At 63.2% G+C, this 53,785-nt stretch carries 54 protein-coding genes and 6 pseudogenes; 18 read left to right on the top strand and 42 right to left on the bottom strand.

Annotation, left to right across the window (positions count from 1 at the left end; genetic code table 11):
• The coding region (locus X727_RS137315) for a LysM peptidoglycan-binding domain-containing protein (protein ID WP_031204772.1) at positions 1–1,242 on the bottom strand (1,242 nt) is incomplete at its 3' end.
• 124 nt (positions 1,243–1,366) lie between these two features.
• Here X727_RS137315 and X727_RS137310 point away from each other — a divergent pair.
• Entirely contained in the window at positions 1,367–1,978 is a 612-nt protein-coding gene (locus X727_RS137310; protein WP_023673582.1) for a TIGR00730 family Rossman fold protein, read from the top strand.
• 31 nt (positions 1,979–2,009) lie between these two features.
• Here the strand turns inward: X727_RS137310 and X727_RS137305 are convergent, their stop codons facing one another.
• The 9 genes and pseudogenes from X727_RS137305 to cysS all read right to left on the bottom strand — a co-directional run bounded on the left by X727_RS137305 (position 2,010) and on the right by cysS (position 9,958).
• Positions 2,010–2,696: a glutathione S-transferase family protein gene (locus tag X727_RS137305; RefSeq protein WP_023743785.1), complete on the bottom strand. Its 687-nt coding sequence runs from the start codon at positions 2,694–2,696 to the stop codon at positions 2,010–2,012.
• A gap of 11 nt (positions 2,697–2,707) precedes the next feature.
• Positions 2,708–3,637, bottom strand: a complete 930-nt coding sequence (gene rarD / locus X727_RS137300) for an EamA family transporter RarD (RefSeq protein ID WP_023743784.1) — start codon at positions 3,635–3,637, stop codon at positions 2,708–2,710.
• Positions 3,638–3,776: 139 nt separating this feature from the next.
• Positions 3,777–5,404, bottom strand: a pseudogene (gene cimA, locus X727_RS01000000165160) (citramalate synthase).
• Between the two features lie 187 nt (positions 5,405–5,591).
• A complete protein-coding gene (pip, locus tag X727_RS137295; RefSeq protein WP_023743783.1) occupies positions 5,592–6,548 on the bottom strand; it encodes a prolyl aminopeptidase in 957 nt (318 codons plus the stop codon).
• An 8-nt stretch (positions 6,549–6,556) separates the two neighbouring features.
• Positions 6,557–7,033, bottom strand: a complete 477-nt coding sequence (locus X727_RS137290; protein ID WP_023687309.1) for a GFA family protein — start codon at positions 7,031–7,033, stop codon at positions 6,557–6,559.
• Positions 7,030–7,536, bottom strand: coding sequence for a GFA family protein (locus X727_RS137285; protein WP_023687308.1), 507 nt, complete (start codon positions 7,534–7,536; stop codon positions 7,030–7,032). Before X727_RS137285 ends, X727_RS137290 begins: the two co-directional genes overlap by 4 nt.
• Before the next feature lie 22 nt (positions 7,537–7,558).
• Complete coding sequence (locus tag X727_RS137280; RefSeq protein ID WP_023673572.1) at positions 7,559–7,945, bottom strand: VOC family protein; 387 nt, start codon at positions 7,943–7,945, stop codon at positions 7,559–7,561.
• Positions 7,942–8,346: a DUF559 domain-containing protein gene (locus X727_RS137275; RefSeq protein ID WP_023709770.1), complete on the bottom strand. Its 405-nt coding sequence runs from the start codon at positions 8,344–8,346 to the stop codon at positions 7,942–7,944. The genes X727_RS137280 and X727_RS137275 overlap by 4 nt, the downstream gene beginning before the upstream one ends.
• Before the next feature lie 178 nt (positions 8,347–8,524).
• Entirely contained in the window at positions 8,525–9,958 is a 1,434-nt protein-coding gene (gene cysS / locus X727_RS137270; RefSeq protein ID WP_023709771.1) for a cysteine--tRNA ligase, read from the bottom strand.
• Between the two features lie 390 nt (positions 9,959–10,348).
• Between cysS and X727_RS1000000167205 the strand changes: the two genes are divergently transcribed.
• The gene (locus X727_RS1000000167205; RefSeq protein ID WP_023673568.1) at positions 10,349–10,504 is read left to right on the top strand and encodes a hypothetical protein; all 156 of its coding nucleotides are present in this window, start codon (positions 10,349–10,351) and stop codon (positions 10,502–10,504) included.
• 138 nt (positions 10,505–10,642) lie between these two features.
• Here X727_RS1000000167205 and X727_RS01000000165165 read toward each other — a convergent pair.
• Positions 10,643–11,402 (bottom strand): annotated as a pseudogene (locus X727_RS01000000165165) (SOS response-associated peptidase).
• A 125-nt stretch (positions 11,403–11,527) separates the two neighbouring features.
• Here X727_RS01000000165165 and X727_RS137265 point away from each other — a divergent pair.
• The 4 genes from X727_RS137265 to X727_RS137250 all read left to right on the top strand — a co-directional run bounded on the left by X727_RS137265 (position 11,528) and on the right by X727_RS137250 (position 13,875).
• Positions 11,528–11,935 carry an NUDIX hydrolase gene (locus X727_RS137265; protein WP_023753097.1) on the top strand — a complete coding sequence of 136 codons (408 nt, stop codon included), beginning with the start codon at positions 11,528–11,530 and terminating at the stop codon, positions 11,933–11,935.
• A gap of 67 nt (positions 11,936–12,002) precedes the next feature.
• Positions 12,003–12,380, top strand: a complete 378-nt coding sequence (locus X727_RS137260; RefSeq protein ID WP_023687302.1) for a TIGR02301 family protein — start codon at positions 12,003–12,005, stop codon at positions 12,378–12,380.
• Positions 12,381–12,707: 327 nt separating this feature from the next.
• Positions 12,708–12,965 (top strand): hypothetical protein, encoded by a 258-nt coding sequence (locus tag X727_RS137255; protein ID WP_023673564.1) that lies wholly within the window; start codon positions 12,708–12,710, stop codon positions 12,963–12,965.
• Between the two features lie 106 nt (positions 12,966–13,071).
• Entirely contained in the window at positions 13,072–13,875 is an 804-nt protein-coding gene (locus tag X727_RS137250; protein WP_023835269.1) for a hypothetical protein, read from the top strand.
• A gap of 21 nt (positions 13,876–13,896) precedes the next feature.
• On the opposite strand, the gene X727_RS137245 is transcribed toward X727_RS137250, so the two are convergent.
• The 3 genes from X727_RS137245 to X727_RS137235 form a co-directional block, all read right to left on the bottom strand.
• The gene (locus tag X727_RS137245) at positions 13,897–14,625 is read right to left on the bottom strand and encodes a nucleotidyl transferase AbiEii/AbiGii toxin family protein (protein ID WP_023684480.1); all 729 of its coding nucleotides are present in this window, start codon (positions 14,623–14,625) and stop codon (positions 13,897–13,899) included.
• A 62-nt stretch (positions 14,626–14,687) separates the two neighbouring features.
• Entirely contained in the window at positions 14,688–14,915 is a 228-nt protein-coding gene (locus X727_RS137240) for a hypothetical protein (protein WP_027049982.1), read from the bottom strand.
• Between the two features lie 54 nt (positions 14,916–14,969).
• Positions 14,970–16,301: a dihydroorotase gene (locus X727_RS137235; RefSeq protein ID WP_023835270.1), complete on the bottom strand. Its 1,332-nt coding sequence runs from the start codon at positions 16,299–16,301 to the stop codon at positions 14,970–14,972.
• A gap of 82 nt (positions 16,302–16,383) precedes the next feature.
• On the opposite strand from X727_RS137235, the gene X727_RS137230 reads away from it, so the two are divergent.
• From X727_RS137230 to X727_RS137220, 3 genes are all read left to right on the top strand, one after another.
• A complete protein-coding gene (locus X727_RS137230) occupies positions 16,384–17,244 on the top strand; it encodes a folate-binding protein YgfZ (protein ID WP_023687299.1) in 861 nt (286 codons plus the stop codon).
• A complete protein-coding gene (locus X727_RS137225; RefSeq protein WP_023687298.1) occupies positions 17,244–17,882 on the top strand; it encodes an HD family hydrolase in 639 nt (212 codons plus the stop codon). The genes X727_RS137230 and X727_RS137225 overlap by 1 nt, the downstream gene beginning before the upstream one ends.
• Positions 17,883–17,949: 67 nt before the next feature.
• On the top strand, positions 17,950–20,082 hold the full coding sequence (locus X727_RS137220) for an EAL domain-containing protein (protein WP_031204773.1): 2,133 nt from the start codon (positions 17,950–17,952) through the stop codon (positions 20,080–20,082).
• Here the strand turns inward: X727_RS137220 and X727_RS137215 are convergent.
• Positions 20,051–20,899: an AraC family transcriptional regulator gene (locus tag X727_RS137215; RefSeq protein WP_027049985.1), complete on the bottom strand. Its 849-nt coding sequence runs from the start codon at positions 20,897–20,899 to the stop codon at positions 20,051–20,053. The genes X727_RS137220 and X727_RS137215 overlap by 32 nt on opposite strands.
• A 91-nt stretch (positions 20,900–20,990) precedes the next feature.
• Between X727_RS137215 and X727_RS137210 the strand changes: the two genes are divergently transcribed.
• Positions 20,991–22,157: an amidohydrolase gene (locus tag X727_RS137210; protein ID WP_023835272.1), complete on the top strand. Its 1,167-nt coding sequence runs from the start codon at positions 20,991–20,993 to the stop codon at positions 22,155–22,157.
• Between the two features lie 12 nt (positions 22,158–22,169).
• On the opposite strand, the pseudogene X727_RS01000000165170 reads toward X727_RS137210, so the two are convergent.
• Positions 22,170–23,087, bottom strand: a pseudogene (locus X727_RS01000000165170) (fatty acid desaturase family protein).
• An 85-nt stretch (positions 23,088–23,172) separates the two neighbouring features.
• Between X727_RS01000000165170 and X727_RS137205 the strand changes: the two are divergent.
• Positions 23,173–24,072, top strand: a complete 900-nt coding sequence (locus tag X727_RS137205; RefSeq protein WP_023742624.1) for a LysR substrate-binding domain-containing protein — start codon at positions 23,173–23,175, stop codon at positions 24,070–24,072.
• A gap of 13 nt (positions 24,073–24,085) precedes the next feature.
• Here X727_RS137205 and X727_RS137200 read toward each other — a convergent pair whose 3' ends face one another.
• From X727_RS137200 to X727_RS137165, 8 genes are all read right to left on the bottom strand, one after another.
• Positions 24,086–24,358, bottom strand: coding sequence for a DUF3303 family protein (locus X727_RS137200; RefSeq protein WP_023670254.1), 273 nt, complete (start codon positions 24,356–24,358; stop codon positions 24,086–24,088).
• A 38-nt stretch (positions 24,359–24,396) separates the two neighbouring features.
• Positions 24,397–25,752 (bottom strand): RimK family protein, encoded by a 1,356-nt coding sequence (locus X727_RS137195; RefSeq protein WP_023835275.1) that lies wholly within the window; start codon positions 25,750–25,752, stop codon positions 24,397–24,399.
• 5 nt (positions 25,753–25,757) lie between these two features.
• The gene (locus X727_RS137190) at positions 25,758–26,855 is read right to left on the bottom strand and encodes a peptidase C39 family protein (protein ID WP_023692865.1); all 1,098 of its coding nucleotides are present in this window, start codon (positions 26,853–26,855) and stop codon (positions 25,758–25,760) included.
• 159 nt (positions 26,856–27,014) lie between these two features.
• Positions 27,015–27,806 carry an anti-sigma factor gene (locus X727_RS137185; RefSeq protein ID WP_023687291.1) on the bottom strand — a complete coding sequence of 264 codons (792 nt, stop codon included), beginning with the start codon at positions 27,804–27,806 and terminating at the stop codon, positions 27,015–27,017.
• Positions 27,803–28,321: a sigma-70 family RNA polymerase sigma factor gene (locus X727_RS137180; RefSeq protein ID WP_023743769.1), complete on the bottom strand. Its 519-nt coding sequence runs from the start codon at positions 28,319–28,321 to the stop codon at positions 27,803–27,805. The genes X727_RS137185 and X727_RS137180 overlap by 4 nt, the downstream gene beginning before the upstream one ends.
• Positions 28,322–28,483: 162 nt before the next feature.
• A complete protein-coding gene (locus X727_RS137175; RefSeq protein ID WP_023692861.1) occupies positions 28,484–28,900 on the bottom strand; it encodes a type II toxin-antitoxin system VapC family toxin in 417 nt (138 codons plus the stop codon).
• Complete coding sequence (locus X727_RS137170; protein ID WP_023670248.1) at positions 28,900–29,142, bottom strand: type II toxin-antitoxin system VapB family antitoxin; 243 nt, start codon at positions 29,140–29,142, stop codon at positions 28,900–28,902. The genes X727_RS137175 and X727_RS137170 overlap by 1 nt, the downstream gene beginning before the upstream one ends.
• A 47-nt stretch (positions 29,143–29,189) precedes the next feature.
• A complete protein-coding gene (locus tag X727_RS137165; protein ID WP_023835276.1) occupies positions 29,190–31,964 on the bottom strand; it encodes a DUF2339 domain-containing protein in 2,775 nt (924 codons plus the stop codon).
• A 247-nt stretch (positions 31,965–32,211) separates the two neighbouring features.
• Here X727_RS137165 and X727_RS137160 point away from each other — a divergent pair, with 247 nt between their 5' ends.
• Positions 32,212–32,676: an NUDIX domain-containing protein gene (locus X727_RS137160; protein ID WP_023687287.1), complete on the top strand. Its 465-nt coding sequence runs from the start codon at positions 32,212–32,214 to the stop codon at positions 32,674–32,676.
• A gap of 99 nt (positions 32,677–32,775) precedes the next feature.
• On the opposite strand, the gene recO is transcribed toward X727_RS137160, so the two are convergent.
• The 11 genes from recO to rpoZ all read right to left on the bottom strand — a co-directional run bounded on the left by recO (position 32,776) and on the right by rpoZ (position 42,195).
• The gene (recO, locus tag X727_RS137155; RefSeq protein ID WP_023692858.1) at positions 32,776–33,567 is read right to left on the bottom strand and encodes a DNA repair protein RecO; all 792 of its coding nucleotides are present in this window, start codon (positions 33,565–33,567) and stop codon (positions 32,776–32,778) included.
• A 102-nt stretch (positions 33,568–33,669) separates the two neighbouring features.
• On the bottom strand, positions 33,670–34,563 hold the full coding sequence (locus X727_RS137150; protein WP_023835277.1) for an aminoglycoside phosphotransferase family protein: 894 nt from the start codon (positions 34,561–34,563) through the stop codon (positions 33,670–33,672).
• A 44-nt stretch (positions 34,564–34,607) separates the two neighbouring features.
• Complete coding sequence (era, locus tag X727_RS137145) at positions 34,608–35,534, bottom strand: GTPase Era (protein ID WP_023747463.1); 927 nt, start codon at positions 35,532–35,534, stop codon at positions 34,608–34,610.
• Positions 35,531–36,247: a ribonuclease III gene (gene rnc, locus X727_RS137140; RefSeq protein ID WP_023670242.1), complete on the bottom strand. Its 717-nt coding sequence runs from the start codon at positions 36,245–36,247 to the stop codon at positions 35,531–35,533. Before rnc ends, era begins: the two co-directional genes overlap by 4 nt.
• Positions 36,247–36,996, bottom strand: coding sequence for a signal peptidase I (gene lepB, locus X727_RS137135; RefSeq protein ID WP_023670241.1), 750 nt, complete (start codon positions 36,994–36,996; stop codon positions 36,247–36,249). The genes rnc and lepB overlap by 1 nt, the downstream gene beginning before the upstream one ends.
• 90 nt (positions 36,997–37,086) lie before the next feature.
• Positions 37,087–37,500, bottom strand: a complete 414-nt coding sequence (acpS, locus tag X727_RS137130) for a holo-ACP synthase (protein WP_023670240.1) — start codon at positions 37,498–37,500, stop codon at positions 37,087–37,089.
• On the bottom strand, positions 37,497–38,081 hold the full coding sequence (locus X727_RS137125; RefSeq protein WP_023709783.1) for a DUF2062 domain-containing protein: 585 nt from the start codon (positions 38,079–38,081) through the stop codon (positions 37,497–37,499). The genes acpS and X727_RS137125 overlap by 4 nt, the downstream gene beginning before the upstream one ends.
• Before the next feature lie 274 nt (positions 38,082–38,355).
• The gene (locus X727_RS137120; RefSeq protein WP_023835278.1) at positions 38,356–38,736 is read right to left on the bottom strand and encodes a VOC family protein; all 381 of its coding nucleotides are present in this window, start codon (positions 38,734–38,736) and stop codon (positions 38,356–38,358) included.
• 11 nt (positions 38,737–38,747) lie between these two features.
• Positions 38,748–39,326, bottom strand: coding sequence for an orotate phosphoribosyltransferase (gene pyrE / locus X727_RS137115; protein ID WP_023835279.1), 579 nt, complete (start codon positions 39,324–39,326; stop codon positions 38,748–38,750).
• A gap of 108 nt (positions 39,327–39,434) precedes the next feature.
• The gene (locus X727_RS137110; protein ID WP_023670236.1) at positions 39,435–41,666 is read right to left on the bottom strand and encodes a bifunctional (p)ppGpp synthetase/guanosine-3',5'-bis(diphosphate) 3'-pyrophosphohydrolase; all 2,232 of its coding nucleotides are present in this window, start codon (positions 41,664–41,666) and stop codon (positions 39,435–39,437) included.
• Between the two features lie 127 nt (positions 41,667–41,793).
• A complete protein-coding gene (rpoZ, locus tag X727_RS137105; protein WP_023670235.1) occupies positions 41,794–42,195 on the bottom strand; it encodes a DNA-directed RNA polymerase subunit omega in 402 nt (133 codons plus the stop codon).
• A gap of 330 nt (positions 42,196–42,525) precedes the next feature.
• Here rpoZ and X727_RS137100 point away from each other — a divergent pair, with 330 nt between their 5' ends.
• Positions 42,526–43,107, top strand: a complete 582-nt coding sequence (locus X727_RS137100; RefSeq protein ID WP_023670234.1) for an NYN domain-containing protein — start codon at positions 42,526–42,528, stop codon at positions 43,105–43,107.
• Positions 43,104–43,769, top strand: a complete 666-nt coding sequence (locus X727_RS137095) for a uracil-DNA glycosylase (protein WP_023743762.1) — start codon at positions 43,104–43,106, stop codon at positions 43,767–43,769. Before X727_RS137100 ends, X727_RS137095 begins: the two co-directional genes overlap by 4 nt.
• A gap of 12 nt (positions 43,770–43,781) precedes the next feature.
• On the opposite strand, the pseudogene X727_RS1000000167210 reads toward X727_RS137095, so the two are convergent.
• Positions 43,782–44,242: pseudogene (locus tag X727_RS1000000167210) on the bottom strand (zinc-binding dehydrogenase); the annotation flags it as partial.
• A gap of 8 nt (positions 44,243–44,250) precedes the next feature.
• Here X727_RS1000000167210 and X727_RS137085 point away from each other — a divergent pair.
• A pseudogene (locus X727_RS137085) lies at positions 44,251–44,406 on the top strand (winged helix-turn-helix transcriptional regulator); the annotation flags it as partial.
• Positions 44,407–44,445: 39 nt separating this feature from the next.
• On the opposite strand, the gene X727_RS137080 reads toward X727_RS137085, so the two are convergent.
• A complete protein-coding gene (locus X727_RS137080; RefSeq protein WP_245274223.1) occupies positions 44,446–44,919 on the bottom strand; it encodes an Lrp/AsnC ligand binding domain-containing protein in 474 nt (157 codons plus the stop codon).
• A 152-nt stretch (positions 44,920–45,071) separates the two neighbouring features.
• Between X727_RS137080 and X727_RS137075 the strand changes: the two genes are divergently transcribed.
• On the top strand, positions 45,072–45,971 hold the full coding sequence (locus X727_RS137075; RefSeq protein ID WP_245274224.1) for a DMT family transporter: 900 nt from the start codon (positions 45,072–45,074) through the stop codon (positions 45,969–45,971).
• A 36-nt stretch (positions 45,972–46,007) separates the two neighbouring features.
• Here X727_RS137075 and X727_RS137070 read toward each other — a convergent pair whose 3' ends face one another.
• From X727_RS137070 to dapA, 3 genes are all read right to left on the bottom strand, one after another.
• Positions 46,008–46,748, bottom strand: a complete 741-nt coding sequence (locus tag X727_RS137070; RefSeq protein ID WP_023743758.1) for a GH25 family lysozyme — start codon at positions 46,746–46,748, stop codon at positions 46,008–46,010.
• Positions 46,749–46,820: 72 nt separating this feature from the next.
• Positions 46,821–47,300 (bottom strand): SsrA-binding protein SmpB, encoded by a 480-nt coding sequence (gene smpB / locus X727_RS137065; RefSeq protein WP_023687280.1) that lies wholly within the window; start codon positions 47,298–47,300, stop codon positions 46,821–46,823.
• 25 nt (positions 47,301–47,325) lie between these two features.
• Positions 47,326–48,207, bottom strand: a complete 882-nt coding sequence (gene dapA / locus X727_RS137060) for a 4-hydroxy-tetrahydrodipicolinate synthase (RefSeq protein ID WP_023727558.1) — start codon at positions 48,205–48,207, stop codon at positions 47,326–47,328.
• 278 nt (positions 48,208–48,485) lie between these two features.
• Between dapA and X727_RS137055 the strand changes: the two genes are divergently transcribed.
• Together X727_RS137055 and X727_RS137050 are read left to right on the top strand one after the other, a co-directional pair.
• Positions 48,486–50,519, top strand: coding sequence for a lytic transglycosylase domain-containing protein (locus X727_RS137055; protein ID WP_023743757.1), 2,034 nt, complete (start codon positions 48,486–48,488; stop codon positions 50,517–50,519).
• A 310-nt stretch (positions 50,520–50,829) separates the two neighbouring features.
• Positions 50,830–51,732: an alpha/beta hydrolase gene (locus tag X727_RS137050; RefSeq protein ID WP_023743756.1), complete on the top strand. Its 903-nt coding sequence runs from the start codon at positions 50,830–50,832 to the stop codon at positions 51,730–51,732.
• A gap of 59 nt (positions 51,733–51,791) precedes the next feature.
• On the opposite strand, the gene X727_RS137045 is transcribed toward X727_RS137050, so the two are convergent.
• Complete coding sequence (locus X727_RS137045) at positions 51,792–52,820, bottom strand: site-specific integrase (RefSeq protein WP_245274225.1); 1,029 nt, start codon at positions 52,818–52,820, stop codon at positions 51,792–51,794.
• Positions 52,821–53,108: 288 nt separating this feature from the next.
• Positions 53,109–53,785: pseudogene (locus tag X727_RS01000000165175) on the bottom strand (porin); the annotation flags it as partial.

A 53,785-nucleotide genomic window follows, 5' to 3' on the forward strand; every position in this document is an offset into this window, starting at 1 on the left:
GGCTGGCGCCGCAGGCTTCGGAGCGGCCGGTGCTTCGGCAGCAGCCGGTGCGGCCGGCTCAGCAGGCTTTGCTTCGGCGGGCTTGGTCTCGGTGGGCTTGGCCTCCGCGGGCGCCACGGCGGCGATCGCTTCGCCGGGTTCGCGCTCGAACGGCACGGCGGCGCGGGCCACGACCTTCACGCCGTCGGCGTCGAGACCGTCGACATGGATGGTGTAGCTGCCGACCGGGATGTCGCGCGTCGCCTCGACCAGGAAATGACCGTCGGGCGAGGTCACCGCATCACCAAGCAGGATATCGTTGGCATAAGCGCGCACCTTGCGGCCGGCGTCAGCCAGACCGGCGACGAAGATCTTGTTGCCGTCGATCTCGACCGCCTCGACGACGATCTTGGGTGCAGCCACGCCTGCCGCCGGCGGCGCTGCAGGTACTGCTGGCGCTGCAGGGGCAGTTGCGGCTTCCACAGCCGGAGCAGCAGGTGCTGTTTCAGCGGCCACGGCAGGCCCAGCCGTAGCAGGCGCCTCAGAGGCTGGGGCAGCGGCCTGATCGCCGGCGGCCGGTGCCGCGGGCTTGGTCTCAGGCGCCGGGACGCTAAGCAGCTCGGCCGGCTTGCCGGGTTCCTCGACCATCGCCAGCACCTGGCCGGCGGCGTCCTTGGGAACCGAAACGACGGCGGTCTGCACGGAAGGGGTAACCACATCGCCGGCCGTCGCGCGCAACGCAATCGTATAGTCGCCGGGCTTCAGCGGATCATCGAGAACGATGACGAAGGCGCCGTCCGGACCGGCGACAGTCGAGCCAAGCACCGAGGAGCCGTTGAGGATCTCGATCTTCGAATTGGGCGCAGCATTGCCGGCAACGACGATCGAGCCGTTGCTTTCGACGCGCACGACGTCGAAGCTCGGCGCAACCGGGCCGGCCGCGGCCGGCGCTGGGGTTGTTGGGGCAGCAGCGGGCGCGGCAGGTGCCGCCGGAGCCGCAGCTTCGGTCGCGGGAGCCGTTGCGTCGGCAGGCGCGGGTGCTGCGGGAGCCTTGGCATCGGTGGGCGCGGCGGGCGCCGGCGGCAGCCTTCCCTCGGTCCCCGGATCGGCCAGCTTTTCAGCCGGCGGCGTCAGCGATGCAATCGCCGCAGGCGGCGTGGGATTCAGATACGGGTCGAGTGCGCCCGATACATAGGCGGTTCCGACGACCGCGACGGTCCCACCGGCCGCGAACAGAAACGCCTTCAATGGATTAACAGCCATATTTCCCCTACCCCTTAGCCACCTGAAGCCGGTCTAGCGTGTTTTGCCGGCACCGACAAGAAAAAGCCCGGGCTTGTCAGCCTTGGGGCTTGACCCCGCATTCAGACCCAATCACCAATCACGAATGAACACGATTCGATCCGTCTGCGTCTATTGCGGCTCGTCTCCGGGCCGCGATGAAATCTATGCCAAGGCCGGGCACCTGCTTGGCCGCTCGCTCGCCAAAGCCGGCCTGCGGCTGGTCTATGGCGGCGGCACCAAAGGCATTATGGGCGCAGTCGCCGAAGGCGCGCTCAAGGCCGGCGGCAAGGTAACGGGCATCATTCCGCGCTTCCTCATCAACAAGGAGGCGACCGAAACCGCGCTTGACCGGCTCGACGAGTTGCTGATCACCGACAACATGCACGAGCGCAAGCACAAGATGTTCGAGAAATCCGACGCCTTTGTGGCGCTGCCCGGCGGCATCGGCACGGTCGAGGAAATCGTCGAGATCATGACCTGGGGCCAGCTCGGCCATCACCGCAAGCCGATCGTCTTCGCCAACGTTCAAGGATTCTGGGATCCGATGCTGGCGCTGCTCGACCATATGGCCAGCGAAGGCTTCATCCACACCGCGCAACGGGTCAAGCCGCTGGTGGTCGAAGACCCCGAGGCCATCGTCGCCGCCATCATGGTGGCGGGGTCGTCGGTCGATGCGCCGACGGAAGGCGTGCAGTCGGTGATTGATAAAATGTGATAGTGACTAGTGAGAGAGGCCCCGCTGCCCATCACGCCGTAGCGCGAAGATCCTCGACGATGGTGCCGGCGGCAGCGACCTCCGCCTCATGGTCCGGCTCCCGCCAGGTCTCGGCGAGACCCGCCGCATACCAGTCCTGCATGGCCGGCAGGCCAAGCAATTGCGGGGGATAGGCTGCAGCTGCCCCTTCGAAAGACAGCCCATAGGATAGCACACGGAACGCCACCGGAGCAAAGAAGGCGTCGACGGCGGAAAAATGGCCGCCGGCAAGGAACGGCCCGCCGAACAGGGCAAGGCCATCGTTCCAGAGATCGCCCAAACGGAACAGATCCTGCTTCAGCGCGTCCGACATCGGCAACGGTTTTACCCGCAAGCCGCAATTCATCGGGCATGCGCCGCGCAAGGCCGTGAAACCAGAATGCATTTCGGCGGCGGCCGAGCGCGCCCAAGCTCGCGCCTTGGCCTCGGCAGGCCACACGCCATGGTGGCGCTCGGCGAGATACTCGGCAATAGCCAGCGAATCCCAGACAGCCCAGCCGTCATCCACCAGGCAAGGCACGCGCCCGCTGGGCGAGAACGCCCGGTAGAGATCGAAACTGGGCCCGGTCGGAAACGGCGTCAATTGCTCCTCGAACGGAATGTCGAGGGTGCGCATCAGCACCCATGGCCGCAGCGACCATGACGAATAGTTCTTGTTGGCGATATGCAGCACGTACATCGAAAGGCTCCCTACTTCGGGGCCAACGCCACCGGGCGGATTTCACGGCCACGAAACATCGACCAGGAATACATCGCCAATGCCGCCCAGATCAGCGCAAAGGCAATTGCTTGCGTGGTGCCGAACGGCTCGTCGAAAATCAGCACGGCGATCAGGAACACCATGGTCGGTGCGATGTACTGCATGATGCCGATGGTGGAGAGGCGCAGAAGCTTGGCGCCGAAGGCGAACAGAAGCAGCGGCACCGAGGTGACTGGCCCGCAGCCGATGAGCAAAGCCATATCGGTGCCGTTGCTGGAGATGAAATGGTCCTGGCCGTTGACGACCAGGAAGACGATGTAGGCAAGCGCCGGCACCGACAGCAAAAGCACTTCGAGCAGAAAGCCCTGGCTCGGGCCGATCGGCAGCGTCTTGCGGAAGAACCCATAGGCAGCGAAGGAAAACGCCAGCGCCAACGACACCCAAGGCAATTTGCCGGCATCGACGGTCAGAACGGCAACTGCGACCGCCGCCAGCAACACGGCCGCGATCTGCAGCCGGTCGAGCTTCTCGCCGAGCAACAACGCGCCGACGACGATGCTAACTAATGGGTTGATGTAGTATCCGAGCGCGGTCTCGACGGTGCGGTCGACCGAGATCGCCCAGACATAGATGGCCCAATTGACGGAGATCAGGGTCGCCGTCAACGCCGCCATGGCGATGCTGCGTGGTGAGCGGATTGCCCCCTTGAAATCGGCGGTCCGACCGGCCCAGACCAGCACTGCAGCAGCAATCGGCACCGACCAGACGATGCGGTGGGCGATCACCTCGATCAGCGGCAGATGCGCAACCGCCTTCATGTAGAAGGGCAACAGCCCCCATAGCAGATAAGCGCCGAGCGCGAGGAGAAAGCCGTTGCGGGCTTTGGAGTCGGCGTCGGGCTGGATCGTGTCGCTGGCCATGGCAAACGCTATGGCCCAGTGGGCCATCCAAAACCATCGCAAAATTATGATGGATCAATGGACTTCCGCTGATGGCTCAAGGGGCGGCGCCAGTTCCTCGCCCCACTTCGGGGGGCGAGGAAACCCACGTCTTGCAACCCTACTCCGCCGCCACCAATCCCGCCATGTCGCGGTTCTTCATCAGCTTGTAGACGATCGAATCCATCAGCGCCTGGAAGGAGGCGTCGATTATGTTTTCCGACACGCCGACCGTCCACCAGCGTGCGCCGGTGCCGTCATGCGATTCGATCAGGACGCGAGTGATCGCCTCGGTGCCGCCATTGAGGATACGCACCTTGAAATCGGCGAGCTCCATGTCGGCGATCTCGCTCTGGAATTTGCCGAGGTCCTTGCGCAACGCGATGTCGAGCGCGTTGACCGGGCCGTGGCCTTCGGCCACCGACATCTTCTCCTCGCCCTCGACCATCACCTTGACGATGGCTTCGGAGACCGTCTTCAACTGGCCGTTGGCATCGAAGCGGCGCTCGACCATGCAGCGGAACGAAGTGACGTTGAAGAACTCCGGCAGGCCGTGCAGCATTTTGCGCGCCAACAGCTCGAAGGAGGCATCGGCGCCCTCATAGGCGTAGCCCTCGGCCTCGCGCTCCTTGACCACCGAGATCAGCGCATCGAGACGATGGTCGTCTCTGGGCACATCGATGCCGCGCCGCTTCAGCTCGGCGAGGAAATTGGCCTTGCCGCCCTGGTCCGAAACCATAACGCGGCGGCGGTTGCCTACCGCCTCGGGCGGTACATGTTCATAGGTCGCCGGCTCCTTGGCCAGTGCGGAGGCATGGATGCCGGCCTTGGTGGCGAAGGNGTGGCGAAGGCTGAGGCGCCGACATAGGGCGCCTGCGCTTCCGGAGCGCGGTTCAGCAATTCGTCGAAGGCGCGGGAAAGCCGGGATATCCCGGTCAGCGCCTCGGCCGAGATGCCAGTTTCGAAGCGATCGGCGAAAGCCGGCTTCAGCGCCAGCGTCGGTACGATCGAGACCAGATTAGCGTTGCCGCAGCGCTCGCCGATGCCGTTCAGCGTGCCCTGGATCTGGCGCACGCCGGCCTCGACGGCGGCGAGCGAATTGGCCACCGCTTGGCCGGTGTCGTCATGGGCATGGATGCCGAGATGGCCGCCCGGAATACCTGAAACAATGACCTTGTCGACGATGGCGCGCACTTCCGAGGGCTGCGTGCCACCATTGGTGTCGCACAACACCACCCAGCGCGCGCCGGCATCATAGGCGGTCCTGGCGCAGGCCAGTGCGTAGTCCGGATTGGCCTTGAAGCCGTCGAAGAAATGCTCGCAATCGACCATCGCTTCCTTGCCGGCGGCAACAGCTGCTTCGACCGACGCGTTGATCGAGTCGAGGTTTTCCTCATTGGTGCAGCCGAGCGCGACGCGGACATGATAGTCCCAGCTCTTGGCGACGAAGCAGATGGCGTCGGACTTGGACTGCACGAGCGCTGCCAGGCCCGGGTCGTTGGATGCCGACACGCCTGCCCGCTTGGTCATGCCGAAGGCGACGAACTTTGCCTTCGCCGTGCGCTTCTGCCGGAAGAAGGCGGTGTCGGTCGGATTGGCGCCGGGATAGCCGCCTTCGACATAGTCCATGCCGAACTCATCGAGCAGCTTGGCAATCGCGATCTTGTCCTCGACGGAAAAGTCGATGCCCGGCGTCTGCTGGCCATCGCGGAGGGTTGTGTCGAAGAGATAGAGGCGTTGTTTGGTCATTGTTCTGTTGGCGCGCGAGCACCCCCCTCTGGCCTGCCGGCCATTTCCCCCTCAAGGGGGAAGATCGGCAGCTTTAGCGTCGGATCGTTTCCTGCAGCGACGGAGATTTGCGAAAGCGCCGATGACAGCCAATCTCCCCCCTTGAGGGGGAGATGTCCGGCAGGACAGAGGGGGGTGCCACGCGCTGTCATTTCCCCGCAAACCCATCCGTCGCGCGTATCAGCCGATCCAGAATCCCCGGCTCCGAATAGGAATGGCCGGCGCCTTCGATGAGGTGGAAATCCGCCTTCGGCCAGGCCTTGTGCAGGGCCCAGGCATAGCGCGCCGGGCACGGCATGTCGTAGCGGCCGTGGACGATTGTGCCGGGAATATCCGCGAGCTTATGGGCATCGCGCAGAAGCTGCCCCTCCTCCAGCCAGCCGGCGTGGACGAAATAGTGGTTCTCGATGCGGGCAAAGGCGATGGCGAAGTCGTCCTCGCCGAACTTGTCGCTGGTCTCCGGCTCCGGTAGCAGCGTGATCGTCTCACCTTCCCACAGGCTCCAGGCAAGGGCGGCTTCCAGCTGCGCCTTGCCATCGGCGCCGACCAACCGCCTGCGGTAAGCGGCCATCATGTCGCCGCGCTCGGCTTCAGGAATTGGCGCCAGGAAACGCTCCCATTTGTCGGGGAACATCTCGGAGACGCCGAACTGATAGTACCATTCGAGTTCGGCGCGGGTCAGCGTGTAGATGCCGCGCACGACAAGCTCGCTGACGCGATTAGGATGCGTCTCGGCATAGGCCAGCGCCAGCGTCGAGCCCCACGAGCCGCCGAACACCAGCCATTTTTCGAAGCCGCACATCTCACGCAGCCGCTCGATGTCGGCAACCAGGTGCCAGGTGGTGTTGGCCTCGAGCGAGGCGTTGGGTGTCGATTTCCCGCAGCCGCGCTGGTCGAACAGGATGACGTCGTAAAGCTTCGGGTCGAACAATTGCCGATGTTTTGGCGAGAAGCCGCCGCCGGGACCGCCATGCAGGAAAACGGCCGGCTTGGCGCCCCTGGTTCCGGAGCGCTCCCAGTAGATATGATGGCCGTCGCCGACATCGAGCATGCCGGACTCGAACGCCTCGATCTCTGGATAAAGAGTACGAAGTTCACTGTTCATTCCATTGCTCATATCTTCAGGCCGTGCGCGGGCCAGTCCGTGGTTTCGTGGTCGGGATGCTGGAAGGAGATGATCTGCTCCTGGCGGGAGTAGAAATCCGGATCCTGATGCATGGGCTGGTCAAAGATCGTTTCCACCCAAGGCAATCGGACCGCGTAGTTGACCTGGATCTGCGGCGCCAGATCGGAGCGGTCGTCGAAGGCGCCGATGGCGATCTCCAGTGCGCCAGGTTGGCGATAGGTCAGCGGTGTACCGCAGCGGGCACAGAAGCCGCGATCGATGTTGACCGACGACTGGAAATAGGTGGGCTCTTCGCGCATCCATTCGACGCCATCCTTGGGCACTGTCACCAGCGCGCCGAAAAACGAACCGAACTGTTTCTGGCACATGCGGCAATGGCAGATGGACGCCCGGCCGAGCTTGCCCTTGATGCGGAAACGCACGGCACCGCACTGGCAGCCGCCGGTTCGAACTTCATCAGTCATGATTTTCCCTCTGGCGGCCGGTGTTCGGTGTCCCATTGTTCGGTGTCATGGTCGGGATGCTGGTAGGAGACGAGCTCGGCGAGATAAGGCGCCGACGACATGTCGGCCATAGTGTCCTCGCCCGGCAATTGCGGGATGGTATCGACATAGGGAAGTTTTGCCTCCGTGCCCCACTGGATCAGCGGCACGATATCAGCCGGATTGTCGAAGGCGCCGATGGCGAGGCCGATGCCGTCGGGCGCGGTAAAGGTCAGCGGCGTGCCGCAATTGGCGCAAAAGCCGCGATCGACATGGCTGGACGAGGCGAAATATTTCGGTTCGCCGCGCGTCCAGTCGAGTTTGGCGCCACGCACCGAGACCAGGGGCGCGTAAAATGAGCCGAACGCCTTCTGGCACATGCGGCAATGGCAGATCGAGGCGTCACCCAGCGCACCCTCGACGCGAAAGCGCACCGCGCCGCACTGGCAGCCACCGGTGTAGATCGGCCGGTTGTCGAGGCTCATGGCGTCTCACTCCGTTTCATAGTCATTCGGGCGCATGGCAGACGGCCTCGACATTGTTGCCGTCGGGATCCAAGACGAAGGCGCCGTAATAGTCCGGGTGATAATGCGGGCGCAGCCCCGGCCCGCCATTGTCCTTGCCGCCGGCGGCGAGCGCCGCGGCATGGAAGGCGTCGACCTCGGCGCGGCTGCGCGCGGTGAAGGCGACGTGCTGATGGGTCCTCGGCTTGTCATCGCTGGCCTGCAGCCAGAACACCGGCCGGTCGCGGCCATAGCCACCGACCTTGGCGCCGCCGGTATATTCCAGTGGCACCATGTAGATCAGCGAGGCGCCAAGCGGCGCTATCGCCTGGTCATAAAAGGCTTTCGACGCGTCGAAGTCGGCGACATTGATGCCGAGATGGTCGATCATGAAACAAGCTCCTCCCTTGCTGGCGCCGGCACGTCGGCGCCGGCCAAGCCGGCCCCGATGACGATGTGCTGGCAGGCATTGTCGATATCGCGGATGACGTCGTCCTTCCAGAAGCGCAGGATGGTCCAGCCCAGCGCTTCCAGCTTGGCGGTTCGCGCGGCGTCAGATGCTGATGCTTCGGCCTGAGCGTGCTGAGAACCGTCCAACTCGACGATCAGCTTTTTGATAGGGCAGGCGAAATCGACGATGTAACCGGCGATCGGCATCTGGCGCCGGAAGGCCAGTCCCATGAGCCGGTGGGCGCGTATCTCATTCCAGATTTTTAGTTCTGCCTCTGTCATGGCTTTGCGCATCTTGCGCGCGTTGCCGCGATTGATGGGAGATACGCGATAATGGTTCATCGCGAGGCACCCCCCTCTGTCCTACCGGACATCTCCCCCTCAGGGGGGGAGATCAGCAGTTTCAATGACGGCTCCAACCCTTGAACGTCGGCGATTGGCGAAAGCCGACGCGCCGTCCAATCTCCCCCCTTGAGGGGGAGATGTCCGGCAGGACAGAGGTGGGTGCCTAGCGCCACCCTCACCGCTTCACCTCCCACGTCGTCACGCGTTCGTTGGTGACAGGATCCTTGCCGTCCTTCAGCTGCACGCCTTGCTCCAGAAGCTCGTCGCGGATGCGGTCAGCTTCGGCCCAGTTTTTGGCGGCGATGAACTCCAGGCGCTGCGCGATCGACTTGGCAACGCTGTCCTCATCCACGGCGGCCGCGCCGATATCGAAGCCGAGGAACAACAGCGATGCCTTCAGCGATGCGGCCGCTTCGTTGCCCTCCGCGGCCTCACCGGCAAGCTGCGTGAGCTGCTGGAAGGCGGCATAGGTGGCGAGGTCGTCCGACAGCGCCGCCACAATCTCCGCCGGGACTTGCCCTGCCGACGGCGCCAGGTCAGCCGCGCGTTTCCATTTGCGCAGCGTGTTCTCGGCTTCCTCCAGCTTGCGCACGGAGAAATCGATCGGCTCGCGGTAATGCGTCATCAGCATCGCCAGACGCAGCACCTCGCCCGGCCATTTGCGGCCGCCGAAAGTTTCGGTCTCCAGCAGTTCGGCGATCGCGTAGAAATTGCCGACGCTCTTCGACATTTTCTGGCCCTCGACCTGCAGGAAGCCGTTGTGCATCCAGACATTGGCCATGACGTCGGTGCCGTGGGCGCAACGCGACTGGGCGATCTCGTTCTCATGGTGCGGGAAGATCAAATCGAGGCCGCCGCCATGAATGTCGAAGACATCGCCGAGATAGGCGGCCGACATGGCCGAGCATTCGATGTGCCAGCCCGGACGGCCCCTGCCCCACGGGCTGTCCCAGCCGGGCTCTTCCGGTGACGACAATTTCCACAGCACGAAATCGCCCGGGTTCTTCTTGTGAGCGTCGACGGCAATTCGCGCACCGGCCTGCTGTTCGTCGAGATTGCGCTTCGACAGCTCGCCATAATCCGGCATCGAGGCGGTGTCGAACAGCACTTCGCCGGCGGCGACATAGGCGTGGCCGCGTTCGATCAAACGTTCGATGAGGGTGATCATGTCAACCTTGCCGTCGGCGCGGCGCGCAACGAACTCGGTGGCGCGCGGCTCGACCGTAGGCGGCAAGCAACCGAGTGCGGCGACATCCTTGTGGTACTGGTCGGCGGTCTTTTCGGTGACGCGGCGGATCGCCTCGTTGAGCGTCAGGTTTCCCGACGCGATCTCGGCGCCGAAATCGCGCAGCGCGCGGGCGTTAATCTTGTCGTCGACATCTGTGATGTTGCGCACATACGTGACACCAGCCTCGCCGTAGAGGTGACGCAGCAAACGGAACAGCACGTCGAAGACGATCGCCGGACGCGCATTGCCGATATGGGCAAAGTCGTAGACGGTCGGACCGCAGACATACATGCGCACATTCGACGGGTCGATCGGGACGAACACGTCCTTCGTCCGCGTTAGCGTGTTGTAGAGGCTGAGACCCTTCGATGCGTCAGACATGCGTGCCCTTCCGGTCCGTTAAGTTCTGGATGGAGCCTACCTGTGCCAAGGCACAAATCGGGCTCCAGCCTGCTGGCCGGGGCGTTTGTCCACTCTGGGGAAAGATGAGGCGAAAACGTCCGGACCAGCGCGAAGCTAGCCAATAATGCAAATGCCACAAATGGCGAAAAACGTTTTCATCGGCGGCTTTATCGCCTTGGCCGGTGTTGCCGTCAAGTCGCAACTTCCGGCAAAAGCGTCGCTGGATCATAGGTCAGGAGCCGCTGAAACATTTTATTAAACATGTCGGCACAGTCATGAAACATTCGCCGGCTAGTCCACCATAGGTCACGATTCGGTCAGATTCGGCCGGCAAACGCAGACACGGAAATGTTACCAGGGAAGAGATCGATGTCACGAACCAAGCAGGAATCGAGCCGCGCCAAGCAACCGGCGCTCGCCAACCACTACCGTGCGATCGGCCCGGCCGCGATCGTCGCCGCCCTTCTCCATACCGCGAAGAATAAAAAGCCGGCGCCGAAAATCACTTCGCCCCGCGCTGCCTGAACAGGCATCGTGCCGGCCGCCGACAAGGCGTGCGCCGGAACGGAAGGCTGAGGCGCCCATAGCGCGCCTGAAAACAACAGCTCTTCCTATTGAGCAGGTTCTTCCCGAAGACCGGACCTGGCTTCTTGGGAGCGCGCTCTAAAACAGCGTCATCTGACTGTCGTCCGCGCCGGGCTTCTGGCGCCTGACCTTGCCGGGCTCGACGATGCCCATGTCCTGTATCTCCGGCCCGATGTTGGCGACCTTGTTGACGAGGTCGGAGACCGGAATTGCCTCGAAGAAATCGGGCAGCGCGGGCTTGAGCAGGTCGGCCACATCGCGCGGTTCGAGCGTGCGGCAGTCCAGCCAGCCGGGCAAAATCTTCAGGCGCGATCACCACCGGCATCCGGTCATGGATATGGGCGATGCCGGCATTGGCGTTGACGGTAAGAATAGCGCCGGTGTCCATTTCCGAACCGCCCGGCTCGGCATAGGTTTCGATCAGCCCGGCAAAGGCGATCAACCCGCCATGCCTCGGCCGTATCCAGTAGGGCTGGCCCTTCTTGCCGCTGCCGGATTGCTGCCACTCATAGAAGCCGGAGGCCGGCACCAAGGCACGGCGATGGCGCATGGCGGCTTTGAACGAGGCTTTTTCAATAGCGCCTTCCGAACGCGCGTTGATGAGCAGCGGAAATTTCCTGGTGTCCTTGACCCAGGTGGGGACCAGCCCCCAGCGCACCAGCATCGCCTGGCGATCCGGGAAATTCGAGCCCGGCATGCGCGGCGGCCCCGACAGCGCCATTAGCACCGGCTGCGTCGGCGCGATGTTGTAGCGGGCCGGAAAATCCTCCAGCTCCGCCAGGCCGAACAAGGCGGCGGTCTGGTCCGGCGTGGCCGTCAGGGCAAAGCGTCCGCACATGGGAAAGCTCGATGAATTGATCCGATCGCGAACGTGGCGATGGAACCGGCGCTGCGCAACCGCTAAAGCTGCTCGCTGCCAGCCGGTCCACAAGGGTTTGGCCTCACATAGGCGAAACGAGATCGATGAACGAGCAGCGCAAGACACTTCCCGCAGTCTCGGTCGCCGTCGTGCGCGGCAGGACGGTGCTGCTGGTCAAACGGGCGCGGCCGCCGTCGCAGGGGCTTTATGCCTTTCCCGGCGGCAAGGTCGAGCCCGGCGAGACGCTGCAAGAAGCAGCGTCGCGCGAATTGCTGGAGGAAACCGGGCTGCGGGCGCAGGACTATCGTCCGCTTCGCGACATCCACATCGACGGCAGCGGCGAGAATCACCCGGTCGACTATCTGCTGACCGTGTTCGGCGCCGTTTATGCCGGCGGCGAAGCGACGGCCAGCGACGATGCCGAGACCGCCGCCTTCTATAGTCTTGATGAAATGGCGACGCTGCCGCTCGCGGGTGACGTCATGGAGGTGGCTGAAGAGCTTTTGGCCTGAAGCAGGCCCATATCTGCCGCTCCGAGAATCGCCTTGCAGGCGACAAAATGTTTCGCCAGATAGACTTATGACCCGCACCTCGCTGTTCCTTGCCGCATGCATCGCCGCCGCCACGGCTGTTGGCGTGCAGCCGGCGCTGGCCGCCGAGTCGCCGTTCGAGCCCGGGCTGATGCGACTGGCCGAGGTGCTGGGATCGCTGCATTTCCTGCGCAATCTGTGCGGCGAAAAGGGCGACCAGTGGCGCACCGAGATGGAAAAGCTGATCGATTCAGAAAATCCCGATCCCGAGCGGCGCGCCCGCTTCATCGCCAGCTTCAACCGCGGCTACCGTTCCTTCGGCGGCACCTATACCCAATGCACGCCGTCAGCGACCGAAGCCATCAGCCGCTACATGAAGGAAGGCGAGACGCTGTCGCGCGACATCGCCTCGCGTTACGGCAACTGACGAGCGCCAGACGGCGTTTAGCCACGCCTTTTCGAGCACCCGCCTTGTATCCACGGCACGTTGATGCAATCTTGGTGTTGCGCTTGCGCAACAGTATTAACGAAACGTTAGCGCGCGAATGCGGAATTAACTCAAACTGAAGGTTTTCATCCCGCTCACCGGTCTAATCGGCTAAGTTTGAATCGGACCGAACGCAGGCGACGAAGTTTGTAAAGATGATCAAAAAAATGTCGTATTTACAGATACTTACTTAGCCTGCGTGAGATAGGGGCAGCCCAAGCCGGATCCGACCCGTCGGACCGCCGCTTGAAAAGGTGGACATCGCAAATGGAACATGGCGTCAACGACATCGACGCGCTGGTCAGGGAAGAAAAGCGCCTGACCGCGGTGGAAAGCCATAGCGAGGCCTGGGCGGAAGGTCTGTCGGCCGGCATAGAACCTGAAATCATCGCCGAGGCAGCGCTTGAAACCGCGTTCGGCGAGATGCTGCGAGCCAATGGCGAAACCTCGGCCCTTGCCCTGCTCGATCGCATGCGTGAAAAGGTGATCGCCGGCGCCTTCGAGCCGGAGCGGTTTCGGCACTAGGCGTCGCGCGTCTCAGAGGGTGCACTGCCAGCTTACCGGTTCTTTGACGACGGCGAGTCGTTTGGGCATCATGCCTGAAGAGCCTAGGCCCGAGGAGAGGCAAGCGGTGAATTTTTCGATGTCAGGCCGGCCTCGCGGCGTGGTCCTCAGCATCTGGCTTGCCGCTTCCTGCGCCGCGGTTCCGCTGGCGCTTGTCCTGACCAGCAACCCTGCCTATGCGCTGAGCGAGATCAAGCGCGAGGAGCTTCCAGCTCCTGCCGGGCCACCAGCCAATGGTGAGACGGCGCCGTCTGAAAATTCAGTGCCAATGCCCGATCTGCCCCGCACGGCGCCACCGGCCGCCAGCCAGCCGAAATCGCCCACGGAGCCCGAACAAAGCCAACCGGAAGCCCCCGCCAACGATGGCGGCGTGGCCAACCCGCGTGCCGATCCAGAAGCGCCGGTGCCCGAAGCCGTCTATGACCTTTCCAAATTGCCCGAGCCCGTCAGGCGCATGCGCGATCTGATGGTCGAGGCCTGCGTCAGCGGCGACATCGAGAAGCTGCGGCCGCTGATCGGCAAGGGCGACACCATGACCCAATTGTCGCTGGGCGAAATCGAGGGCGACCCGATCGCCTTCCTGAAAGGGCTATCGGGCGACAAGGAAGGTCAGGAAATCCTCGCTATCCTGGAAGAGGTGCTCAATGCCGGCTATGTCCATGTAGACGTCGGCACACCGCAGGAACTCTATGTCTGGCCATATTTCTTCGCCCTGCCGCTGGACAAGCTCAACGCCAGGCAGCGGGTCGAACTGTTCAAGATCGTCACCGCCGGCGACTATGACGACATGAAGCAGTTCGGAGCCTACATCTTCTACCGCGTCGGCATTACGCCCACCGGGCAGTGGACGTTTTTCGTCGCCGGGGATTGAACGGCGATTCCCCTGGGATGGCTACTGGCTAGGGCTAGAAAGCTCGAGGCCTGTGTCAGGCCATATGCGGATACCTTCATTTCGAAGGGCCGAAATCGCTTCGACCGCCGCGTTGGGATCCATTTGCAGCACCTCGGCGGCATGCCGCAATTCTTCCTTGTCCCGCAGCCTGTTTACCACCCAAGCCACCTTGCGCTCGATATCCACGCCATAGGCCGCCTTCGCCTTGCCAACAGCGTCGCTCGGGATTTCCTTATAGATGCCAACCAGCACTCCAAGATCGATGGCATCGCGATATGCAATTGCACGGTCCTGACATCGATCCGCGTTCGCCAGCAACTTCTCGGCAAACATATCCGCCGGGACCAGGGCGGATACATTCAGATCGTCGTCGAAATGGCCTCGCAGTTTTATGCGGCCTTCGCGGATGACTTCAAACTTGATCGTTTGGCCTTTCAACCGCACGATCGTCCGCAAGCCATATTGATCGATCTGGAAGTCCCGAACAGCCTCGACCGGCTCAGGAAAGAATGCTCTGACGCCACGTTCGGCTGCGGAGGTCCGCAATTCGCGATAGCCATCACTGTCGGCACACAGGAAGTCCACATCCAGTGAGCGGCGATATTCCCCGAATTTCATAACGATCGCAGTGCCACCGCCGAACCAGCACTGGTTTGCGGTCAGGAAATGGCGATCCATCAACCCGAGCGCTTCGGCAATGATCTGGTGCTCGGGCCTCTTGAATTCCATCATGACGCTCGCGGTGTGTCCTGTTGATATTCCGGCTGCGAGGAACGATCAGGTGAGGGAAATCAGCCGGCGGTCAAGAGCACGCCGTGACCGAATTTGTCTGCCAAACTTTGGATAAGCATCTTCTCACGCACAGTAAGACGCTTTTGATCGACAAACCGCCAATTACGCTCATACAGCGCAAATGCCTCTTCGGCCGGAATCGGGCGTGCCGCATCGCGGTTCCAGGCGAGCGCCTGGAGCTCCGGAAACTCCGCAGGGACGATCATGGGCGCGATATCTGCGTTCATAGTGCCCTTAACGTAGTGGATAGCGCTTAAAAAATCCAACGCAGCAAGAAACCGCTAAGCCGGCAGCGCCTCGGAAAACTCCACCGGCCTGCCCTGTCCTGGCGTGACGATCTCGCCTTCCCACATCACGCGACGACCGCGCACGATCGTGCCGACCGGCCAGCCGGTGACTTCCTTGCCGTCATAGGGCGTCCAGCCGGCCTTGGAGCCGGCCTGCGCATTGGTGATGGTCTCGCGGCACTTCATGTCGACAACGGTGAAATCGGCGTCATAGCCTGCGGCGATACGGCCTTTCCGGGCCATGCCGAAGATGCGCTGTGGGCCATGGCTGGAGAGGTCGACGAAGCGCTGCAGGGTCAGCCGGCCTGAATTGACGTGGTCGAGCATGATCGGCACCAGCGTCTGCACCCCGGTCATGCCAGACGGTGAGGCCGGATAGGGCTTTGCCTTTTCGGCCAGCGTGTGGGGGGCGTGGTCGGAGCCGAGCACATCGACAATGCCTTGCGCAATGCCGTGCCAGACGCCGTCGCGATGGCGGGCCGCGCGAACCGGCGGATTCATCTGGATCAGCGTGCCCAGCCGCGCATAGTCGTCGGCGGTGAGCGTCAAATGGTGCGGCGTCGCCTCGCAGGTGGCGACATCCTTGTGCTGTTCGAGGAACACGATCTCTTCGGCAGTGGAGATGTGCAGGACATGGATGCGGGCGCGGGTGCTGCGCGCGATGCGCACCAGCCGCTCGGTGCAGCGCAAGGCCGCGATCTCGTCGCGCCAGACGGGGTGTGAGGACGGGTCGCCCTCGACGCGCAAGCCGAGGCGCTCGCGCAGCCGGAACTCGTCCTCCGAGTGAAAGGCGGCTCGGCGGCGGGTGTTGCGCAGGATCGATGCGACACCCTCGTCGTCCTCGACTAGCAGGTCGCCGGTGGACGAGCCCATGAACACCTTTATCCCGGCAGCACCCGGCAGCCGCTCGAGCTCACCGACATCATCGGCATTCTCGCGCGTGCCGCCAACCCAGAAGGCGAAGTCGCAATGCATCCGGCTGGTGGCGCGGCGCACCTTGTCGGCAAGCGCCGCCTCGCTGGTGGTCAGCGGATTGGTGTTGGGCATTTCGAAGACGGCGGTGACCCCGCCCAGCACAGCCGCGCGCGAGCCCGTCTCCAGATCTTCCTTGTGCTCCAGCCCCGGCTCGCGAAAATGCACCTGGCTGTCAACGACGCCGGGCAGGACGTGCAGCCCGCGACAGTCGATCGCTTCGCCGGCCGAAGCTTGGCGAAGATCGCCCATTGCGACGATGCGACCACCCTTGACGCCGACATCGCGCGCGCCCTCGCCATCATGGTTGACCACCGTGCCGCCTGTCAGGATGAGGTCGTAGGTGGTGGCCATAGGCGTTCGGTCTCTTGCGGGGGGAGTATCGTCGGCTTACGTAAAGGCCGACCGTTTTGCAAGATCAGGTTCTTTGCCGCCCATGCCTTTTGCCCTGCTCAAAGACCGCGCTCTCATTTCTGTGTCAGGCCCGGATGCCGAGCATTTTTTGCAGAACATCCTCACCACCGACCTCGACACGCTGGGCGCCGGTGCGGCAAAACCCGGTGCGCTGCTTTCGCCGCAAGGCAAGATCCTGTTTGATTTCCTGATCTCGCGTAGCGGCGAGGACGGATTCCGGCTGGATTGCCGTGCCGACGTCGCAGACGACTTCCTGCGCCGGCTGATGCTTTACAAGCTGCGCGCCAAGGCCGAGATCGCGAAGCAGGATCAAGTGCTTGTGACGGTTGCGTGGGGCGATGATTCAAGCGCCTCACCTTCTGATTCAACGACACTTGCCGATGCCCGCTTCCGCGATGTGGTTGTGAGCCGTTCCTATGGCGGCGCATCCGTAGGTGGCGATCCGGCTGCATGGCAGACGCTCCGCATCGCCAATGGCATTGCCGAAAGCGGTCCCGATTATCAGCTCGGCGATGCCTTCCCTCACGACGTGCTGCTCGACGAGACCGGCGGTGTCGGCTTCAAGAAAGGCTGCTATGTCGGCCAGGAAGTGGTCTCGCGCATGCAGCATCGCGGCACCGCCAGGCGGCGCGTGCTGATCGTTTCGGCCGACCATGCCTTGCCCGCGCCGGGCTCGGAGCTGACGGTTGCGGGGCGGCCGGTCGGCACGCTCGGTTCCAGCGCGGGCACGGCCGGACTCGCCATTGCCCGCATCGACCGGGTCAAGGCGGCGCTCGACGCTGGCCAGCCGGTACTGGCCGGTGATGTCACCGTCTCGCTCGCCATCCCGTCCTGGGCGAAGTTCAGCTTTCCCAGGGAAGCCATCGGCGCGGAGGACGCCTGATGGCTGCCGATCGCGTCGGAGCGCCACCGCGCGCGTGGCAGCGCATGCTGTCGGGGCGGCGGCTCGACCTGCTCGATCCCTCGCCGCTCGACATCGAAATCTCAGACATCGCCCACGGGCTTGCCCGCGTTGCCCGCTGGAACGGGCAGACCCGCGGCGATCACGCCTTTTCGGTCGCCCAGCATTCCCTGCTGGTCGAGGCGCTGTTCAGCGAGTTGCAGCCGGACGCCTCGGCCAATGCGCGGCTGGCAGCACTGCTGCATGACGCGCCGGAATATGTCATCGGCGACATGATCTCGCCGTTCAAATCGGTAATGGGCGGCTCCTACAAGGAGTGTGAGCTGCGTCTCCAGCGCGCCATCCATCAGCGCTTTTCGCTGCCGCCCGAACTCGGCGTCGGCTTGCGCAAGGAGATCAAGCGCGCCGACCAGATCGCCGCCTATTACGAGGCGACGCTGCTTGCCGGTTTCTCGACCGCAGAAGCAACCGAGTTCTTCGGCCGGCCGCGCGGCTTCAATGCCGACCGCTTCGACTTTACGCCGCACTCGGTGACCTCCGCGCAAGCTGCCTTCCTCAAACGCTACGCCAGGCTTGAAAAGCAACGCCAGGCAACGGTTGCCGTGCATTCGGCGCAGTGAACATACGCTAAATTAACCAGCGGTAACCACAGTACCGGGTTTCGATCACGGTCAGCAGGCACGCCTCATGTCCGTTGCGCACGTCAAGGGTGGTTCGCCCGTCCGCAGACGGGGAGCCGGAGGCGTGGCCGCGCCACGGCAGATCGCCGACGAACTGCGCCACCAGAACGAGCGCTTTTCCGCGGCCGTCGAGAATATGTCGCATGGGCTGTGCATGTTCGACGCCGACGAGCGGATGATCATCTGCAACGGCAACTATATCAGCATCTTCTCCCTCGACGCGAAGATCGTGCGGCCCGGCATCGCGTTCCTGGACATTCTAAAGCACAGCGTCGACATCGGTGTCGCCTCACAGAGCGCCGAAGACCTGTATGCCATCCGCAAGCCCTATATCGAGCGCGCGCAAGCCTCGACCTACGAGGAAATACTGTCGGACGGACGTATCGTTTCCATCACGCACCGGCCGCTGGCCTCAGGCGGCTGGGTGTCGATCTATGAGGACATTACGGAGCAAAGGCGGGCCGAGCAGGAACTGAAGGAGCAGCACCGCCGCTTCGATGCGGCGCTCGCCAACATGTCGCAAGGCCTGTTGATGTACGACGCCGAAGGCACGCTGATCGTGCGCAACCAGCGCTTCCTCGACCTCTACAAGGTCACGCCTGACGACTTCCCGCTCGGCATGAGCCAGCGCGCCCTGCTCGAACAGATGGTGCGACTGCGCATCTATCCGTCGATGGACATTGACGGCGAGATCGCCAACACCAGAGCCAGCCTGCAGGCCGGTGAGGAGCGTTCGACAGACCGCAGCCTTGCCGATGGCCGAACGCTGCTGGTTGCGCGCCGGCCGCTTGCCGGTGGCGGCTGGGTGGCGACCTTCGAAGACATCACCGAGCGCCGGCGCGCCGAAGAGCGCATGAGCCACCTTGCCCATTACGACACGCTGACCGACCTGCCCAACCGCTCGATGTTTCGCGAACGGCTCGACCAGGCGATGGCCGGCGATACACCGTTGGCGATCTTCTCGCTCGACCTCGATCGCTTCAAGGCCGTCAACGACACCTGGGGACACCCTGCCGGTGACTGGCTGCTGAAATGCGTGGCGGAGCGGTTGCGGCACAGCCTGCGCAGCGACACCGATGTGGTCGCCCGCCTCGGTGGCGACGAGTTCGCCATCCTGCAGTTCAATCCCAAAGGCGCCACCGATGCGGAACAACTGGCAAAACGCATCGTCGCTGTCGTCAGCCAGCCGTTTCGCGACAAGGGCCGCGACATGCATGTCGGCATCAGCCTTGGCATCGCGCTGTATCCCGGTGACGGCAAGGACGCCGACACGCTTTTGAAGAACGCCGACATGGCGCTTTACAGCGGCAAGAGCGAAGGCCGCAACGTCTACCGCTTTTTCGAGCCCGGCATGGATGCCTTGGTGCGGGCGCGCCTGGCGCTCGAAACCGATCTCGAGACGGCACTGAAGCGGCGGGAGTTCGTGCTGGAGTTCCAGCCGATCACCAACATCGCGTCGGGCAAGATCGTCGGCGCCGAAGCGTTGATGCGGTGGAATTCACCGACGCGCGGCCTGGTGGCGCCCGACGATTTCATCGCAGCCGCCGAAGACAGCGGGCTGATCGTTCCGCTGGGCGAATGGGCGCTGAAACAGGCCTGCAGCGTGGCCGCCGGCTGGCCGCCTGGAATGCGCATCGCCGTCAATGTCTCGGCAGTGCAGATCAGAAGCGCCGACTTTGCCCGCAGCGTGATTTCGGCGCTGGCCGTTTCCGGCGTGCCGGCCAGCCGGCTCGAACTGGAAATCACCGAGACCGTGCTGATGGATGAGAGCGAGACGGTGCTGAAGACGCTGAGACAGCTGCGCGAACTCGGTATCCGCATCGCGCTCGACGATTTCGGCACCGGCTATTCGTCGCTCGGCTATCTCAGGCGTTTTCGCGTCGACAAGATCAAGATCGACCGCTCCTTCATCCACGATATCGACAACAAGGACACGGCGGCGATCGTGCGCACGATCATCGGGCTTGGTGCCGAACTTGGCATCACTGTCACCGCCGAAGGCGTCGAGACCGAAGCGCAGCTCGACATATTGCGCAAGGCTGGCTGCGTCGAGGCGCAGGGCTTTCTGATCGGCATGCCGTCAAAGGCCGCCGACATGGCTCGACTTCTCAAGACGAGGGCAGCGTCCCGGCGCGCCTGAACATCCCCGGCGTCATTCCATGCGCGGCGCGGAAGGTGCGCGAGAGATGGCTTTGGTCGGAGAAGCCGGCCGCAAAGGCGGCACCGGCGAGATCTGAACCTTGCCGGATCAGCAGATCGGCACGGCGCAGCCTGCGGTCACGGATGAAGGCAGCAGGGGTGAGACCCAGCACTTTCCTGAAATCGCGGATAACTTGAAAGCGCGTCACGCCTGCGGCTTCAGCGAGCCGCTGCAAATCGAGGTCCGAGTTCAGATGGTCTTCGATGACCTGTTCATAGACCCGGAGCCGGCTTTTCGATCCGAAGCTTTCGACCGCCTCGCGCCGCCGGCCGCCCCAATCGCCATGGCGCAGGATGAGCTTGCGCAAGGCGATCAGCATGGATGTTTCGGCGCTCGTGGCATCACCCGATGTCGAAGCCAAGTGCGCGACGCCTACTGCCTGGACGAGATCGGCATCATCGACGATCGCTTGCGAAAACAACGGCGGGCGATCCTGCCCGAGTTCGTCCGCGATCGCACCCATGAGCGAGGCCGACGGATAGAAGGTGCGGTAAGCCCAACCCTGGTCGGCACCCGCCTCGCCGTCATGCCATATCTCCGGATTGACGAGCAGAACCGTGCCCGACGGCGCGAGGACAGTCTCGTTGCCGATGCGGACCCGCTCGCACCCTTGCGTGATCAGGGCGACGACATAGGTCGGGTGCGTGTGCAGCTGGTAGCGATGCCGCGTGAAGCGCGCCTTGAGCATGCCAAGATCGCGAAAGCGCGGATGACGCCAGAACTGCGTCGTCTCCTGAGGCTGTTGAATTCCAGACACGGTCAATCCTGTTCAAGACGCTGCCGGCGCAAATCCTTTACGTGCTGGCATCGACAAGGCCGAATTTACGATAGCCGGCAAGGAGAGCGCAATGCTGCACAACGACCCCATCGCCGCCCTCACCCCGCAGGTGGTGGAATGGCGGCATCACATCCACGCCAACCCCGAACTCGGTTTCCAAGAGTATGAGACCGCGCGCTTCGTCGCCGACAAGCTGCGCACCTTCGGGCTTGACGAGGTTCATGAAGGCATAGGCGGCACCGGCGTGGTTGGCGTCCTCAGAGGACGACCAGGCGTGCGCGCCATCGGGCTTCGCGCCGAACTCGATGCCTTGCCCGTGCTGGAGAAGACCGGACTGCCCCACGCGTCGAAAAAAGACGGCGTGATGCATGCCTGCGGCCACGACGGGCACATCGCGATGCTGCTCGGCGCCGCCAAGCTGCTCGCCGACAACAGTGCCTTCGACGGCACCGTCTGTTTCATCTTCCAGCCGGCGGAAGAAAATGAAGGCGGCGCCATGCGGATGATCGAGGACGGACTGTTCGAGCGCTTCCCCGTGGAAGCCGTCTACGCCGTCCACAACTGGCCGGGGCTGCCGCTCGGAAAGATCGCGGCCCGTGCCGGGGCGATGATGGCGGCCGTCGACACTTTCGAACTGACCTTCGAAGGGACCGGCGCACATGCCGCCATGCCGCAGCTTGGCGACGACCCCGTGCTTGCGGCCGGCGCCTTCGTTCAAGCCGTTCAGCGCATCGTCAGCCGTTCGGTCGACCCGCAGGGGGCGCTGGTCGTCTCGATCACGCAGATCCATGGCGGCAACGTCGGCAACATCGTGCCGGGCAAGGTCTGCCTGCAGGGAACCTGCCGCTTCTTCGAGCCCACTTTGTCGGACCATTGCGAAAGGCTGATCGGCGACATCGCGCAAGGCATTGCCTCGGCGCATGCACTCACCGCCAAGCTCGCCTACAAGAAAGGCTACCCGCCGCTGGTCAACACGTCGGCTGCCACTGACCGGGCCGTCCAGGCGGCAACCGCGGTTGTCGGCCGCGAGCAGGTCGAGACCGCATTCAACCCGAGCCTCGGCTGCGAGGATTTTGCCTACATGGTCCGCGAAGCCGGCGGGTGCTATGCCTGGGTCGGCGCAGGAGCGGTCAGACTGGGCGAAGGGCTGCACGGCGATCGCTATGTCTTCAACGACGCCATCGTCCCCACCGTGCTCCGCTATTTCGTCACGCTCGTTGAGCAGACGCTACGCTGACGGCCGAGCGCCTCAGCGCAAGGTCTCGACGTATTTCTCGTGGAAGCTGACATAGCCGGGTTCGACGACTTTGAGATGGCGCTCGATCAGCTGGTGGAAGGCCGGCAGCTGATGGAAGGGCACGCCGGGATAGGCGTGGTGCTCGGCGTGATACGGCATGTTCCAGGCGACTTTGCGCACCAGCCAGTTGGTCAGCGTGGTGCGGGTGTTTTCCAGCATGTTGGCGACAAGCGGGCAGCGGCCATGCTCGGCCAGCAGATAGAGCCTGAGGAAGGGCTGGCCGAGCAGCGCCGGCACGATCCAGACATAGAGCAGTACACTTGCCTCGAACCACAGGGCTAGCGCGGCGACCACGACATAGAAAGCGATCATGGCGCGGGCTTCAGTGCGCACCTTGGGCAGGCCTTTCGGCGGGACGTAGCTGTCGTGGCAGCCGCCAATCGCGTTGGTGTAGAGTGTCTGCAAATGCCCCCACCACACCGGCAGGCCCGAGACGTGGACGATGTATTGCCGCATCGTCTCCGGTTTCGGGAAGGCGAGTTCCGGATCGTTCTCGGGATCCTAGGTGAAACGGTGATGGCCGAAGTGGAAATAGCGAAACCAGTCGGCGGGCAGCGCGATCGCCAGGCTGCAGACCCTTGCGGCGGCATCGTTGAGCCACTGCGTCTCGAACGCCGTCCTGTGCACCGTCTCATGCAGCAGCGTGAACAGGAAGACGATGAGAATGCCTTGCGGCAACATCAACAGCGGCCAGTACGGCACCTTGGCCGCAATCAGCCCGCCGATAGCCACAATCGCGCCGAGATGGAAGGCGAGTTGGACCAGACCCGGCCCGTCCGACTTGCCGGTCAGGCGGCTGCGCTGCTCATTGGTCAGAGACGCGACGACGTCGCGATGGTCTCTGGGTTCAAACTGGGCCGACACGGTCATGGCGCCAAGATACTCGATAAGAAAGCTTTCGAAAAACGAGGATTTCTGCGACATAGATAAGCTTACCTTACCTATCGGATAGCCCATGACCGCGCTTCCTTCCCTGAGAGGACTTCAAGCCTTCGAGGCGGCGGCGCGCTCGGGGAGTTTCGCCGCAGCGGCGGATGAGCTCTCGATCTCGGCGGCCGCGGTCAGCCAGCTCATTCGCACCGTCGAGGAGCAGATGGGTCGAAAACTGTTCCATCGCGTCAACCGCCGCGTGGTGCTGACGGAAGCCGGCGTCGAGATGCTGCCCCGGCTGACCCTGGCTTTTCGAGAGATCGGCAGCATCGCGCAGGGCAGCGATGCCTTCCGCCCGCGGCTTGTCGTATCGGTGCCGCCGTCCATGGCGATGGGCTGGCTTTCCGAACGCCTCGCCGGCTTTGTCGCCAGCCACGGCGCCGTCGACATATCCCTGCGCGGCGATGACGATCCGGTGCCGTTCGACCGCGAACTGATCGACATCCGGCTGTCCTTCGGCCCGCACTATCGTGAACACCCGACCGAGGAGATCGTCAGGGACGCCGTCTACCCCGTCTGCGCGCCAGAACTCACCGCCAAAACCGACAGCCTCGCCGGCCTGCCACTGATTCACACCGACTGGGGACCGACCGGCGCGTCGTTTCCGTCTTGGCGCACCTGGTTCGAGGCGGCGCGCATAGAGCCCGGCCGCGCAGTGCAGCGCGGCCTGTCGGCGAACTCGTCGCGGGCAGCGCTCGACCTTGCCATTTCAGGGCTGGGCGTGGCGCTGGCGCAAGGCATTTATTGCGCCGGGGCGCTGGAAGACGGCCGTTTGGTCCGGGCGAATGCCCTATCGATCGCGCTGCGTCAGCCATATTGCCTGACGATCCCGGAACGCAGTGCAAGGCGCGACCTGGTGGCGGCGTTTCGCAATTGGCTGATTGAGGAATGCCGGCGGTCGGTGGGTTCGCCGGTGCTCGGCTGATGGACCGAACTGCTCAGAGATGGCCGGCCAGTGCGGCGACCATGTCCTTGTTCGTCGCCACGGGAATGATCTCGAACTCCACCAGGTCAGACCATTCGATGACCCAGCGCTGCAGCAGCGTGACGTCATCGGCCTCGACCAGCAGGAAGCAGCGGCTCATATCAGCCGCGATCCAGGAGTGGTGCACGACAAGCGCGTCCGGCTTCAATCTGCCGCGCTCGCCGAAACGGCGGTAGATCTCCTTGCGGTCGCAGCCGGTGAAATCCTCGATGACGATGAACTGCATTTTTCCCCCTCGGTTGAATTACCGCCCGGGACCGCAAACTAACGCCCGGGACGGTCCAGCCGCTCCAGGAACCATTGCGTCAGCCGCACCCAGACTTCGTCCTTTTCGCCGGAATCCTCCCAGCCATGGTCGAGGTTCGGGTTGTCGTTGACCTCGATGACGAAGACGCCATCCTTGGTTTCCTTGAGATCGACGCCGTAAAGCCCGTCGCCGATGCAGCGCGCCGCCTTCACCGCGGTGTCGACGACATGCGGCGGCGTCTCTTTCAGCGTGAAGGTCTTGATGCCGCCCTGGTCGGGCTTGCCGCTGGCCTTGTGGTTGACGATCTGCCAGTGTTTTTTCGCCATCAGATAATGCACGGCAAACAGCGGCTGCCCACCGAGCACGCCGACGCGCCAGTCATATTCGGTCGGGATGAATTTCTGCGCGATCAGGAGATCGGAATCCTCCAGCCACTCGGTGGCGAGCGTCTTCAGTTCTTCGAAGTTGCCGCATTTCTTGACGCCGCGCGAGAACGATGAATCCGGGATCTTCAGCACCAGCGGAAAGCCCAGCGTCTGCGCCGCCAGTTCGAGGTCCGAGGTGCCGGCTATCATCACCGTCGGCGGCACCGGCACCTTGTTGTAGGCCATCAGTTCGTTGAGATAGACCTTGTTGGTGCAGCGGATCATCGACAGCGGGTCGTCGATCACCGGCATGCCTTCCTGCTGGGCGCGGCGCGCGAAGCGGTAGGTGTGGTTTGAGATCGAGGTGGTCTCGCGGATGAACAGCGCGTCGTAATTGGCGAGCTTGGCCAGGTCCTTCCTGGTGATCGGCTCGATTTCGACGCCCATCTTTTCGGCGATCTTGGCCCAGTAACGCAGCGAGATCGGAAGAGCGTCGTGTAGGNCTTCTTCCTCCTCGGCCATCCTGGCCAGCGGCAGGAAGCCGATCTTGCGGATCGAAGCCCATTCGGCGCTGTCCTTGATGTGAACCTCAAGCGCCGGAGCGCGGAACCAGTCGAACAACAGCTTGGCGAAGCGGTCCCAGACCTTCGACGGTCCGATGCCGAAGAAGATGCAGATTTTTTGCGGGAATACGCCACCGAGATCCTTGCGACATTTGTTGAGCGCCAGCTCCAGTTCCGGCAGCGCGTGCTCGTAGAGCTTGCGCTCGGACAGGTCGATCATCGTCTCGACCGTCGGGATGACCTTGTGGCCGCGCGAACCGGCGAGCAGAGAGGCATAATAGCCGCGGCTCTGGTAGGCGTAATTGTTCGACAGGTTGATGACCTTCGGCTGCTGGCCGCGAAACAGCGCCGGATGCGCAAGATAGTCACGGTTGGTGATGATCTTGTGCGGCGTCGCCGCCGGGTCGAGATCGTTCTGACGGCCGGTGAGGATGACCCAGGTCATTGTTATCAGCGTTTCCCAAGAGTGATGGCAGCACGCAGTCCGTCGCGGCCGAATTGCGCCATGTTCATGAAGATGCCGTGCGGCACGGGAATGTTGGCGGCATCGAGGATGGTCTCCTGTCTTTCGTCCTCGACCCAGGGATCGTGGATCAGGATGTGGTCGCCATCGTCGCCGATAGCCAGCACCCAATGCGGCACCTTCTTGCCGAACATCAGGAAGCCGCTGATCAGCACCAGCACCAGTTTTCCCTGAGCCAGGGCGCCGCGGATATCGTCGATGGTGAACGGACGGTAATTCACCGGGATGCCGTAAAGTTCCGCGCGGCGGCGAAAGTCCACCTGGGCAAGTTCCATCACCCGGCGCTTGTCGTCGCTGCGCACCGATTGCAAGAACAGCGCGCCATAGAAGGACACGAAGATTTCCGCCGCAAGCCCGCTTTCGTAGCCGGAAACCGCAAGGCCGAAGGGCTCGCAGCCGCCCGGGCCGGACATCATGAACACGGTCGTTGCCTCGCGCCATAGGCGGATTTCCATGACCGGATCGGGCACGAAGCCGGAATCGAAATTGGCCATCGCCATCATCAGGCAGCATGGACCGCAGGTGAACTCGCAGGTCTGCTGGTAGAACGGGACTTTGGTGGCGACCGGAATATCGCCGCGCAAGGTCTTTTCGTAGCGCAGCGCGGTGGCGCCATCCTCGTAATAGTGGGGCTCGCGACCGATCTTGCGGTAGCCGCTCTGCTCATAGATGCCGATGGCGCGAAGATTGTCCTCGCGCACTTCGAGGCGCAACATCATGCGGTCGTGCTCGAAGGCAGCTTCTTCGGCCGCTGCAAGCAGCATGCGGCCAATGCCGCGGCCGCTGAAAAACGGGCTGGTGGCAAGCGAATAGAGCCGGGCGACGCCGCTGCCCTTGCGAAACAGCACGATGGCGTAGCCGGCGACACGGCCATCGCTTTCGGCGACCAGCATCTCGGCTGTCTCGCGTTCGATCAACAGGCGGAAGGAGCGCCGGGAAATGCGGTCACTGGAAAAAACCGCCTTCTCGATGGCGGCGAGGTCATCGACGTCGGACGCGCGGGCCTTGCGAATCTCGGCAGGCATGCGGGTTTGGAAAACCTCGATTGGGTGGAGGAAAAGACCGCAGTCAAAAACGTCGCAAACATCAGCCGAAACGCCGATATCCATCAAGCGCTATCGCACTTCGAATAGGGCCGAATTGTGACACTTTCTACCCCGGCGCATTCCCGAAACGGAATGCGCTTAACTGGCGATACCAGCCAGAAGCTGACCGTAGGCCCGCTTGGCGACCGCAGCCAGTTGCTCGCGCGGCAGCGAGCCGACGACGGCGCAGGCATAGCCCTTGTCCAGCCAGTAGACCGCCTCGGGGCCGTCGGCGTCCGCCATGTAGGTGCCCTTGGACTTGGCTGAGGAATCAGCGGTAACGAACAAGGAGATGCGCTGACCCTTGGCGTCCTCGTAAAGCAGCATCGCTGCCTTGCCCTGGCCGGCGGGCAGCAGCCGGCCGCCAACCAGCTGGAAGCCTTCCGCCACCAGATCCGGCGCCACCAGTTTCAGGCCGACGCGGTTGGACAGCCAGGTCTGCAGGTGATCCTTGTCGCTTGCCGGCACTTCCACCGCATGGCGCTGTTCGGCGGCATAGATGACATGGGCGGCGATCGCCTCTTCGGCCAGTTGGTCATCGGCGCCATCTTCCCTGCCGATGCCGTCGATGCCGGCAAAATAGCCGCCAAGACCGCCGATGACGAGCACTGCGGCCGCCGCGGCCGCAAGCCACCAGCGCGACTGCCGCGCCGCCGCTTTGGTCGCGCCTTCACCGCTAACGATCTGCTTGAACAGCACCGGCACGGGCTCGTCGAGCACACCGGCAAAGGCGGCGCGCAACGCGGCGCGGTCGGCGGTGTAGCGGGCGCTTTTCGCCTTCATTTCGGGATTGGCGTCGATCCAGGCGTCGTAGGCGGCGCGCTCGTCGCCCGGCAGCTCGCCGTCGAGAGCCATGTGGATATCGCGTTCGGAAAAATCGCGGCGGGTCATTTCTCGACGATCCTTATCGAGCGGCGGCGCGCCGTGTCATCGAGCAGGCTGCGCAGCTCCTCGCGTCCGCGCGCTATGCGCGACATCAGCGTGCCGGCGGGCACGCCGAGAATGTTGGCGGCTTCGGCATAGGAAAACCCTTCGATGGCGACCATGACGAGAGCGGCGCGACGGTCGGGGCTGATCGCGTGCAATGCGTCGATGATCTCGCGCGAGGCGGCGTTCTCCGCCTGTTCGGCGGGGACTGCCTGCGCCTCGTTTGCGTCAAGCGGCAGGATCGCTGCCTCACCGCGCCGGTTCACCTTGCGCATCTGATCGATGAACAAATGATGCATGATCGTAAACAGCCACCTCCGGGGGCTTTCTCCCGTCTGCCAGCTTTCAAGCCGCAAGAGCGCTCGTTCGAGGCAATCCTGGACGAGATCGTCAGCGGATTCGCGGTCGCGCAGAAGCGAGCGTGCGTAGCGGCGCAGGCGCGGTATTTCGCCAAGGATTGCTGCCTTCTTTTCGTCCATGACCGCTGGTTCTGAGGTCGCCCTTGTTTAACCCGATTGAACGCGCCTTCCCGGCGCGGCGCAAGCGGCCAGCGCGAAGCGGTCTGCCGCCCCGGTAACCCAAGCAGTGAGATAACGAGTTGATCGGCTAAATTATTCCCCGCAATCAACAAAAGGGCCGAATTATCCTAAATCGGTCAGTGCGAAATCATGGCCTTTGTACAGCAGTGGAAGATCGCGGCTTTTCGCGCAGGCGTAAGCAAAACAGTCCCCGAGATTCAGATCCGCCTTGTGGCCAACGGCTTTGCCGTAACGGGCGCTCGCGTCAATGGCCCGAGAGCCGATGTTGTCGTCAATGGCCAGACTCTCTCCCATGATCTCCACAATGAACTCATCGATCAGATCGCGGGCATGGAGAAGGGCTTCAGCGCTGGGTCTGCGCGGGCCGGCGCCGGCCCTTGCCAATGCCTGTGTTGCTTCGAAGTGAACCAACGGAGAAACCCAGACCTGCCCGGAAAAACCGGATAGCTGCTTCAGCAATTCCTCCCACCCAGGTTCCTGGTTGAGAATGGCGACGATCACCGACGCGTCGACAAACATCAGTCTTCCCACATCTCGTCGGTGAACTTCTTCATATCGAAATCGGGATTGGGCAGGCCAAGCTTCCTGGCCCTGTCCTGAAGACTGGCGATCCGATCGCGCAGCGGCACCTTCGCCCGATTGCGCTCAAGTTCGTGTACGAGCGCGACCCGCACCGCCTCCGTTTTGCTCGGAGCGTTCGTCTCGCGTTGCAATCTGCTGGCCAGCGCATCCACTTCGTCGTCGCGGATATAGAGCGGCATCGAATATCCTCCGTTGGATATTCATATATTCCATCTCGTATATCACTTCAAGTTGCAGCGTTGGCCTCCCTCGCCGCCCGCGTCAGCAGCCGCTGGTAGAACAGGCCGATGCCGATCAGCACGGCGCCAAGACCGATGAAGGACAGCGCCCTGAGCACGCCTTCCAGTTCCGACATGTCGAACAGGAAGACTTTTACCACGGCAATCGCGATCAGCGCCGCCGAGGCAATGCGCAGCACCTGCGACTTCAGCCAGACGCCGGCGGTCAGCAGCACGACGCCGATGATCAGCCAGAGCGCCGAATAGGTGTAGGTCTCAAGCTGCCCGAGGCCGCTCCACAGGCCGATGAACTCGCCCTTGAACACGCGCCTGACCGACAGTGTGGCGTAGGCGAAGACAAGCAATGCCGCCACTACCGCCAGCATCTGCGCATACCATGGCGGCCGCTTGTCCCTGGCATAGAGCGCCAGCCCGCCGGCGGCTATGGCCGGCAACAGGTAAGCCAGGAACAAGAGGTTGAACACCGGGATCTGGCCGGTCGATTCGTCGGTGAACAGCGGATTGAGCACCAGGAAATGCTGGAGGACGATGAAGGCGACCGAGAGCACGCCGGCGGCCATCGAGCCGTAGCGCAGCAGAGAGCTTGGCGAGCGCATGTCGATGGCCACCAGTATCGCGCCGGCACCGATGGCGATCAGCGTATAGATCGCCTGTTCGGCGAGCGTCACCGGGCCGGTGTCGATGACGCCGCCATGCATGGCGTGGCGCACCAGCATGGCGACGGTGAGCAGCGCAAACAGGGCTGCACCCGCCTCCATCGCTAGGCGCGGCCGGCCATTGCCAGTTGTTGGTAGTGCGGGGGTGGTACGCGCGAGTTGCCAGGCGGCAAAGCCGAAGGCCAGCGCCGGCACGCCGTATCCCGGCAGCAGCCAGTTGAACACCGGCGTCGTCGTCAGGAACTCGGCGCCGACGATGGTCGGATCGAAGGCGACGCGGCCGAGCACGGCGACGACCGCGCCGACCGAAATCCAGCCCAGCACGGGATAAGAACGCCAACGCGTCGCCAGCGCCGGCACGATGGCGGCAACGCCGGCAAGAATGGTCGTCCAGCCGGATCCGAAGGCCATGTGCAGCATCAGCAGGCCGGCCAGAGCCGAGCCGCAAAGCGCGAAGGAGACGGCAATGTCGCCCTTGAGCGGCGGCTGTTCGGCGCGCGCGATCCATTCGCCACCGGCAGCGAAGACAACAACCAGAAGGGCAGCTATCGCTGCGTAGACAAGGTCGCGGTCGAGATTGCCGTAGGCGAGCCACAGCGTCAGCAGAATAAGGAGCGGCGCAGCGACGCCCCATGCCGCCCAGCATGCCGCGCGGACCCGTGCTGAGGCGGCGAAGCGGCGTGCGGCCCAGAAGCCGGCGCCGATGAAAACCAGGCCGAGGGCAATGCCGATGCGCAGCGTCAACGGATTTCCGGCCGCCACCGGCATGCCGTCAAAGCCGATATTCCCCTGGGTTATGTCGGAGCCGATGGTGGTGGGCGGAATGATGCCGAGATGGATCATCACGCTCACCACGCCGGCGGCATGCAGCAGCGGCAGCGCGCGCGGCCGGTAGAGTGCGGTGGCGACAAGGGCGACGAGGACGAAGGCGCCCGGCAAGGCGCCACCGGCGGCGACCAGCGTCGTGTCGACGGACAGGCCTAGCGCTGAAAACGCAACGAAAACGCCTGGCACGATAGAGGGCCAGTCGAAGCCGGTCTTCGCCGTCTCCGCTTCGCTGTCACGTGTGCCCAGCCAGACAAAGGCAAGCACCGCCAGCGTCACCGCGTCGATGAACAGGATGACGGCAAGGTCGGCGACTAGCGTGCTCATCATGTAGACGATGGTCCAGGCGCCGGTGCCGAAGAAGGCCGCCGCAATCAGGAATTTCCAGTCGCGAATGCGGGCGATCACGGCTGTGGCGGCAAGCACGATCGCCAGGTAGACGAACAGCGCCCATGGGTTGGGCGCCTGCGAGGACACAAGCGCCGGCGTCGCCATCGAGCCGACGAGACCGATGCCGGCCAGGGCCTGGCCGTGGACGAGGGCGGCGACAATGGTCGCCACGCCGATGGCGCCGAGCACGGTGAAGGCGAAGGCCGGCCCGACGAAACCGTAAATGGCATGCGCGGCATAGACCGTACCGAACAGGATGAAGGCGCCGGCAGCCGTCAGGATCGCCGGAATATAGGCGCCTGCAGCCCCTTGCACCGGCACCTTGAAGCCGGTGCGGCGGATGAACTCGCCGCCGCCGATCAGCACCAGGCCGAGCAGCGCCGCCAGGGACAGCCGCACTTCAGGGCCGAAAATGCCGGCCTCGATGGTGTAGCGGATCAGGAACAGGCCGCCCAGGGCCAGCGCGACGCCGCCGACCCAGACCGCCCAACGGGTGCCGAGCGCCGTTTCGACCTCTGACTGGCGGGCTGCCTTCGCCGTGGCGGCAGGCGCGGATCCGGTGAATGCCGCCCTGGCCGCGGCCGACAGTTCTGGCACGGCCTCGCTGGTGGCCGCATCGGCTTCGGCGGCCGGTGCCTGGGCATGTGCCGCGTCGGCTGTTGTTGGCGAAGCTATGTCGGCAACTGGTGCGGTGGCCTGAGCGGCATCCGCCGGTGCGCTTGCAGCCTGCTCGACCGGTTTGGCAACGGGCGGTGTCGCATGCACGCCGGACAGAACCAGGCTGCGCAGCGCTCCGAGCTCGCGCTCGATCAGACTGACGCGGCCCTGCTGGCGCAAGACGAGGACAAAAAGCACGATAACGACGACGGCGCCAATCAGGCTTTCAAACATCGCGGTTCCCCCAAACCAGGCCAGTTTTCACTGACAATTGCGGCGGCCACACGGCCACCCCAGACGGCTATTCAAGTCACGCCACCGCAATGGTGGCCGAAAAGAAGTTATCGAGCATGTTTCGTCGGCAAATTCCAGCGGCCTACGGTCTTTATCCTCACCCATCATCTGAGATAGCCAGGAATGGCATGCCGCCGCCACTTGCCCAGGAGCCATGCTATCCTCGGATGAACTGTGGGGAAATCGAATGCCGAAACGAAGTGCAGGGCTGCTGATCCACCGGACAAGGGCCGGCATTCTCGAATTTCTGCTCGTCCATCCCGGCGGCCCGTTCTGGGCAAGGAAGGATGAAGGCGCTTGGTCGATCCCCAAGGGCCTCGTCGAGGACAATGAAGATGAGTTGGCCGCCGCCCGGCGCGAGGCTGGGGAAGAACTCGGAGTCAGCATCGAGGGTGATTTCGAGCCTGTCGGCAGCTATCGGCAAGCCGGCGGCAAGATCGTCATCGCCTGGAGTGTCGAAGCCGATTTCGATCCCGATGCCGTTAAAAGCAACATGTTCACGATGGAATGGCCGCCCAGGTCAGGCGTGACGAGGGAATTTCCCGAAATCGACAGGGCCGGCTGGTTTTCCTTCGCGGAGGCCAGCCTCAAGATCCTCGGCGGTCAGCGCGCCATCCTCGATGATTTCATGGAGCATCGCAAGGCCGGCTGAGGCTCTTGCCCTACGAGTACCCCACCCTAACCCTCCCCACAAGGGGGAGGGAATGCTGCCGCATGCAGCTTTTGCTGTGAACCTGGACGGTTGCGGAGGTCAGCACCCACCGAGTCTCCCTCCCCTTTCTGGCGCAGCGTCTGCCGTAGTGGCGGCATTGCCGCCCGAATGATGCTTGCGCAAGGCGGCGAGGAAGCCGGCACGGGCATCGGGCTGTTCGATGCCGCGCGGCTCGTAGACATGGCGGGTGAAAAAGAAACCGGTCAGATGGAAGGCGTCCTCGAGTGCCGCGTGGTCCGCCCGCAAGCCGGAGCCGCGCTGCAGGAAGGCCGGCAGCGCCAGCATCTTGTCGCGCCACGGCGCACCGGCGGCTCGCGACACCGCACGGCCGGATTTCGGCGAGACATAGGCCAGATCCTGCCTGGCGCCGGTCGCCGCGCACTGGCTGAGATCGAGGCCGAAGCCGAGTTCGTCGAGGATGAGCAGTTCGAAGCGCGCCACCAGTTCGCCGGCGGCATCCGAATCGTCCAGATGGGCGATCATCACGGCAAGCGTCTCATACAGGCCGCCATGGGCGTCGCGCTCGGGCAGGAGTCTGAGATGCGCGGCCATGGTCTGCAGGCCGTAGACGGCGACTGCGCTGTCCATCAACCGGGCGGCATTCATCTCGATCGCCTCGGCCTGGAAGGTGCCGAGATGCTCGTCGAGGCGTGCCCGCCACAAAAGGTCGACCCGGTTGCCGGGCTGCAGCACCGGCTGCTGCTTGCGCGAGCGCCCGCCGCGCACCAGGCCGAGATGGCGGCCATGCGCACGCGTCATTACCTCGAGAATGGCGCTGGTTTCGCCATGCTTCCGGGTGCCGAGTATGATTCCCTCGTCGCGCCATTCCATGGCAGGAGCTTGTCACCGGTTGCATGGCGAAATCAAGATTTTGGCGCACCGCGTGCGATCTGTGCTGACATTGGATCTCCGCACATCGTCAAAAGGCTCCGATCACGCGAATTTCCGGTGATCGGCCAGGACGTCGTCGATGACGCGGCGCGATCGCTCGGCTTCGGCTTGGTTGGCGTCGTGTCCGGCAACGGTGATCAGCGCCTTCCACAGCGTCCAGCCGCGGCCGCGCGCCCAGGTCGCTTCATCGACGTCGATGGCGGCACGGAACGCCTCCCGGCTCTCGCCCTGGAAGAACGTCCAGGCGATCGCCAGGTCGCAAGAGGGATCGCCGATCCCGGAGGTGCCGAAGTCGATGACGGCGCTCAAACGGCCGTTTTGGACCAGAAGGTTGCCCCAAGCGACGTCTCCGTGGAACCAGACGGGCGACCCTTGCCAGGTGGCGGCAAGGGCCGCATACCAGACAGCGGTGGCCGCCTGGGTGTCGATCTGCCCCTCCAGCGCCTGGAGTGCTTCCCTTGTCTGGTTGTCATACACGCTTGGCGATCCGCCGCGGAAGAAATTGTGCTGGCCCGCGGGCGGCCCGCCCGCCGGATCGATCCGCCGGAGCGCAATGAGGAACTTGGCCAGATCGACCGCGAACTGTCGGCGATCGGCGATTTCGGCGGTCTTGGCTGTTTCGCCGTCGATCCAGCGGTAGACGGACCATTGCCAGGGGTAGTCCTCCCCAGGCTCGCCCATCGCCAGTGGAACCGGGATCGGCAGCGGCAGAAGCGGCGCCAGCCTGGGCAGCCAGCGGTGCTCTTTTTCGACCTGCAAGGCATATGGTGCGGCACTCGGCAGCCGCACAGTCATATCATTGCCGAGGTGGAAGGTTCGGTTGTCCCAGCCGCCAAACGCCACCGGCCTCACCGGCAGATGCCGCCATTGCGGAAATTGCGCGGCGATCAACCGGCGCACGAGATCGGTATGGATGGTCGGTTTTGGATCAGGCATGTCATCGTCTCAAACTGCCGGGCGGCATTTCCAGACGATGAAGCTCAATGGGGAAACTCAAGCCCCATCTCGCGGTAGCGCTCGGGGTCGTCGCCCCAGTTTTCACGCACTTTGACGAACAAGAACAGGTGCACTTTCTGCTCGAGAATGCCAGCTATTTCCATGCGCGCCGACTGGCCGATGGCACGGATGGTCTCGCCCTTGTGGCCGAGCACGATCTTCTTCTGGCTGTCGCGCTCGACATAGATGGTCTGGTCGATGCGCACCGAGCCGTCCGGTTTCTCTTCCCATTTCTCGGTCTCGATATGCGAGGAATAGGGCAACTCCTGATGCAGCCGCAGATACAGCTTCTCGCGGGTGATCTCGGCGGCCAGCTGGCGCATCGGCAGGTCCGAGATCTGGTCTTCCGGATAGTACCAGGGGCCGACCGGCAGAGCTTGCGCGAGATAGTCGAGCAAATCCTTGCAGCCGGAGCCGGTCAGCGCCGAGACCATGAAGGTGCGCTTGAACGGCACCTTTTCGTTTGCTGCCGCAGCCAGGGCCAGCAGCGCCTCGTGCTTGACCCGGTCGACCTTGTTGAGGATCAGCACCATCGGCTGGCGGACGTCCTTCAGCCGCTCGAGGATGGCGTCGGCGTCACCCCTGATGCCGCGCTCGGCATCGATCAGCAGCAGCACGATATCGGCGTCCTTGGCGCCACCCCAGGCGGTGGTCACCATCGCGGTGTCGAGCCGGCGCTTCGGCTTGAAGATGCCGGGCGTATCGACAAAGACGATCTGCGCGTTGTCATGCGTGGCGATGCCGCGCACGATGGCGCGGGTGGTCTGCACCTTGTGGGTGACGATCGACACCTTGGCGCCGACCAGTTGGTTGACCAGCGTCGACTTGCCGGCATTGGGCGCCCCAATCAGGGCAACGAAGCCGGAATGCGTGGGCTCCGCTGCCGGAGGGAGATCTTCGCTGCCGGTCATGCCGCACTCCCTTGGTTGGCCCAGATGCCCTCGCGCATAAGAAACGCCGATGCCGCCGCTTCTTCGGCTGCGCGGCGAGAGCCGCCCGTGCCGCTTGCCGGCGCAAACCCGCCGACCTTCACGGACACCGTGAAAACCGGTTGATGTTCAGGTCCCTCGCGTTTCTCGATCGCGTATTCGGGCCTGACATCGCTGGTCTTGGCGAGCCATTCCTGCAGGTCGGATTTCGGATTGGGCGGCTTGGCCACCACCTTTTGCGAGCGCGGCTCCCAGTAGCGCAGGACGAATTGCCTTGCGGCATCGAGGCCGCCGTCGATATAGACCGCCGCGATCAGCGCCTCGACCGCATCCGCCAGATAGTTTCCGCCCGAGCCACGCGAGCGCGCCTTCAAGGCAGCGTCGGCCCGAACCAGATCTTCGAGCTGCATTTCAATGCCGATCTCGGAGCATGTCCGCGCATCGACCAGGGCATTGAAGCGCGGGGCGATTTCACCTTCCGGCGCTTCAGGAAACTTTTCGAAAAGCAGGTCGGCAACGATCAGGCCGAGCACGCGGTCGCCAAGGAATTCGAGGCGCTGGTTGTTGCTGCTTGCCTTGACCGCACTGGAATGGGTCAGCGCGGTCTCGAGCAAACGGACATCCCGGAAGGAATGGCCGGTTTTGGCTGTCACCAAATCGGCCAGAGTTTCACCCGTCGGGCGCTTCAAAGCCATCAATTCACGAAATGGAACAGGCGCGACAGGCGCACCAGCGACGGCCATTTCCAGATCTCGAGCGGGCTCGCCTTCCCGGCGATCGAGAAGAAGACGATGTTGGCGCGGCCGACAAGGTTCTCCGCCGGCACGTAGCCGACGCTGAGGCGGCTGTCGGAGGAGTTGTCGCGGTTGTCGCCCATCATGAAATAGTTGCCGGGGGGCACGACGAACTCGCGGGTGTTGTCGGTGATCGAATTCGGTGTCAGGTCGAGCGTGTCGTAGCTGACGCCGTTGGGCAGGGTCTCGCGATAGACGTCGACCGGCTCAGGCACTTCCGTGATATCAGGATTTTGGATCTGGCCGGTTTTCACACGAGGCACGCCCTGGCCGTTGATGAACAATTGGCCGTCCTTCATCTGGATCTTGTCGCCGGGCAGGCCGACGACGCGCTTGATGTAGTCGAGCGACGGATCCGGCGGGAACTTGAAGACCACCACGTCGCCGCGCTTCGGATCGGAACCCCAGATGCGGCCGGAAAAGATGTCGGGGCCGAATGGCAGCGAATAACGCGAGAAGCCATAGGACCATTTGGTGACGAACAGATAGTCGCCTTCGAGCAAGGTCGGCCGCATAGAGCCGGACGGGATCGAGAAGGGCTGGAACAGCAAGGTGCGGATGACCATCGCCAGCAGCAAAGCCTGGATGATGACGCTGACGATTTCGCCAAGCCCGCCGGATTTCTTCTCGGATTTTTCAGCCACGCTCATGTCGTCCTCGATTGTGCGTTGGATGGTATAGAGTCTCGGCGCGCGCTGGGCAACGTCAAGTCGGCTTTAGATAGCGGTCGTCTGATGCAATCAATGTGGCGCTTGTTCGGCGGGCAACGCCTCGATGATCACAAAGGCTTGAGCAAGCGGGAAATCATCGGTGATTGTGAGGTGGATCGCCGCTCTGTGCCCCTGTGGCAGGATTTTGGCCAGCCGTGCCGCCGCTCCCCCGGTCAGCGCCATCGTCGGCGCGCCGCTGGGCAGGTTGGCGACCCCCATGTCGCGCCAGAACACGCCCTGCGCCAGGCCGGTGCCAAGCGCCTTGGCGCAGGCCTCCTTGGCGGCGAAGCGCTTGGCATAGGAGGCTGCGCGGCCCTTGCGGCCTTCCGAGCGGACCTGTTCGACCTCGGTGTAGATGCGCTGGATGAAGCGCTGACCATGCCGTTCCAGCGACTTTTCGATGCGTCTGATGTCGATCAGGTCGCTGCCGATGCCGATGATCATTCCGCCGGAACTTCCCGTCCGCGGTGCTCGGCCTTATGCGCCCGCTCTGCCATGCGCTTCCTGCGCTGCTCGCGAAAGGCTGTCATCCCCCAGCGGGTGATACCGTAGAAGATCAGCCCGAAGATCAGGCCGAGCGGCACAGCGCCGATCAGCATCGGCTCGAGCACCGGATGCCACAGTTTTGCAAACGACAGCGTGTGCATCATCTCACCAAGATGCGCAGGCGGTCCGTTCTTGGGCAGGCGTTCATGCAGGATCAGCTTGCCGACTTCCCAGGACGCTCCCCACAGCAGCGGGAAAGTCAGCGGATTGCCGAAGAATACCGCGCCGAGGGCGGCGGCCACCAGATTGCCGGCGACCACCCAGCAGAGCACGGCGGCGACGGCGAAATGGAAGCCGAGCGGAAAGAAGGAGGCGAAAACGCCGGCCGCGACGCCGGCCGCGACCGCATGCGGTGTCGCCTTCAGCCGCAGGATGCGCTTGGAGAAATATTGCAACGAGCGCGAAAACGAGCGGCGCGGCCACAGATAGGTACGCACCCGCTCCAGAATGCCATCAGGCTTTCGGCGTCGAAAAAGCACTCTGTTCCAGTTCCCGGTTCGTCACGCCCAAATTGCAACCATCCCTGGCCGGGCGCGGTCGCTCCATCTTGCGCTTCGAGGGCGCAGAAAGGCAACAACGACTTTGATATAGCGACTGCCTTGCGGCGGAACAATGAAACGCCGCCGCGATGGTCTGCCGCAGGCGGGTAACAAGAGCGCCATTGGGGCGAAACTGAGGACAACACAACATCCAAGCGAGACTTTCATGACGACGATCAGGCCTGCCCGGGAAGACGACGCCGAGGCGGATAGACTATTCCCGATATTCGCTGACTTCGACCAAATTGCTGTCCGGGTCGCGGAAATAGACCGACATCATCGTGCCGCGGGCGCCGGTGCGCTCGACCGGGCCGACTTCGATGGCAACGCCATTGGCTTCGAGACTGGCGCAAATCTCGGCAAGCGGCCTTGCGGCGACCAGGCAGAAATCGCCGGAGCCAGGCATCGGCGTCTTGGCTTTCGGTTCAAAAGTGTGCGTTGCCTGATGCAGATTGATCTTCTGCGATCCGAACAGCAACGCCGTCGGCCGCTCCGGCTCGTCGAGGCGCTTCAGGCCAAGCACCCGCTGGTAGAAGGCGCAGCTGTCCTCCACCGAGCGGACCGTCAGCACGAAATGATCGATGCCGGCGATCATTGTGATGTCCCCTAGATGTTGCGGCTTCCTGGCTTAACGGCGGGAATGGCGGCAAGTTCCGGCGGCAGGCGGTCGGCGGGATAGGCCGGGACCTCGTATTCGGCAAGCGCGATCAGCGGCACGCCGACATTGGTCTTGCCGGCCGAGCGGTCGATGATGCAGGCCGCCGCCACGACCTCGGCGCCAATCGCGCGCAGGCAGTCGATGGTTTCGCGGATCGAAAGACCAGTGGTGACGATGTCCTCGACGATGACGACGCGCGAGCCGGCAGCGATCTCAAAGCGGCGCAGCCTGAACTCGCCGCCTTCGCGCTCCACCCAGATTGCAGGCACACCGAGATGGCGCGACGTCTCATAGGCCGGGATCAGGCCGCCGATCGCCGGGCCGACGACGTAGCCGATCTTGCCCGGCACCGCCTTTTGAATCTTCTCGGCCAGCGCCTTGCAAAGCCGCTCGGTCTTGTCGGCATGCATGAAGACGCGCGCCTTCTGCAAGAAGACCGGGCTGCGCAGGCCGGACGTCAGGATGAAATGCCCCTCCAGAACAGCGCCCGCCTCGCGGAAAATGCCCAGCACCTCGTCGGTATTCATAACTCGCCCCATGTCCATGGTGAATGGTGAATGGTGAATGGTAGTGAGAGCGCCTTCTTTCACTATTCACTATTCACTATTCACTATTCACTATTCACTATTCACTATTCACCCATTCACACGCCGCGCATCGCTGACGCTCGAATTATCCTTGAGCTGCGACAGCAGCCGGTTGAGGTGCTTCAGATCCCAGACTTCGAGATCGATCAGCATTTCGGTGAAGTCGGGCGCGGTGCGCACCATCGACAGCGTATGAATGTTGGCGTCGTTGGAGGCAACGACCTGGGCGATATCGGCGAGCGAGCCCGGCGCGTTGATGGCGGTGACCGAGACGCGCGCCGGAAAGCGCTCCTTGGTCTGCTCGTCAATGTCCCAGCGCACGTCGATCCAGCGCTCCGGCTGGTCGTCGAAGGCCTGCAGCGCCGGCGACTGGATGGGATAGATGGTGATGCCGGTGCCCGGCTGGACAATGCCGACGATGCGGTCGCCTGGCACGGCCCCTTCCGGCGCGAAACGCACCGGCAGGTCGCCGCGCACGCCGCGGATCGGCACCGCGCCATCGCGCGGCTGGTCCTTGTCCTTGCGCGCGGCTCGTGTGCCGGGCATCTGGAACAGCATGCCGGCGGCGTTGCGGATCTTCGACCAGCCCTCCTCGCGCTGCTTGGGGGCGCTGACGGTGACGCGCTCGTCCTTGTAGTCTGGGAAGACGGCCTTCATGACGTCGGTCGAGGCAAGTTCGCCGCGCCCGACCGAGGCCAGCACATCCTCGATGTCCTTGCGCGCCAGCCGGTGCAGCACCGGCTTCAGGCTTTCCTTGGTGAAGGTCTTGCCGGCGCGTTCGAAGGCGCGCTCGAGAATGCGGGCACCAAGACCTGAATATTGCTTGCGAATGGCGTTCTTGGTGGCGCGGCGGATGGCTGAGCGCGCCTTGCCGGTGACCACCACCGACTCCCACGCCGCCGGCGGCACTTGCGCCTTGGAGCGGATGATCTCGACCTCGTCGCCGTTCTTCAGTTCCGTCATTAGCGGCATGATGCGGCCGTTGACCTTGGCACCGACGCAGGTGTCGCCGACATCGGTGTGCACGGCATAGGCGAAGTCGATGGGCGTGGCGCCGCGCGGCAGCGCAATCAGCATGCCTTTCGGCGTGAAGCAGAATACCTGGTCCTGGAACAGCTCCAGCTTGGTATTTTCGAGGAAGTCTTCCGGGTTGTCGCCTTCTGCCAGTTGCTCGATGGTGCGCCGCAGCCAGGCATAGGCGTTGGTCTCCTTCGAGATCGCATGGGCGGCGCCGTTCGTCTTGCCGCCGGTGTCCTTGTAGATCGAATGGGCGGCGACGCCATATTCGGCGATCTTGTTCATCTCGCGGGTGCGGATCTGCAGTTCGACGCGCTGGCGCGACGGGCCGACAATGGTGGTGTGGATCGAACGGTAGTCGTTCTGCTTGGGCGTAGAAATGTAATCCTTGAAGCGGCCAGGCACCATCGACCATGTGGTGTGGATGGCGCCGAGCGCGCGGTAGCAGTCTTCGACGCTGTCGACGACGACGCGGAAGCCGAAAATGTCCGAGAGCTGCTCGAAGGACAGCGCCTTGGCCTCCATCTTGCGGAACACCGACCACGGCTTCTTCTGCCGGCTCTTCACGCCGGCGTTGATGGCATGCTTTTCGAACAGCGCCGACAGCGCCTTTTCGATGTCGGTCAGCACGCCCTTGTTGCGCTCGAATATCTCGGCAAGCCGCGCGGTGACGGCGCGATAGGCTTCCGGATTGATGAAGCGGAAGGCGATCTCTTCCAGTTCCTCGCGCATGCCTTGCATGCCCATGCGCCCGGCGAGCGGCGCATAGATGTCCATCGTCTCCTCGGCGATGCGCAGGCGCTTGGCCTCGGGCATGTGGTCGAGGGTGCGCATGTTGTGCAGACGGTCGGCGAGCTTGACCAGCAGAACGCGGACATCCTCCGAGATGGCCAGCAACAGCTTGCGCAGGTTTTCCGCCTGCTCGGCCTTCTTGGAGACGAGATCGAGCTTCTTCAGCTTGGTCAGGCCTTCGACCAGCTTGCCCATTTCGGGGCCGAACAGATCGTCGATCTCGGCCCGCGTCGCGGTGGTGTCCTCGATCGTGTCATGCAGCAAGGCGACGGCGATCGTCGCCTCGTCCATGTGCATTTCGGTGAGGATGGCGGCGACTTCGAGCGGATGCGAGAAATAGGGATCGCCGGAAGCGCGCTTCTGGTGGCCATGCTTCTGCATGGCGTAGACATAGGCCTTGTTGAGCAACGCCTCGTTGACGTCAGGCTTGTAGCGCGCAACGCGCTCGACAAGCTCATACTGACGCATCATGGGCGGGTTCTCACGGTGCTGAAATGATTGATGCGCCGCACTGATGTACGGCGCATCTCATAGATAGCCACGAAACTCACGGGACGGAAGTGCCGGAACCATATTCCCGGCAGGTCCAGGGCAGCGATTAGTAGTCGTCGCTCTTTTCCGGGGGAACCAGGCCCTCGATGCCGGCCAAAAGGTCTTCCTCGGTCATGCGATCGAAGGTGACGTTTTCTTCGGCGTCGTCGGCATCGGTAGCTGCAACTGCGTTGCCGGTCTGGTCGGCGATCGCCTCGCCGTCGGCCTCGGGCTCGTCGACCTCGACATGCTTCTGCAGCGAGTGGATCAGATCTTCCTTGAGGTCGTCGGGCGACAGCGTCTCGTCGGCGATCTCGCGCAGCGCTACGACCGGGTTCTTGTCGTTGTCGCGGGGCACGGTGATCGGCGCGCCCTGGCTGATCTGGCGGGCACGGTGGCCGGCGAGCAGCACGAGCTCGAAGCGGTTGTCGACCTTGTCGATGCAGTCTTCAACGGTTACGCGGGCCATTGATTGCCCCTTTCATGCCTGGATTTGATGGAAAACAGGCGCGGTCCATAACCCGAACGCCGCCAAAATACAAGCATTATGGCGCCGTGGCCCCATCGGCTGGCGAATGCCAGTCTCTGGCGCCGGTGAATGCCTTGCCGGCAAAGCCCGCCTACCGGCGACGACACGGCTCCGATCACAATTGCTTGCAGTGCGCCCCGGCACCCTTGGATTGCCGTAAAACTGGCGCTATCTCGGTTGACGAAAGGTCAGCCGGTTTATTTACGAGCCGACCGATATAACGACCCATTTCGATTAGTCCGCCACCTATTTCGAAAAAGGAATATTGCCATGTTCGACCCCCGTGAAAAAATCGCTCTTTTCATAGACGGCGCCAATCTCTACGCCACCTCGCGCGCACTCGGCTTCGACATAGACTACCGCAAACTGCTGTCCAGCTTCCAGAAGCGCGGCTATTTGCTGCGGGCCTATTACTACACCGCTCTGGTCGAGGATCAGGAATACTCTTCGATCCGTCCCCTGATCGACTGGCTCGACTATAATGGCTTCAAGGTGGTGACCAAGCCGGCCAAGGAGTTCACCGACTCGACCGGCCGCCGCAAGATCAAGGGCAATATGGACATCGAACTGACCGTCGATGCGCTCGAACTTGCCGATGTCGTCGACCACTATGTCATCTTCTCCGGCGACGGCGATTTCCGCACACTGGTCGAAGCGCTACAGCGGCGCGGCCGCAAGGTCTCGATCGTCTCGACCATGGCCTCGCAACCGCCGATGATCTCGGACGATCTGCGCCGCCAGGCCGACCATTTCATCGATTTGACCTCGCTGAAGAACGAGGTCGGCCGCGATCCCTCCGAACGGCCGGTGCGCAGGCCCGAGCCGGCCGAAGTCGAAGAGGAAGACTATTGACGGCGGCGGCCTTGGAGGCCGCTCCCGAACCCGACCGCGACTGCCCCCTCTGCCCACGCCTGCATGATTTCATCTCAGACTGGCGACGGCGCGAGCCGTCGTGGTTCAACGCGCCGGTGCCGACCTTCCTGCCGCCTGATGGCGAGGACGCCGTCGAGCTGCTGATCGTCGGGCTGGCGCCCGGCCTGCGCGGCGCCAACCGCACCGGGCGACCGTTCACCGGCGACTATGCCGGCGACCTGCTCTACTCAACGATGATCGCTCACGGTTTTGCCCGCGGCGAGTTCAAGGCGCGGCCGGATGACGGGCTCGAACTGATCGGCACCGCGATCACCAATGCGGTGCGCTGCGTGCCGCCGGAGAACAAGCCGGTCGGCGCCGAGATCTCCACTTGCCGCAGCTTTCTGGTGCCGACGATCGCGCGCTTTCCAAAATTGCGCGCCGTGCTGGCGCTGGGCTCGATCGCCCACCAGTCGACCGTCAGGGCGCTCGGTCAGCGCGTCGCTGCCTATCCGTTCAAGCACGGCGGTCGGTTGCCGGCCGGCGGCGTCACGCTGTTTTCCAGCTATCATTGCTCGCGCTACAACACCAACACTGGGGTGCTGACCGAAGCGATGTTCGTCAAGGTATTCAGCGAGATCGCGTCGTTCCTGCGGAACTAGACGCTGCCTCTCAAATCCCTCGAGCACGATCTTGCCCTTGGCCTTGCCGGTCTCGATCAGCGCATGGGCGCGCTTCAGATTGGCGGCATTGATTGGGCCGAACGTCTCGCCCAGCCTGGTGCGGATGGTGCCGGCGTCGACAAGGCGCGCCAGTTCGTTGAGATGTTCGCCCTGCGCGGCCATATCGGGCGTTTCATACAGCGAGCGGGTGAACATCGGCTCCCAGTGGACCGAAACGCTCTTGCGACCCAGTCGCGGGTTTCGGGCCGCGATGCGGTGGCGATCACCGTCAGATCGGTCAGCTGGCGCGCGAGCTGGACCGCGATCGACCCGACGCCGCCGGCGCCGCCGACGATCAGGATGGTGTTCGCGGCGCCGATGACTAGCTTCTTCACATCGAGGCGGTCGAACAGCGCCTCAAAGGCGGTGATCGCCGTCGTCGGCAGTGCTGCCGCCTGCGCATAGCCGAGCGAGCCAGACTGGGCTCATCGCCCGCAAGGTCTATGCGCAGATGCCGCCGAAGGTCGAGTACAGCCTGACGCCTCGTGGCCGAAGCCTGGAGCCCGTGATCACCGCGCTGAAGGTCTGGGGCGATGGGAATGTGACGCTGGCGCCGGAGGTTTCCCAGGCCGCTTGAAGCGGAGGCGTGGCAACCGCTTGCGTTGTCCGGCCCGTCTCACACCGGCAGCAGCGCGTCCGGCTTTATATCCGATATCGACGTATAGGTGTGCGTTTCCCTGACACCGGGCAGCGGCAGGATCACGCGCTTCAAAAAATCCTGATAGGCGGCCATTTCCGAAATGCGCGCTTTCACCAGATAGTCGAAGCCGCCCACGACCATATGGCACTCCAGCACTTCGGAGGCCTTTGCTACCGCTTCGGCGAAACGGTCGAACACATGCGGCGCCGCCTGGTCGAGCCTGACTTCGATGAAGACGAGCGTGCCGCGGCCGATCTTTTGCGGATTGAGCACGGCCCGGACCGCGGTGATGAAACCCTCACGGAAAAGGCGCTTCACGCGCTGGCTGGTGCCGGTCGGCGACAGGCCGACACGGGCGGCGAGATCGAGTGTGGTGCGACGCCCATCCTCCTGCAACAACCGCAGCAGGCTGCGGTCGATGGCATCAAGTTGGTCGGATTCATGATTCACGTTCATGGCTCCTCTATTGTGTGAGATTCACGCCCAGCTCGCGAAAGCAGCCTATTTTGTCGCACCATTCTCAACAATAGGCTGCGCTTTCAACGAGAGCCGTCTGGAGGAAGAATCCTCCGCTGGCAGAATCGAGCGGGACAAGAATGCGCGTGACAGAGGACCGAAACACAAAGCCGGCAATTCTTGCGGGCCTCGCCATGATCGGCATTTACGCCGTGCAGTTCGTCGCAGCCCGCTTTAGCCTGCGGGAGCATCTTACGGCGACGGATGTCGCGACCTTGCGCTTTGTCGGTGCCGGACTGGTCATGCTGCCGGTTGTCTGGCGCGGCGGCCTGTCAGCCAGCAAAGCGTTGGGCTGGCGGCGTGCCTTGACGCTGGCGGCACTGGCCGGACTGCCCTACCCTATCATCATCAATTGGGGACTGACCTATGCGCCGGCAGCGCATGGTGCCGCACTTTGCCCTGCCTCGATCGTGTTCTTCTCATTCGTGCTGTCGCGCATCGCCACGAGGGAGAAAACCTCGCACCAGCGAACCATCGGCGTCGCAGCCATCATCGCCGGGCTGATCCTGTTCATTGCACCCGTGCGCACTGGCGGCGGCATGAAGGATGTCCTCTTCGGCGATCTTCTGTTCGTCGGATCCGGCGCGATGTTTGCCGCCTATGCCGTTCTCGTGCGGCGCTGGCGCGTCGATCCGGTTGCGGCGACCGCAACGGTGGTGCTGCTGTCATGCGTGCCGCTGCCGTTGCTCTATTTCTTTGCCCCAAGCGGCCTCCGCGCGGCATCAGTGGCCGAGATTGCCAGCCAGATCGTCATTCAAGGGTTTTTGGCGGGTGCGGCCGCCATGTTCCTGTACACCTATATCGTCCGGCAGCTGGGGTCGCAGGCGGCATCGCTGTTCATGCCATGCGTGCCGATCGCAACCGTGCTGATCGCGATGACGGTGCTCGGCGAGACGCCGACCGGCGCCCAGTTCGCCGCCGTACTGATCATGGCCGCGGGGATGGCTTTTTCGGCTCTTTCCAGGCCTGTTCCCAAGCCTGCGTAAGACTGCGGATGCCAAACTCAAGGCCAGCTGATTCGTTCAAGGCGATGGAGGCTTTTGCGAAGAGAGCGATGCGGGTGCAGCAAATAGCTCGGCCAGCGTTTGCTGCCCACCCTGCAGGACGTTGAGATCGACATCGCCCTCGATCCCGTCGACGCGGCCCATATTGTGGTACTGCCAGTAGATCCAGTCGTTGCGACCTGGCTCCAGGAGCAACGAGCGACGCCAGAGCGGGCGAACGTCGATTTTCCCGGCATAGGCGTCCTCGGCCTCGTCGGTCAGGTAGATGATCGCCGGCTTGCCGAACGCAGCTTCAACCGGTCCGAGGAAGGCCTGGAGTTCCGCGCTCAGCTGCTCCGGCGACGGGCGTTGCGGGCAGCTGCCGCCGAATTCGATGTCGACGACCGGTGGCAGCAGCGGCTGGTCGTGCGGCACCACCGCGATGAAATTTTTCGCCTGGTCGGCGCCCGGCCGGCAGAAGGTGAAGAAGTGATAGGCGCCGACCGCAAGCCCGGCCGCGCGCGCCTCGCGCAGGTTTTTGGCGAAGGCATCGTCGACATGGTCGCCGCCCTCGGTCGCCTTGATGACCGCGAAGGCGACATCGTCGGCGGCAACGCGCCGCCAGTCGATCTCACCCTGATGATGCGAAACGTCGATACCCCTGACCGGATAGCTGTCACGATCCGGCGAGAACGTCCGGAAATAGAAGATGCCACCTGCGGCGACGATGCCGGCGAAGACCAGACTGGCCGCACCCCAGAGAATGATCCGGTTCTTCAAGCCTTTCCCCATCGTATGTCGCTGGAAACTTGAAAGCCGATGTGGCTTTTCTGGGGCTGTGGCTCGAGGTTCTTAGCCCCGTTCCTTCATGAGCCGGCCCTTTTCGCGCGACCAGTCGCGCTGCTTTTCGCTCTCGCGCTTGTCGTGCAGTTTCTTGCCGCGGCCGACGGCGAGCAGCAGCTTGGCACGGCCCTGGTCGTTGAAGTAGATTTTCAGCGGCACCAGCGTCATGCCTTCGCGGTCGATGCTCTGCGCCAGTTTTGCCATCTCGCGCTTGTTGAGCAGCAGCTTGCGACGCCGCCTGGGCTCGTGGTTGAAGCGGTTGGCCTGCAGGTATTCCGGCAGATAGGAATTGATCAGCCAGATCTCGCCACCCTCGACCGAGGCGTAGCTGTCCTGGATGTTGGCCTGGCCCTGGCGCAGCGACTTGACCTCGGTGCCGGTCAGCACCAGGCCGGCCTCGACGGTGTCGAGCACCTCATAGGAAAACCGCGCCTTGCGGTTTTCCGCAACGGTTTTGTTGTTTGGATCGGCTTTTCTGACCTGGTTCATGATGCGGAGAGGTGGCGCCTCATCCTCAATTTATCAAGCCGGCGTGCTTCATCGCCGCATCGATCTTCTCGGCGGTCGACGCCTCGATGGTCACCAGCGGCGAGCGCACCACGTTCTCGACCTTGCCAATCTTCGACAGCGCGTATTTGACGCCGCACAGGCCGGGCTCAAGGAAGATGGCCTTGTGCAGCGGCAGCAGACGGTCCTGCAATTCCAGCGCCTTGGCGCTGTCACCGGACAGTGTGGCTTCCTGGAATTCGGCGCACAGCCGCGGCGCGACATTCGACGTCACCGAGATGCAGCCGACACCGCCATGAGCGTTGAAGCCGAGGGCAGAGGCATCCTCACCTGAAAGCTGGATGAACTCCTTGCCGCAGGTGGCGCGCTGTTCGGACACGCGCTCGACCTTGCCGGTGGCATCCTTGACGCCGACGATGTTCTTGAAGTCGTGCGCCAGCCTGCCCATCGTCTCCGGCATCATGTCGATCACCGAGCGCGGCGGGATGTTGTAAATGATGATCGGCAGCTTGGTCGCCCTGGCGACGGCAGCGAAATGCTCGTACAAGCCGCGCTGTGTTGGCTTGTTGTAATAAGGCGTGACGACCAGAGCGGCGTCGGCGCCCGCCTGCTCGGCATACTGCACCAGACCGACCGCTTCAGCGGTGTTGTTGGAGCCGGCGCCGGCGACGACCGGAGCGCGGCCCTTGGCCACATCGATGCAGACCTTGACGACATGGCGATGCTCGTCATGCGACAGCGTCGGCGACTCACCGGTGGTGCCGACCGGGACGAGGCCCGTCGTGCCCTCGCCAAGTTGCCATTCGACGAAAGCGCGAAAGGCTTTCTCGTCGAAACGTCCGCTCTTTTCGAACGGCGTCACGAGCGCAGTAAGCGAGCCTCTCAGCATGTCGTCCAACTCCTTGGAACTTGTTTGTTTATGCGTGTCATCGTCCCAAAACCGGTTCCCGCTTTTGGGCGACATGCATCGGGCGCCTTCTAGCCGAAAGCGAAGCCGCGCACCATAGTCTCGACACTGTTGCGCGGCAAGCATGCCGATGGTGCCAGCAAGCGCAATTCGAACGGCCTCGATAACCCTTTGTTTACGAGCTCTTCACGACCTAAGTCTAGGCTCTCGGGCACCTGGGCTTGCCATCTAAAGTGCCGCAACAGGGAAAGATCAGGATCATGCCGGCCAGTCGGCCACTCCGCTTCATATTGCTTGGCGCCGTTGCCCTGCTGATAGTGGGAACGGCGGCAAACGAGAGCGTCGACGAGCAGACGACCTCATCGATCCCGATGCCTGACATGCAAGATGGAGCGCAGACCGATGCGCCCTCCGCCAATATCGCCGTGTTGAAAGGCAGTCTCGACGCGTTGGCGACCGGCGATATCGCCGCGGCACGAGCGGTGCGCGAAACATTGCCGGCCAGTTCGCTGGACCGCCATATCCTGGCCTGGGCGATCGCGCTCTATGGCGGCGACCGTGTGCCGAGCAGCGAGATTGCCGATACCGCAAAGATGTTGCCGAATTGGCCGGGCACCATCGCTCTGCGCAAGAACAGCGAGCGCGCGCTCTACCGCGAAAGCCCGTCGCCGCAGACCGTGGTGAAAGCCTTTGACGGCAGCCAACCGCTGACCTTTCAAGGCGTGGTCATCCTTGCCCGTTCTTATGTAGCTCTTGGCAACACCAAGGCTGCGCTTTCCGTGCTGTCGCCATTCTGGCGCACCGAGAAGCTGGAAGCCAGGGACGAGGCGGCCGTCAGCAAGGAGTTTGGCGCCATCATTCCGGCTGCCGACCATCGTTTCCGCATGGAACGGATGTTTTATGCCGACCGGGAGAATTCGGCACTGCGGGTCGCAGCACTTGCCGGCGCGCAACCGCTGGCCGATGCCTGGGCCGCCGCCTCGCGTGGCGACAAGAACGCGGCCAAGCTGTTGAAAGCGGTGCCTGCCGCGCAGCAATCGGCCGGCTATTTCTTCGCGCAAGCCGAATATCTGCGCAAGCAGCGGAAGTTTGCGGACGCCGCCGCGGTGATGATGAAAGCGCCAACGAACCGCGACGCGCTGGTCGATCCCGATGCCTGGTGGGTCGAGCGCCGCGTGCTGTCGCGCGCACTGGTCGACCAGGGCGACTGGAAGACCGCCTACAAGGTCGTTGCCGCGCATGCCGCCGAAAGCCCCGCCAGCGCCGCCGAGGCCGAATTCCACGCCGGCTGGTATGCGTTGCGCGGCCTCAACGATCCTGCGACGGCCTCGACCCATTTTGCCCGCATCGCCGATCTCGCGCAGGGACCGATGTCGCTGTCACGCGCCTATTATTGGCTTGGCCGCGCGGCGGAAGTCGGCGGTCCAGGCGATGCGAAGGATTATTTCACCAAGGCGGCGGCCTATGGCACCACTTTCTACGGCCAGTTGGCGGCGGAACGGGTTGGCTTGCACACGCTGAACATTGTCTATCCCGAGCCAAGCACTGCCGACCGCCAAAGCTTTGACGGCCGCGAAGCCGTCAGCGCCATCAAGCGGCTGCAGGAGGCGGGCTACGACCGCTATGCCGAGACGCTTTACCGCGACCTCGCCGGGCAGTTGACCAGCCCCGGCGAGCTGGCGCTGCTTGCGGTGCTGGCGGAAAAGCAGGGCAATCATTTCATGGCGCTGAAGATCGGCAAGATCGCCGGCGCGCGCGGCATCGATGTCGGCGCGCTGTCGCATCCGCTGGGCGTCATTCCCGACACCGCCGACATATCCGGCTCGGGCAAGGCGCTGGCCTATGCGATCGCCCGCCAGGAAAGCGAATTCAATGTCGGCGCCGTCTCCAGCGCCGGCGCGCGCGGCCTGCTGCAGCTGATGCCGGGCACCGCCAAGCAATTGGCGAAGAAGGCCGGCGTGACCTTCTCGCAGGATCGGCTGACCAGCGACGCCGGCTACAATGCGACGTTGGGGGCTGCCTTCCTCGGCGAGCAGCTCGACCGCTTCGGCGGCTCCTATGTGCTGACCTTCGCCGGCTACAATGCCGGCCCCAACCGGGCCAGGCAATGGGTGGCCAAGTACGGCGACCCGCGCGGCAATGGCATCGACGCCGTCGTCGACTGGATCGAGCGGATTCCCTACACGGAAACAAGAAGTTACGTGCAGCGCGTGATGGAGAATTACGAGGTCTACAAGATGCGTATTTCGGGGAAGTACGATATCGTTGGGGATTTGGTGAACGGAAGGGGCTGAGGCGGCAGAGCTGTCGCCATGGGCAAACGTTGGGGATCCTTCGCGCCCCCCTCTGGCCTGCCGGCCATCTCCCCCACGAGTGGGGAGATCAGCTTCGTTGCCGATTTCGCCAATCTCCAACGTCGAAGGAAGGGCGTAGCGCCGGAACCGCCAATCTCCCCCCTCGTGGGGGAGATGTCCAGCAGGACAGAGGGGGGCGCTGTCCCTCCGACATTTCCAAGAGTGTCAGCTTGCCGACAACCCTCGATTTGACCGCTCCCACCCTCGCCTGTAGCAGACGGAGACAATCCGGCCAGGGAGTCCTTTTAATATGTCGAGCACCGACGGCTTCTCCGACTTTTTCTACACCGCGCCGGACGGGCTCAAGCTTCACGCCCGCGTCTATGGCGAGACCAATTCGGCAGACTGGCAGGTCGTTTGCCTGCCCGGCCTGACCCGCAACGCGCGCGATTTCCATGAGCTGGCGCTTTATCTGTCGCAGCGAACCGACAATCCGCGCAAGGTCATCGCCTTCGACTACCGTGGCCGCGGCCAGTCCGCTTACGATCCTGATATCGGCCACTACAATGTCGGCATCGAAGCCGGCGATGTCCTCGCCGGACTGGCCGCTCTGAACGTCGAGGAAGCGGCCTTTATCGGCACCTCGCGCGGCGGGCTGATCATCCACGTGCTCGGCGCGCTGCGGCCGGCCGCGCTGAAAGCCATCGTGCTGAACGACATCGGACCGGTGATCGAGGCCGCGGGGCTCGCCTATATCCAAACCTATCTCGACCCGGCACCGAAACCGAAGAGCCGCGCTGAGGCGATCGATGCCCAACGCGTCGCTCACGGCGCGGATTTTCCCGCTCTGACCGCAGCGGATTGGGAGCGGATGGTGTCGGCCCTCTACCGCGAGACGGACGAAAGCCTCCTGCTGCCGGATTTCGACACGCAGCTGGTCGAGACGGTGGCGGGCCTCGACCTCAGCAAGCCGTTGCCGGATCTGTGGCCGCAGTTCGAGGCGCTGGCGGCCATACCTTTGCTTGCCATTCGCGGCGCCAACTCGAAACTCCTGTCGGCCGACACACTCGACGAGATGCAAAAGCGTCATTCCGGCATGGAAGCGATCACCGTCGAGGGCCAGGGCCATGCGCCCTTCCTGGAGACAGGCAATCTGCCGGGCGCTATCGCGGCTTTCCTGGATGGAGTACCAAATGCGGCCCAGAAAAAGTAAACCCCAAGATCAAAGATGATCCTGGGGTTGCCGAGGCAGTATATGAAAGCCTTGGGTAACTATTTGGCTTTCGAGCTTTTCCGGGGCGCCTTGGGTGCCTTCGCCGCTGCCGCTTTACTTTTTTGAGCAGGCGCTGGCACTGAGGCCGTGGTCAGCGGCGATGCGAAGGCCGAGCTTTTTCCATCGCCGGATAACCCCTCGCCGCGGGGCGTTTCCAGCACGACAACGCAGCCGTCGAGATCGTTGGTGGCCAGATGCGCATAGCGCATGGTCATCGAAAGCGTCTGGTGGCCGAGCCACATCTGCACGCGGCGGATGTCGATGCCGCCCTGGACCAGACGCGAGGCACAGGTGTGACGCAAGATGTGCGGAACCACCTGGTCGTCGGCGCCGAGACCGACTTCGACCTTGGCATCGTTCCAGATGGCGCGAAACTGTGCCTGGCTGAGTTTGGTGAACGGACCCTTGGGCCGGCGGCCCTCTGACGGGGGCAGTTTGATCACCTCCTTGACCCGCTCGGTCATCGGGATGGTGCGGCTGCGGCCGGATTTGGTGATCCAGAACGAGACGCGATGTTCCTGGATGTCGTTCCAGATCAGTCCGAGCGCTTCGCCAAGGCGGCAACCGCTGTCGACGAGAAAGACCGAGAGACGGTAGGCATCCTCGCTGCGGGTCCTGATGGCGGCGAACAGCCTTGCTTCTTCGTCCCTTTCGAGGAAACGTATCCGTCCCGCCCGCTCCTTCTGGCGGCGGAACTCGGGCAGGCTGTGGATATCCCCCATCTTGTAAGCCTTGCGCAGCAGTTTGCTGAGGGCAGCCATCTTTCGATTGATGGTTGCGTTGCTGTTGCCGCGCTGGCGCAAGGTGCCGATAAGGTTGTCAAGGGTGCTCTGGTCGAAGGCGCTGAACCGTTCTCCGAGGAGAATCTCGTCTATTTCGCCGATGAAGGAGCTGACATTGTACTTATGTCGCCCATCATCCCAGAGTATGTCTCGGTACGCTGAAAAAAGCTCTCCGACCCGGTGCGACTTTACTTCTCTGATCTTGTTGTAGCTGTATTTTATCTTCGCATTTTGAGAAGAGAACATTGAGAAATGTTCGGAGGGGTCGCCCTCTTGTATCGCTTCGATGGTCATAAATTGCCACACCCCCGAGTGGATAGAGTCAGACCTACCCGCTTGGAAGCGTCCTTTCAAGAGATTTAATCACGCAGTTGTGAATTCATCCGCCCATCAGCGGATCCCACGAACTCACCCTACGGACTGTTCAGCTGCCGATTCCCCCTGTTCCTTCTGCTTGCCTTGACCCAGTCACGAAACAAAACAGCCCGGGCGTTGACGCGCCCGGGCTGGTATTCATTTGTCTAAAGCCAACCCTTAGAACGAGCGCTGGAAGCGGAGCATGCCGCCGATGGCGTCGTCGCCATCAGTGATACCGGTCCAGTTGTGGTTCGAGCCAAGGGTATCGACCTCGTCGATCTTGCCTGCATTGACGTAATCGACTTCGGCCGTGACCGTGAAGCCGGGAACCACGTCGTAGGCGATGTTCGCGGCGATGCCGAGGTTCTCACCTTCGTCATACGAGACCTGGGCGTTGAACGAGGTCTTCTCGTTGATGGTGTAGGTGCCACCACCCCAGACTGCCCAGTTGCCGTCCCACTGCTTGTAGAAGCCGCGACCGCCGGCCGGGAACGCNGTAGGTGCCACCACCCCAGACTGCCCAGTTGCCGTCCCACTGCTTGTAGAAGCCGCGACCGCCGGCCGGGAACGCATAGAGCGGGTCCGTGTAATTGTCGTCGGTGCCATAGCCGGCCATGATGAAGAGCGACAGGTTCTGCATCGGGGTGATGTCCAAACGAACCTTGCCAGCGACTTCTTCATAGTTGCTGTCGTAAGCGAGCACGCCGGTGATGGCGCCCCAGCCCTGCGTGTACTTCAGGCCGCCGACGACATGCGGAACGTAGCTGTCGATCGTGCCGACGCCGTAGGAACCGACCGTGGAGCCGCCCGCGCCCGAGCCTTCTTCGAGAGAGATCACGGCCGAGAAGCCGTTG

The organism is Mesorhizobium sp. L103C105A0 (assembly GCF_000502215.1).
Lineage (GTDB): Bacteria > Pseudomonadota > Alphaproteobacteria > Rhizobiales > Rhizobiaceae > Mesorhizobium.

Coding starts and splice junctions, on each gene's coding strand:
- pip (WP_023743783.1), bottom strand. CDS start 6,548: ATGAACAGTGAACTTCGTACTCTTTATCCAGAGATCGAGGCGTTCGAG.
- X727_RS137180 (WP_023743769.1), bottom strand. CDS start 28,321: ATGGACGAAAAGAAGGCAGCAATCCTTGGCGAAATACCGCGCCTGCGC.
- rpoZ (WP_023670235.1), bottom strand. CDS start 42,195: ATGGCCCGCGTAACCGTTGAAGACTGCATCGACAAGGTCGACAACCGC.
- X727_RS137275 (WP_023709770.1), bottom strand. CDS start 8,346: ATGAACCATTATCGCGTATCTCCCATCAATCGCGGCAACGCGCGCAAG.
- X727_RS137235 (WP_023835270.1), bottom strand. CDS start 16,301: ATGGCCACCACCTACGACCTCATCCTGACAGGCGGCACGGTGGTCAAC.
- X727_RS137255 (WP_023673564.1), top strand. CDS start 12,708: ATGGAACATGGCGTCAACGACATCGACGCGCTGGTCAGGGAAGAAAAG.
- cysS (WP_023709771.1), bottom strand. CDS start 9,958: ATGTCTGACGCATCGAAGGGTCTCAGCCTCTACAACACGCTAACGCGG.
- X727_RS137245 (WP_023684480.1), bottom strand. CDS start 14,625: ATGGAATTCAAGAGGCCCGAGCACCAGATCATTGCCGAAGCGCTCGGG.
- X727_RS137160 (WP_023687287.1), top strand. CDS start 32,212: ATGCCGAAACGAAGTGCAGGGCTGCTGATCCACCGGACAAGGGCCGGC.
- X727_RS137165 (WP_023835276.1), bottom strand. CDS start 31,964: ATGTTTGAAAGCCTGATTGGCGCCGTCGTCGTTATCGTGCTTTTTGTC.
- X727_RS137205 (WP_023742624.1), top strand. CDS start 23,173: ATGACCGCGCTTCCTTCCCTGAGAGGACTTCAAGCCTTCGAGGCGGCG.
- X727_RS137225 (WP_023687298.1), top strand. CDS start 17,244: ATGGCTGCCGATCGCGTCGGAGCGCCACCGCGCGCGTGGCAGCGCATG.
- X727_RS137150 (WP_023835277.1), bottom strand. CDS start 34,563: ATGCCTGATCCAAAACCGACCATCCATACCGATCTCGTGCGCCGGTTG.
- X727_RS137170 (WP_023670248.1), bottom strand. CDS start 29,142: ATGCCGCTCTATATCCGCGACGACGAAGTGGATGCGCTGGCCAGCAGA.
- recO (WP_023692858.1), bottom strand. CDS start 33,567: ATGGAATGGCGCGACGAGGGAATCATACTCGGCACCCGGAAGCATGGC.
- X727_RS137265 (WP_023753097.1), top strand. CDS start 11,528: ATGAACGAGCAGCGCAAGACACTTCCCGCAGTCTCGGTCGCCGTCGTG.
- X727_RS137240 (WP_027049982.1), bottom strand. CDS start 14,915: ATGAACGCAGATATCGCGCCCATGATCGTCCCTGCGGAGTTTCCGGAG.
- pyrE (WP_023835279.1), bottom strand. CDS start 39,326: ATGAATACCGACGAGGTGCTGGGCATTTTCCGCGAGGCGGGCGCTGTT.
- X727_RS137230 (WP_023687299.1), top strand. CDS start 16,384: ATGCCTTTTGCCCTGCTCAAAGACCGCGCTCTCATTTCTGTGTCAGGC.
- rnc (WP_023670242.1), bottom strand. CDS start 36,247: ATGGCTTTGAAGCGCCCGACGGGTGAAACTCTGGCCGATTTGGTGACA.
- acpS (WP_023670240.1), bottom strand. CDS start 37,500: ATGATCATCGGCATCGGCAGCGACCTGATCGACATCAGACGCATCGAA.
- X727_RS137220 (WP_031204773.1), top strand. CDS start 17,950: ATGTCCGTTGCGCACGTCAAGGGTGGTTCGCCCGTCCGCAGACGGGGA.
- X727_RS137285 (WP_023687308.1), bottom strand. CDS start 7,536: ATGAGCCTCGACAACCGGCCGATCTACACCGGTGGCTGCCAGTGCGGC.
- X727_RS137200 (WP_023670254.1), bottom strand. CDS start 24,358: ATGCAGTTCATCGTCATCGAGGATTTCACCGGCTGCGACCGCAAGGAG.
- X727_RS137045 (WP_245274225.1), bottom strand. CDS start 52,820: ATGTTCTCTTCTCAAAATGCGAAGATAAAATACAGCTACAACAAGATC.
- X727_RS137190 (WP_023692865.1), bottom strand. CDS start 26,855: ATGCCTGCCGAGATTCGCAAGGCCCGCGCGTCCGACGTCGATGACCTC.
- lepB (WP_023670241.1), bottom strand. CDS start 36,996: ATGAGCGTGGCTGAAAAATCCGAGAAGAAATCCGGCGGGCTTGGCGAA.
- X727_RS1000000167205 (WP_023673568.1), top strand. CDS start 10,349: ATGTCACGAACCAAGCAGGAATCGAGCCGCGCCAAGCAACCGGCGCTC.
- X727_RS137290 (WP_023687309.1), bottom strand. CDS start 7,033: ATGACTGATGAAGTTCGAACCGGCGGCTGCCAGTGCGGTGCCGTGCGT.
- X727_RS137175 (WP_023692861.1), bottom strand. CDS start 28,900: ATGTTTGTCGACGCGTCGGTGATCGTCGCCATTCTCAACCAGGAACCT.
- X727_RS137055 (WP_023743757.1), top strand. CDS start 48,486: ATGCCGGCCAGTCGGCCACTCCGCTTCATATTGCTTGGCGCCGTTGCC.
- X727_RS137210 (WP_023835272.1), top strand. CDS start 20,991: ATGCTGCACAACGACCCCATCGCCGCCCTCACCCCGCAGGTGGTGGAA.
- X727_RS137305 (WP_023743785.1), bottom strand. CDS start 2,696: ATGTACGTGCTGCATATCGCCAACAAGAACTATTCGTCATGGTCGCTG.
- smpB (WP_023687280.1), bottom strand. CDS start 47,300: ATGAACCAGGTCAGAAAAGCCGATCCAAACAACAAAACCGTTGCGGAA.
- X727_RS137260 (WP_023687302.1), top strand. CDS start 12,003: ATGACCCGCACCTCGCTGTTCCTTGCCGCATGCATCGCCGCCGCCACG.
- X727_RS137120 (WP_023835278.1), bottom strand. CDS start 38,736: ATGATCGCCGGCATCGATCATTTCGTGCTGACGGTCCGCTCGGTGGAG.
- rarD (WP_023743784.1), bottom strand. CDS start 3,637: ATGGCCAGCGACACGATCCAGCCCGACGCCGACTCCAAAGCCCGCAAC.
- X727_RS137310 (WP_023673582.1), top strand. CDS start 1,367: ATGAACACGATTCGATCCGTCTGCGTCTATTGCGGCTCGTCTCCGGGC.
- era (WP_023747463.1), bottom strand. CDS start 35,534: ATGACCGGCAGCGAAGATCTCCCTCCGGCAGCGGAGCCCACGCATTCC.
- X727_RS137280 (WP_023673572.1), bottom strand. CDS start 7,945: ATGATCGACCATCTCGGCATCAATGTCGCCGACTTCGACGCGTCGAAA.
- X727_RS137100 (WP_023670234.1), top strand. CDS start 42,526: ATGTTCGACCCCCGTGAAAAAATCGCTCTTTTCATAGACGGCGCCAAT.
- X727_RS137110 (WP_023670236.1), bottom strand. CDS start 41,666: ATGATGCGTCAGTATGAGCTTGTCGAGCGCGTTGCGCGCTACAAGCCT.
- X727_RS137050 (WP_023743756.1), top strand. CDS start 50,830: ATGTCGAGCACCGACGGCTTCTCCGACTTTTTCTACACCGCGCCGGAC.
- X727_RS137185 (WP_023687291.1), bottom strand. CDS start 27,806: ATGACCCGCCGCGATTTTTCCGAACGCGATATCCACATGGCTCTCGAC.
- dapA (WP_023727558.1), bottom strand. CDS start 48,207: ATGCTGAGAGGCTCGCTTACTGCGCTCGTGACGCCGTTCGAAAAGAGC.